The organism is Sphingobium indicum BiD32 (assembly GCF_000382885.1).
In the GTDB taxonomy this organism is placed as follows: domain Bacteria; phylum Pseudomonadota; class Alphaproteobacteria; order Sphingomonadales; family Sphingomonadaceae; genus Sphingobium; species Sphingobium japonicum_C.
Map to the genome: position 1 here is coordinate 1 of NZ_CAVK010000251.1, position 55,083 is coordinate 55,083.

51 protein-coding genes are annotated in these 55,083 nt (G+C 60.6%); 25 read left to right on the top strand and 26 right to left on the bottom strand.

The features are described from left to right. Positions 1–94: 94 nt before the first annotated feature. The 11 genes from EBBID32_RS22310 to EBBID32_RS22360 form a co-directional block, all read right to left on the bottom strand. Complete coding sequence (locus EBBID32_RS22310; protein WP_037492482.1) at positions 95–589, bottom strand: MmcB family DNA repair protein; 495 nt, start codon at positions 587–589, stop codon at positions 95–97. Positions 590–703: 114 nt separating this feature from the next. After that, positions 704–1,375, bottom strand: a complete 672-nt coding sequence (locus EBBID32_RS22315) for a cell wall hydrolase (protein ID WP_006967526.1) — start codon at positions 1,373–1,375, stop codon at positions 704–706. A gap of 176 nt (positions 1,376–1,551) precedes the next feature. Further along, complete coding sequence (locus tag EBBID32_RS22320; protein ID WP_051093409.1) at positions 1,552–1,905, bottom strand: DUF1491 family protein; 354 nt, start codon at positions 1,903–1,905, stop codon at positions 1,552–1,554. Then, the gene (locus EBBID32_RS22325; RefSeq protein WP_037492483.1) at positions 1,895–2,392 is read right to left on the bottom strand and encodes a PaaI family thioesterase; all 498 of its coding nucleotides are present in this window, start codon (positions 2,390–2,392) and stop codon (positions 1,895–1,897) included. Before EBBID32_RS22325 ends, EBBID32_RS22320 begins: the two co-directional genes overlap by 11 nt. Next, positions 2,352–2,819 (bottom strand): PTS sugar transporter subunit IIA, encoded by a 468-nt coding sequence (locus EBBID32_RS22330; protein ID WP_006967529.1) that lies wholly within the window; start codon positions 2,817–2,819, stop codon positions 2,352–2,354. Before EBBID32_RS22330 ends, EBBID32_RS22325 begins: the two co-directional genes overlap by 41 nt. 131 nt (positions 2,820–2,950) lie before the next feature. Further along, the gene (gene hpf, locus EBBID32_RS22335; RefSeq protein WP_006967534.1) at positions 2,951–3,556 is read right to left on the bottom strand and encodes a ribosome hibernation-promoting factor, HPF/YfiA family; all 606 of its coding nucleotides are present in this window, start codon (positions 3,554–3,556) and stop codon (positions 2,951–2,953) included. A gap of 75 nt (positions 3,557–3,631) precedes the next feature. Next, positions 3,632–4,333, bottom strand: coding sequence for a DNA polymerase III subunit epsilon (gene dnaQ / locus EBBID32_RS22340; RefSeq protein WP_037492484.1), 702 nt, complete (start codon positions 4,331–4,333; stop codon positions 3,632–3,634). A gap of 32 nt (positions 4,334–4,365) precedes the next feature. Further along, positions 4,366–4,959: a dephospho-CoA kinase gene (coaE, locus tag EBBID32_RS22345; protein ID WP_006967536.1), complete on the bottom strand. Its 594-nt coding sequence runs from the start codon at positions 4,957–4,959 to the stop codon at positions 4,366–4,368. An 11-nt stretch (positions 4,960–4,970) separates the two neighbouring features. Then, positions 4,971–5,795, bottom strand: coding sequence for a shikimate dehydrogenase (gene aroE / locus EBBID32_RS22350; protein ID WP_006967538.1), 825 nt, complete (start codon positions 5,793–5,795; stop codon positions 4,971–4,973). After that, positions 5,792–6,385, bottom strand: coding sequence for a Maf family protein (locus EBBID32_RS22355; protein WP_006967540.1), 594 nt, complete (start codon positions 6,383–6,385; stop codon positions 5,792–5,794). The genes aroE and EBBID32_RS22355 overlap by 4 nt, the downstream gene beginning before the upstream one ends. Then, positions 6,382–7,209, bottom strand: coding sequence for a pyruvate, water dikinase regulatory protein (locus tag EBBID32_RS22360; RefSeq protein ID WP_006967542.1), 828 nt, complete (start codon positions 7,207–7,209; stop codon positions 6,382–6,384). Before EBBID32_RS22360 ends, EBBID32_RS22355 begins: the two co-directional genes overlap by 4 nt. Before the next feature lie 290 nt (positions 7,210–7,499). On the opposite strand from EBBID32_RS22360, the gene hemE reads away from it, so the two are divergent. Together hemE and EBBID32_RS22370 are read left to right on the top strand one after the other, a co-directional pair. After that, positions 7,500–8,555 (top strand): uroporphyrinogen decarboxylase, encoded by a 1,056-nt coding sequence (gene hemE, locus EBBID32_RS22365; protein WP_006967543.1) that lies wholly within the window; start codon positions 7,500–7,502, stop codon positions 8,553–8,555. Further along, positions 8,555–8,995, top strand: coding sequence for a CopD family protein (locus EBBID32_RS22370; protein WP_006967544.1), 441 nt, complete (start codon positions 8,555–8,557; stop codon positions 8,993–8,995). Before hemE ends, EBBID32_RS22370 begins: the two co-directional genes overlap by 1 nt. A 367-nt stretch (positions 8,996–9,362) precedes the next feature. Here EBBID32_RS22370 and panC read toward each other — a convergent pair whose 3' ends face one another. Then, complete coding sequence (panC, locus tag EBBID32_RS22375) at positions 9,363–10,208, bottom strand: pantoate--beta-alanine ligase (protein ID WP_006967545.1); 846 nt, start codon at positions 10,206–10,208, stop codon at positions 9,363–9,365. A 110-nt stretch (positions 10,209–10,318) separates the two neighbouring features. Between panC and EBBID32_RS22380 the strand changes: the two genes are divergently transcribed. From EBBID32_RS22380 to pgmG, 3 genes are read left to right on the top strand one after another with little or no spacing between them, the layout of a single operon-like run. Continuing rightward, a complete protein-coding gene (locus EBBID32_RS22380; RefSeq protein WP_006967547.1) occupies positions 10,319–11,125 on the top strand; it encodes a division plane positioning ATPase MipZ in 807 nt (268 codons plus the stop codon). Further along, positions 11,125–11,550: a J domain-containing protein gene (locus tag EBBID32_RS22385; protein ID WP_006967548.1), complete on the top strand. Its 426-nt coding sequence runs from the start codon at positions 11,125–11,127 to the stop codon at positions 11,548–11,550. The genes EBBID32_RS22380 and EBBID32_RS22385 overlap by 1 nt, the downstream gene beginning before the upstream one ends. Beyond that, the gene (gene pgmG, locus EBBID32_RS22390; protein ID WP_006967549.1) at positions 11,547–12,914 is read left to right on the top strand and encodes a phosphoglucomutase/phosphomannomutase PgmG; all 1,368 of its coding nucleotides are present in this window, start codon (positions 11,547–11,549) and stop codon (positions 12,912–12,914) included. The genes EBBID32_RS22385 and pgmG overlap by 4 nt, the downstream gene beginning before the upstream one ends. Positions 12,915–13,086: 172 nt before the next feature. Here pgmG and EBBID32_RS24350 read toward each other — a convergent pair whose 3' ends face one another. Further along, a complete protein-coding gene (locus tag EBBID32_RS24350) occupies positions 13,087–13,320 on the bottom strand; it encodes a hypothetical protein (RefSeq protein WP_006967550.1) in 234 nt (77 codons plus the stop codon). Between EBBID32_RS24350 and EBBID32_RS22395 the strand changes: the two genes are divergently transcribed. From EBBID32_RS22395 to EBBID32_RS22435, 9 genes are all read left to right on the top strand, one after another. After that, a complete protein-coding gene (locus EBBID32_RS22395; protein ID WP_006967551.1) occupies positions 13,319–14,614 on the top strand; it encodes an OmpP1/FadL family transporter in 1,296 nt (431 codons plus the stop codon). The genes EBBID32_RS24350 and EBBID32_RS22395 overlap by 2 nt on opposite strands. Before the next feature lie 51 nt (positions 14,615–14,665). Continuing rightward, positions 14,666–15,826, top strand: a complete 1,161-nt coding sequence (gene ispG / locus EBBID32_RS22400; protein WP_006967552.1) for a flavodoxin-dependent (E)-4-hydroxy-3-methylbut-2-enyl-diphosphate synthase — start codon at positions 14,666–14,668, stop codon at positions 15,824–15,826. A gap of 20 nt (positions 15,827–15,846) precedes the next feature. Then, complete coding sequence (locus tag EBBID32_RS22405; RefSeq protein ID WP_006967553.1) at positions 15,847–16,746, top strand: DMT family transporter; 900 nt, start codon at positions 15,847–15,849, stop codon at positions 16,744–16,746. Continuing rightward, positions 16,747–17,241: a GNAT family N-acetyltransferase gene (locus EBBID32_RS22410; protein WP_006967554.1), complete on the top strand. Its 495-nt coding sequence runs from the start codon at positions 16,747–16,749 to the stop codon at positions 17,239–17,241. Positions 17,242–17,491: 250 nt separating this feature from the next. After that, positions 17,492–19,807 (top strand): FtsK/SpoIIIE family DNA translocase, encoded by a 2,316-nt coding sequence (locus EBBID32_RS22415; RefSeq protein WP_006967555.1) that lies wholly within the window; start codon positions 17,492–17,494, stop codon positions 19,805–19,807. Between the two features lie 101 nt (positions 19,808–19,908). Next, positions 19,909–20,544, top strand: coding sequence for a LolA family protein (locus EBBID32_RS22420; RefSeq protein WP_006967556.1), 636 nt, complete (start codon positions 19,909–19,911; stop codon positions 20,542–20,544). A 259-nt stretch (positions 20,545–20,803) separates the two neighbouring features. Beyond that, the gene (xth, locus tag EBBID32_RS22425) at positions 20,804–21,601 is read left to right on the top strand and encodes an exodeoxyribonuclease III (protein WP_006967557.1); all 798 of its coding nucleotides are present in this window, start codon (positions 20,804–20,806) and stop codon (positions 21,599–21,601) included. Continuing rightward, a complete protein-coding gene (gene ribA / locus EBBID32_RS22430; RefSeq protein WP_006967558.1) occupies positions 21,601–22,674 on the top strand; it encodes a GTP cyclohydrolase II in 1,074 nt (357 codons plus the stop codon). The genes xth and ribA overlap by 1 nt, the downstream gene beginning before the upstream one ends. Then, a complete protein-coding gene (locus EBBID32_RS22435; protein WP_006967559.1) occupies positions 22,671–23,171 on the top strand; it encodes a L,D-transpeptidase family protein in 501 nt (166 codons plus the stop codon). The genes ribA and EBBID32_RS22435 overlap by 4 nt, the downstream gene beginning before the upstream one ends. Before the next feature lie 20 nt (positions 23,172–23,191). Here EBBID32_RS22435 and EBBID32_RS22440 read toward each other — a convergent pair whose 3' ends face one another. Genes EBBID32_RS22440 through kdpF form a run of 6 tightly spaced genes read right to left on the bottom strand, consistent with a single transcriptional unit; the run spans position 23,192 to position 31,037 of the window. After that, positions 23,192–23,899, bottom strand: a complete 708-nt coding sequence (locus EBBID32_RS22440; RefSeq protein ID WP_006967561.1) for a response regulator — start codon at positions 23,897–23,899, stop codon at positions 23,192–23,194. After that, positions 23,896–26,565 carry a sensor histidine kinase gene (locus EBBID32_RS22445; protein ID WP_037492486.1) on the bottom strand — a complete coding sequence of 890 codons (2,670 nt, stop codon included), beginning with the start codon at positions 26,563–26,565 and terminating at the stop codon, positions 23,896–23,898. The genes EBBID32_RS22440 and EBBID32_RS22445 overlap by 4 nt, the downstream gene beginning before the upstream one ends. After that, positions 26,562–27,152: a potassium-transporting ATPase subunit KdpC gene (gene kdpC / locus EBBID32_RS22450; protein ID WP_006967565.1), complete on the bottom strand. Its 591-nt coding sequence runs from the start codon at positions 27,150–27,152 to the stop codon at positions 26,562–26,564. Before kdpC ends, EBBID32_RS22445 begins: the two co-directional genes overlap by 4 nt. A 26-nt stretch (positions 27,153–27,178) precedes the next feature. Then, positions 27,179–29,215, bottom strand: a complete 2,037-nt coding sequence (gene kdpB, locus EBBID32_RS22455) for a potassium-transporting ATPase subunit KdpB (RefSeq protein ID WP_006967569.1) — start codon at positions 29,213–29,215, stop codon at positions 27,179–27,181. Positions 29,216–29,228: 13 nt separating this feature from the next. Beyond that, on the bottom strand, positions 29,229–30,932 hold the full coding sequence (gene kdpA, locus EBBID32_RS22460; protein WP_006967571.1) for a potassium-transporting ATPase subunit KdpA: 1,704 nt from the start codon (positions 30,930–30,932) through the stop codon (positions 29,229–29,231). Between the two features lie 15 nt (positions 30,933–30,947). Beyond that, positions 30,948–31,037 carry a K(+)-transporting ATPase subunit F gene (gene kdpF, locus EBBID32_RS22465; RefSeq protein WP_037492487.1) on the bottom strand — a complete coding sequence of 30 codons (90 nt, stop codon included), beginning with the start codon at positions 31,035–31,037 and terminating at the stop codon, positions 30,948–30,950. A 510-nt stretch (positions 31,038–31,547) separates the two neighbouring features. On the opposite strand from kdpF, the gene EBBID32_RS22470 reads away from it, so the two are divergent. Next, positions 31,548–32,384, top strand: coding sequence for an aminoglycoside phosphotransferase family protein (locus tag EBBID32_RS22470; RefSeq protein WP_006967573.1), 837 nt, complete (start codon positions 31,548–31,550; stop codon positions 32,382–32,384). Between the two features lie 144 nt (positions 32,385–32,528). Here EBBID32_RS22470 and EBBID32_RS22475 read toward each other — a convergent pair whose 3' ends face one another. After that, entirely contained in the window at positions 32,529–33,695 is a 1,167-nt protein-coding gene (locus tag EBBID32_RS22475) for a nucleotide sugar dehydrogenase (protein ID WP_006967574.1), read from the bottom strand. Positions 33,696–34,356: 661 nt separating this feature from the next. Here EBBID32_RS22475 and EBBID32_RS22480 point away from each other — a divergent pair. Together EBBID32_RS22480 and EBBID32_RS22485 are read left to right on the top strand one after the other, a co-directional pair. Beyond that, the gene (locus tag EBBID32_RS22480; protein ID WP_006967575.1) at positions 34,357–35,442 is read left to right on the top strand and encodes a mannose-1-phosphate guanylyltransferase/mannose-6-phosphate isomerase; all 1,086 of its coding nucleotides are present in this window, start codon (positions 34,357–34,359) and stop codon (positions 35,440–35,442) included. Positions 35,443–35,488: 46 nt separating this feature from the next. Continuing rightward, on the top strand, positions 35,489–36,982 hold the full coding sequence (locus EBBID32_RS22485; RefSeq protein WP_006967577.1) for a phosphomannomutase: 1,494 nt from the start codon (positions 35,489–35,491) through the stop codon (positions 36,980–36,982). Positions 36,983–37,189: 207 nt separating this feature from the next. Here the strand turns inward: EBBID32_RS22485 and EBBID32_RS22490 are convergent, their stop codons facing one another. The 6 genes from EBBID32_RS22490 to EBBID32_RS22515 are packed head-to-tail and all read right to left on the bottom strand — an operon-like array spanning position 37,190 to position 42,632. Beyond that, the gene (locus EBBID32_RS22490) at positions 37,190–38,005 is read right to left on the bottom strand and encodes a class I mannose-6-phosphate isomerase (protein ID WP_006967578.1); all 816 of its coding nucleotides are present in this window, start codon (positions 38,003–38,005) and stop codon (positions 37,190–37,192) included. Between the two features lie 44 nt (positions 38,006–38,049). Continuing rightward, complete coding sequence (gene rfbA, locus EBBID32_RS22495) at positions 38,050–38,919, bottom strand: glucose-1-phosphate thymidylyltransferase RfbA (RefSeq protein WP_006967582.1); 870 nt, start codon at positions 38,917–38,919, stop codon at positions 38,050–38,052. Between the two features lie 21 nt (positions 38,920–38,940). Next, positions 38,941–39,828, bottom strand: a complete 888-nt coding sequence (rfbD, locus tag EBBID32_RS22500) for a dTDP-4-dehydrorhamnose reductase (RefSeq protein ID WP_006967584.1) — start codon at positions 39,826–39,828, stop codon at positions 38,941–38,943. Further along, positions 39,825–40,895 carry a dTDP-glucose 4,6-dehydratase gene (gene rfbB, locus EBBID32_RS22505; RefSeq protein ID WP_006967585.1) on the bottom strand — a complete coding sequence of 357 codons (1,071 nt, stop codon included), beginning with the start codon at positions 40,893–40,895 and terminating at the stop codon, positions 39,825–39,827. Before rfbB ends, rfbD begins: the two co-directional genes overlap by 4 nt. A gap of 3 nt (positions 40,896–40,898) precedes the next feature. Beyond that, entirely contained in the window at positions 40,899–41,465 is a 567-nt protein-coding gene (gene rfbC / locus EBBID32_RS22510) for a dTDP-4-dehydrorhamnose 3,5-epimerase (RefSeq protein ID WP_006967586.1), read from the bottom strand. Positions 41,466–41,495: 30 nt separating this feature from the next. Continuing rightward, complete coding sequence (locus EBBID32_RS22515) at positions 41,496–42,632, bottom strand: polysaccharide biosynthesis/export family protein (protein WP_037492489.1); 1,137 nt, start codon at positions 42,630–42,632, stop codon at positions 41,496–41,498. Between the two features lie 182 nt (positions 42,633–42,814). Here EBBID32_RS22515 and EBBID32_RS22520 point away from each other — a divergent pair, with 182 nt between their 5' ends. From EBBID32_RS22520 to EBBID32_RS22555, 8 genes are all read left to right on the top strand, one after another. Beyond that, positions 42,815–43,978 carry a capsular polysaccharide export system inner membrane protein KpsE gene (locus EBBID32_RS22520; RefSeq protein WP_006967588.1) on the top strand — a complete coding sequence of 388 codons (1,164 nt, stop codon included), beginning with the start codon at positions 42,815–42,817 and terminating at the stop codon, positions 43,976–43,978. A 2-nt stretch (positions 43,979–43,980) separates the two neighbouring features. Then, positions 43,981–44,775, top strand: a complete 795-nt coding sequence (locus EBBID32_RS22525; RefSeq protein WP_037492491.1) for an ABC transporter permease — start codon at positions 43,981–43,983, stop codon at positions 44,773–44,775. Beyond that, positions 44,772–45,419: an ABC transporter ATP-binding protein gene (locus EBBID32_RS22530; protein ID WP_006967591.1), complete on the top strand. Its 648-nt coding sequence runs from the start codon at positions 44,772–44,774 to the stop codon at positions 45,417–45,419. Before EBBID32_RS22525 ends, EBBID32_RS22530 begins: the two co-directional genes overlap by 4 nt. 172 nt (positions 45,420–45,591) lie before the next feature. Beyond that, positions 45,592–50,490 (top strand): glycosyltransferase, encoded by a 4,899-nt coding sequence (locus EBBID32_RS23335; RefSeq protein ID WP_051093410.1) that lies wholly within the window; start codon positions 45,592–45,594, stop codon positions 50,488–50,490. Between the two features lie 230 nt (positions 50,491–50,720). Then, positions 50,721–50,897 carry a hypothetical protein gene (locus EBBID32_RS24355; protein ID WP_006967596.1) on the top strand — a complete coding sequence of 59 codons (177 nt, stop codon included), beginning with the start codon at positions 50,721–50,723 and terminating at the stop codon, positions 50,895–50,897. A 52-nt stretch (positions 50,898–50,949) separates the two neighbouring features. After that, on the top strand, positions 50,950–52,833 hold the full coding sequence (locus tag EBBID32_RS22545) for a hypothetical protein (RefSeq protein ID WP_156022663.1): 1,884 nt from the start codon (positions 50,950–50,952) through the stop codon (positions 52,831–52,833). 67 nt (positions 52,834–52,900) lie between these two features. Beyond that, a complete protein-coding gene (locus tag EBBID32_RS23340) occupies positions 52,901–54,106 on the top strand; it encodes a polysaccharide pyruvyl transferase family protein (RefSeq protein ID WP_196805721.1) in 1,206 nt (401 codons plus the stop codon). Positions 54,107–54,109: 3 nt separating this feature from the next. Further along, on the top strand, positions 54,110–54,952 hold the full coding sequence (locus EBBID32_RS22555) for a sulfotransferase family protein (protein ID WP_081628164.1): 843 nt from the start codon (positions 54,110–54,112) through the stop codon (positions 54,950–54,952). Positions 54,953–55,083: the final 131 nt, after the last annotated feature.

The window sequence follows — 55,083 nt, forward strand, 5'->3', positions numbered from 1 at the left end:
AGGGGTGTCACCCTATCGATAGCACGACACCCCACCGTCACGCGCTTCGCGCGCGCCACCTCCCCTGCCAGGGGAGGATTTTGGATAATCCCCCCTACCAACCGATCTCCGCCGCATGATCGGGGTCGCTGATCGCGGTCAGCCGCCGCGCCGCGCGCCGGGCAAAACGTAATGTCTCCGCCTTGCGCCGCGCTGCCGCCAGTGGCTCGATCGGCGCGGGGCGGACCAGTTCAGCGTCATATTGATCCGCGACGATCAACCCGGTGCGCGCGGGCCATAGCGCCTCGCTCTCGAACAGCGACAGGTCGAACCCCATCGGCACCGCCCAATAATAGCGGTCGCAATAGTCGAAATAGTCGGGCCATTTCATGTCGCCCAGCAAATCCGCCCGGCTGCATTTGATCTCCACGATCGTCAGACGCCCTGCCCCGTCGATCGCCATGATGTCCGCGCGCCGCCCATTGGGCAGCGGCACTTCCAATATGCCGCTCATGTCGTGGCGAAAGAATAGCCGCAACGTCCCCCGCGCCACCGCCAGCGCGGTGCCGTCGGTCAACGGGGAACAGTTTTCAACAGGGGCGCTACTCATCGCGCGACTTTAGAACAGGTCGGGAACAAAAGAAAAGGCCGATTCGGATAATCCGAACCGGCCTTCTTTTGATTGGCGCCGCACCGGCACAATGTGCCTCAGCACATTCTCAAATCAACGATAAAAGATATGATTGTCGATCATCGCCAGCTTGGCCTTGCCCCAGCCCGGCGAAACGCGGCGGGCGTGGAAGAACAGTGCGCCTTCGGCCTGGCTGTTCCAGCTGTCGTTCATCGCGATCTGGGCGATGGCGACAGCTTCGCGCCAGCTCCGGCTCTGTTCGCGGATCGGCGGCATTCCATGACCGCGCACGAAGCTGAACTGGCTGGGCTGATAGACGACGCCGCACAGGCTGTCGGCGAAGCGGCCCGATCTGGCGCGATTGATGATCACCCGCGCCACGGCCAGCTGGCCTTCCAGGCTTTCGCCCTTGGATTCGAAATAGACCGCTCCGGCCAGGCACTTCATGTCGCCGTCCACCGCTTCAGCGTCGCCATGGGCGTCGACCAGCGCGGACAGGCTGTTGGCCTGAATGTCGGATTCGGTGGAATAAGTAAGGTTGGCCTTGGAGGCCGAAGCCAGCGGCTGCACGATTTCGCGCGGCGCGGCAAAAGTGATGGCGGGCTTTGAAGCGGCCGCAGGCGCTGAAATCAGCGCATTGTCCCTCGAAAGGGAGGCTACCGACTGGACCGACTCACCGGCGATCGACATGTCGGAAGCGGTCACTGCCGCAGTGGCGGACAGTGCAAATGCCACGATGATCGCGGCTCTCAGACGAAAACTCATTACTACTCAAAAACGTGCGGTTCTTGGCCTTAAACGTCGTTTTTAACGCATATTCCCTGACGTTGGGCCGCCCCCCGTCTGCGTGTTTACCGCCTCCGCCCCCCTTGGACGAATGCAGCAACCTGCGCGTTCAGCGTGGGCGGGCCTCTGCACGGACCATTGCGCTATGTCAACGATCAGCAAATCGTTTCAGCGGCGAACCGTTCTGCTTCCGGGATATCGAGTTCGACGATCCACAGATCGGGGTCCGATCTGCGCCGACGCGCGACATAGGTGGCGAGCGCCTCCGGACCATCCTCCGGGGAAGGTCCACAGCGCATCAACGCATAACCCCCGGCAAAGTTCGATACCCGCTCGAACAATCCGCTTTCCCGCCCTTTTTCAAGGGCTTGTATCAGTATCACGCCGCTGGTCGCGTCGCCCTTGACCAGCACCATCGCAAAGCCGCCCGCGGCGTTCGTCCGCCGCACCAGCGCGTTGACCAGGATCGCACTGGTCAGCCGCGCATTGTCCTGCGACTCAGCCACCATATCCCGGCAGCGATGATAGCGGGAATTGCGACCGCATGAAGGTGCCGGTGCCCCGCCCGACTTCCTCGCCCTCCGAATCGACCAGACTCGCCTCGGCCACATAGACGCGGCGTTTGCCACTGATCCATCGCCCCTCGGCGCGAATCCGGCCGGGCGCGATCGGCCGGGTGAACAGCAGGTTGAAGGCGGTGGTCAGCAAAAATCGGTCGCTGACCAGGCTGTTGGCCGCGTAAAAGGCGGCGTCGTCCAGCATCTTGAAATAGACCGTGCCATGGACCGCGCCGGCGGCATGGAACTGGCTTTCATCGACATCGAAATCGATGACGCAGCGGCCCGGCTCATGAATTGCGATCTCCGACCGGAACAGCCGGTTGATCGGCGCGGAACGATAGAGATTTTCCAGCGCGCGGAAATGTGCGGCCTCGCCGCTGGCGGGCGCGCCTGCCTCAGGCAGCGTCACGTGCCCCGCCACCGGCCAGCAGCGCATGGAGCGCTTCGGCCGACTTGGCCCCGCGCAACCGCACGACCTGGCTTTCATCGCGCAGATAGCGCGACACCCGCGCCAATGTCTTGAGATGCTCCGCGCCGCTATCGACAGGCGAAAGCAGGGCGAACACGATATCGACCGGCGCATCGTCCACCGCATCGAACGGCACCGGCGGATCGAGCAGCACGACCATGCCGCACATCCGCTCCAGCCCGGCAATCTTGGCATGGGGAATGGCGACACCGCCGCCAAAGCCGGTCGACCCCAGCCGCTCACGCTCGAACAGGGCGTCGCCCACTTCGTCAACATCCAGCCCATAGGCGCTGGACGCCAGCGCCGCGATCTTCTGGAACAACTGTTTCTTGCCGTTCACGGTCAGGCCCGTGGCGAGCGCTTCAGCTGAAACAATGTCGTGAAAATCAACCATGGTCTGTCCGAACCAGCCGAGCCGCGCCCAGCCTGGGGTCTAGATGCGCGGTGATCGGGGAATATAAAGCCCGGCCCCATAAGCCGCCTGCACCATCAGGTCAACAGGCGGCCCATGGCAGATGACCCGGTTCAGCTCGCCGTCAGACGCGGTTCGACCCAACCGATCGTGCCGTCATGGCGACGATAGACCATGTTGTAGGCCGCCGTCCCGGCATTGACGAAGAGCAGCGCGTTGGTGTTGCGCAGGTCGAGCATCATCACCGCGTCGGACACGCTGGCTTCGGGAATATCGACGCGGGTTTCCGCGACGATCAGCGGGGAATCCTCGACTTCCTCATGCTCGTCCACCGGCGAAGCGAAAATGGTGTAGCCCGCCCCGTCAATATCATCGACGCTGAAGCTGCTGACCCGCTGCGCCTCGGCAGCCGTCGCCTGGCTATGCCTGTCCTTCAGGCGGCGCATATAGCGGCGCAGCTGCTTTTCGATCCGGTCCGCCGCCTGGTCGAAGGACGGATGCGCCTCCTGCGCCTCGCCTGCTCCCTTCAGGATCAGGCCGGTCATGACATGACAGATGATGTCGCAGTGGAAGGCGCCGTGCGGCGCGGGTCGAAAGGTCACATGGGCCGAAATCGTGCGGGAGAAATATTTCTCGGCCATCGCCTCCATGCGGTCGGCGACATGCTGCTTGAGCGCATCGCCCGTGTCGACCTGATGCCCGGAAACACGAATATCCATATGCCTTCTCCTTGTTCTTGCCGGGTCGCAGGAAGCGGCCCGGATAGCCTGGAGGCACGGACGCGGGCCGTTTTTTCAGCCCGGCTGCGCCTCCTCCAGCCAGATCGGCTTGTCCAGGGTCGCGATGAACCTGACATGCCGTTCCAACTCCGCCGCGCTCGCTGCAAAAACGCGCGCGGGACGAACAGGGCGAACCATGGCGCCAGCGCCAAGTTCCCCTCCGACACCTGCTTTTTCCTCCTCCTGTGCAAGACCCAGGCCGATCTGACGGCCGCCGGTCAGTTCGATGTAAAGCTGCGCCAGCAGTTCGGCGTCGAGCAGCGCGCCATGCTTGATGCGATGGCTGCGATCGATGCCGTAACGGGTGCAGAGCGCGTCCAGGCTGTGCTTGGCACCCGGATGCAGCGTCCGTGCGATCGCCACCGTGTCGATCATTCGCGTCATCGACACGTCGGCGCGGCCGCACAGTCGCAATTCATGATTGAGGAAGCCGAAATCGAAACGCGCATTATGCGCGACCAGCGGACTATCTTCCAGAAAGGCGAGCAGATCGTCCACGCCGCTGGCGAACAGCGGCTTGTCCTTCAGGAAGATCGACGACAGGCCATGCACCGCCTCGGCCGCGGCAGGCATATCGCGCTGCGGGTTATAATAGGCATGGAAGGTACGGCCACTGGGTACGCGATTGATCAGTTCGATGCAGCCGATTTCGACCATGCGGTCGCCGGATGCCGGATCGAATCCGGTCGTTTCGGTATCGAAAATAATCTCGCGCATCGCCCTCTTCATATCGACTCTTGGGCAAACCCTTATCGACCCATCTTTGCGCCAAGGCAAGCGGCGAGACGCCGCACCTGCGCGCGGGTCTGGGTGAAGGTCGTGCCGGTGTGGATGATATGATCGGCCCGCCGTCTTTTTTCCGCGTCCGGGGTCTGGAGATGGACGATCCGGCGGAATTTGGCCGGGGTCATCCCCGGCCGCGCGAGCACCCGCTTGCGCTGTTTCCACGCCGGGGCGGTGACGACGATCACGCCCGCCAACCGCTTTTGCCCATGCGTCTCGAACAGCAGCGGAATATCGAGAATCACGAAACGCCGCGACCGGTGCCGCCGCAAAAAGGCGCGCCGTGCCGCCTGCACCGCCGGATGGACGATGGCTTCCAGTGCCCGCAGCTCATGGGGATGGCCAAAGACCGCCGCGCCCAGTTTCGCCCGGTCCACCCCTTTGGGTCCGGTCGTGCCGGGAAAGCGTGCCTCGATCGCCGGAATCAGCGCGCCGCCCGGTCCCTGCAACCGATGCACCTCCGCATCGGCATCGAACAAAGGCACGCCCTCGCGCCGGAACATCGCCGCCACGGCCGACTTGCCCATGCCGATCGATCCGGTCAGGCCGTAAATCTTCATGGGGCTACCCGTCAGTCCGCCGCCAGCAACAGCGCGCGCAATTGCTCGTCCAGCTCGCGCGGTGCCTGCGCGTCGAAAAATATATCGAACGCCAGCGCCGCCTGCCCGATCAGCATCTCCAGCCCGTCGAGCGTCTTGAGACCCCGCGCCCGCGCGGCTTTCAGCAAATCCGTCTCCAGCGGCGCATAGACAATGTCGTAAACGGTCGCGCTGGCGGGCAGGGGGGTGAGGTCCAGTTCCAGCACAGGCTGACCCACCATGCCCAGTGACGTGCTGTTGACCAGCAGGTCGCAGGCAGGCAGCGGATCGGTGAGACCGATGACCGTCCCCTTGATTCCCGCCCGGTCGAGCAACGCCTGCCCCTTGGCTGTGTCGCGGACCATGATGGTCAGGTCCGGCACGCCCAGGCTGGACAGGGCGAACAATATCGCCCGCGCCGCACCGCCCGCGCCGATCAGAACGGCATGGTGCCCCTTCCATTTGTCGCGCAGCAACGGCTGGAGGAATCCGCCCGCATCGGTATTGGTGCCAATCAGCGGCCCGCCGGTTTCGCTGGCGATCGTGTTCATCGCCCCGATCCGCGTGCGCACCCCGCCCGGATCGTCGGTATAGTCCATCACCGCAATCTTGTGCGGAATCGTGACATTGCACCCCAGCCAGTCGGGATCGGCCCGCCGTTGCAGGAAATAAGCAGCAAGACCATCGGGCGTCACATGGGTCTTGCGATATTCCGCCTCGATATCCAGCGCTTGCAGCCAGAAATTATGAATGAGCGGCGATTTGCTGTGCGCGATCGGATCGCCAATCACTTCTGCATAAGGGAGCGTGTCGGTCATGTGGCCAAAACGCCGCGCACGCGCAGAAAGTCAAGCAGCGGCAACAAAGGCAAGCCCTGAATCGCAAACTGGCTGCCCTCGACCTTGTTGAACAATTGCACCCCCGGTCCCTCGATCCGGTAACAACCCACGCACCAGCGGCATTCGTCCCAGTCGCCGTCCAGATAGGTCTCGATAAAGGTCTCGGACAAGGGCCGCACCGTCATCCGCACCCGCTCGACATGCCGCCAGATCGGCTCGCCATTCAGCACAATCACCGCCGCGCTGTGCAGATGATGCACCCGCCCCGACAGCAACCGCAGTATCCGCGCCGCATCGGCCCGGTCGACCGCCTTGTCGATCATGCTGCCATCATCCAGGCTCAGCGTCTGGTCGCATCCCAGCACCAGCCCGCCCGGCACCCGGCGCGAAACCTTGAGCGCCTTGAGTTCCGCCAGCGCATCGGCCAGCGCCCGCGCGTCCAGCCCGTCGGCGCGCAAGGCCTCCTTGGCTGCCTCCTCGTCCACGCCGGGCGAGAGCGCCTCGAACGGTATCTGTGCCGCCTCCAGCAGCGCCCGGCGACTTGCGCTTTGCGATGCCAGCACGATCATGATGCCGCCCCTTCACCCAGAACATGGTCGTTGAACAGGTTGATAATCGCCGCGGCGGCTTCTTCGATCGACCGGCGGGTCATATCGATCACCGGCCAGCCATTATCGGCAAACATCCGCCGGGCAAAGGCCAGTTCCTCCTGCACCTTCTCATTATCCACATAGGCGGTTTCCGGCGCCTGATTGAGCGAGAGCAGCCGGTTTCGGCGGATCTGGATCAGGCGATCGGGACTGACGGTCAGGCCGACGATCATCGGATGTTTGAGGCTGTAAAGGCTCCTGGGCGGCGGGGATTCCGGGACCAGCGGGATATTGGCGGTCTTGTAGCCGCGATTGGCAAGGTAGATGGACGTCGGTGTCTTGGACGCCCGCGACACGCCCGCCAGCACGATGTCGGCCTCTTCCCAATTTTCATGGCCCACGCCATCATCATGGGCGATGGTGAACTGGATCGCCTCGATCCGGGCGAAATAGGCTTCGTCGAGAATATGTTTGCGCCCCGGCCGGGTCCGCGTTTCCTGCCCCAATATGTTGGACAGCGCATCCGCCACGCTGTCCAGCGCGGCGACATGGGGCAGGCCCAGCGCCCGGCAGCGCGTTTCCAGCCGCCGTCGCAACACATGGTTGGTCAGGGTGAACAGCACCAGCCCCGGATTGGCGGCTATTTCCTGCATGATCCGGTCGAGATGGACTTCGGATCGCACCATTGGCCAGAAATGGCGGATCGCCTCGACATTCTCGAACAGGCCGATCGCGGCTTTGGCGATATTCTCCAGCGTTTCACCGGTGGAGTCCGACAGGAGGTGCAGGTGGATGCGCGACATAGGCGTTTATCTGTGTGGGCAGGCTGTGGATAAAGCAAGGGAGGAGTTGGGGACAAAATCCCGGCTTTTCGTCCATCCACGGAGCCGGGAATCTTATCCACAACCCCCCAACAGACCCGCATTTTCATCCACAACCTGTGGATAACGGGGATAGAGTGACTGACTCGGACGGCAAAGCGCGCCCAAAGGGAGTCAAGCTGTTGGCAAATCCGGGCACAGCGCATAAACCCCGCTGCCAACGTCCCTACTATCTCCATCATCCTACTTAAATCTATATTAAGAGAGAATAGATGAGCCTCGACGCGCCGACGGTCCTTGCTACCAAGCCTCTGCTTGGCGTCCTCCTGGGCGACTGCCCGGCCGTGCCGCCAATGTGGCTGATGCGTCAGGCCGGACGCTATCTGCCCGAATATCGCGCGCTCCGGGCGGACAAGGGCGGCTTCCTCGAACTCGTCTATGACAGCGAAGCCGCTGCCGAGGTCACGCTCCAGCCCTTGCGTCGTTTTGGCTTTGATGGCGCAATCCTCTTTTCCGACATTCTGATCGTCCCCTATGCCATGGGACAGGATTTATGGTTCGAGACCGGCGAAGGCCCGCGCCTCGCCCCGATCCTTGCCGAAACGGATCTGAGCGCGCTCAAACCCGATTATAGCCGCTATGAGGCGGTCTATGAGACGGTGCGGCAGGTCAAGGCCGCGCTCGACCCCTCGGTCACCTTCCTGGGCTTTGCTGGCAGCCCCTGGACCATCGCCACCTATATGGTCGCTGGCCAGGGCAGCAAGGATCAGGGCGCGGCTCGGCGCCTCGCCTATGGCGATCCCGCCCGCTTCGGCGCGCTGATCGACGCGATTGTCGACGCGACCGTCACTTATCTGTCGGGCCAGATTGAAGCCGGGGTGGAAGCAGTACAACTGTTCGACAGCTGGGCGGGCAGCCTGGCCCCGCTCCAGTTCGATCGCTGGGTGATCCAGCCCAACGCCGCGATCGTGCGCAAATTGAAGGCGCTTCATCCCACTATCCCGATCATCGGCTTTCCCAAGGGGGCGGGCGCGAAACTGCCCGATTATGCCGCCGGCACCGGGGTCGATGCGATCGGTGTCGATGAAACGGTCGATCCCCACTGGGCCAGCCGGGTTCTTCCCAAGGGGCTTCCCGTCCAGGGTAATCTCGATCCGCTGGCGCTGATCGCGGGCGGGCAGGCGGTCGAACAGGCGGTGGACAATATCCGCGCCGCCTTTGCCGATCGCCCCCACATCATGAATCTGGGCCATGGCATCCTGCCCGACACGCCGATTGCGCATGTCGAGGCGCTGATCGCCTATGTCCGCAACGGAGAGCGCGTCTGATGGCTTATCTTGGTGCCGCTTATCTCTGGGTGAAGGCTGCCCATGTCATCTTCGTCATCTTCCTGATGGCGGGATTGTTCATGATGCCGCGCTTCTTCGTCTATCATCAGGAAAGCGCGCCCGGATCGGACGAGGACCGCAAATGGATCGCGCGGGAAAAGCGGCTCCTGAAAATCATCCTCAACCCCTCGCTGGTGCTGACCTGGATATTCGGTCTGATGCTGATGGTGGAACTTGGCGCGTGGAGCTTTGGCTGGTTCCACCTCAAACTGCTCTTCGTGCTGGGCCTGTCGGCTTATCATGGCTGGATTGCAGGCTATACGAAGAAGCTGGCCAGGGGGCAGCGGACCCTGACCGACAAGCAGCTGCGCCTGTTCAACGAAGTCCCCGGCATCGCCGCCGCCGTCATCGTCATCGCAGTGATCGTCAAACCTTTCTGATCCTCCCCGGCACGGGAGGGGAATTGCATATGACTTTTCGTTATCCCGACAACGTCATCCTGAATTTATTTCAGGATCCATCGTGCCCCAAAAGCCGCTGTTGGAGACGAGAAATGGATGCTGAAATAAATTCAGCATGACGATGAAGGAGGGGGCAGTTCCATATGCAATAGCCCTGCCCAGCACGGGGAGGGGGACCGCCCGCAGGGTGGTGGAGGGGGAGTGTCCTACATCCACCCGCGCCGCTATCATCCCGCTGTTGCTTTCCGATAGGATCAGCCTGACGCCATAAAATGTCCGATTTACCGGGAAAAGTGCGAAGTTAAGCCGGATGATCGCATCTTGAACGGAGGGCGGGAATTTGTTGTTAGGCAATATCGACCGCGATATTGTCGATCAGCCGCGTCTTGCCCAGCTTCGCCGCGCCCAGCAGCCGCGCCGGGCGATCGAGCACGCTCATCGGCTCCAGCGTTACCGCATCGCACAGCGTCACATAATCGACCGGATCAAAGCCCTGGGCGCTCAGCATCGCGACCGCTTTGGCCAGCGCCTCCTCGACCGCGCCGCCCTTTTCCATCTGCCGTTTCGCCTCGCCCAGCGCCCGCGGCAAAGCCAGCGCCGCCTTGCGCTCATCGTCGCTGAGATAGGCGTTGCGCGATGACAGCGCCAACCCATCTTCAGCGCGCTGGGTCGGCATCCCGACAATCTCGATGCCCATGTCGAGGTCTGCCACCATCCGCCGGATGACGGCGAGCTGCTGATAATCCTTCTCGCCGAATATCGCGACATCGGGACGGACCTGGTTGAACAATTTGGTCACCACCGTCGCCACGCCATCGAAATGGCCCGGCCGTGCCGCCCCGTCCAGCCCGTCGCTGACTCCGCTCACGCTGATATTGGTGGCAAAGCCCGCCGGATACATGACATCGACCGTGGGTGCCCACAGAATGTCGACCCCGGCGGCGGTCAGCATCTGCGCGTCCTTGGCCTCCCGCCTTGGATAGGCGGCCAGATCCTCGTTCGGCCCGAACTGTTTGGGATTGACGAAGATCGAAACGACCACATGCCGCCCGTGCCGCCGGGCTTCCTCGACCAATGCCATATGCCCGTCATGCAAGGCGCCCATGGTTGGCACCAGCACCAGCGGCTTTCCGTCGCTTTTCAGCGCGGCAATGGCGGCGCATAGCGCGGGCAGGTCAGACAGGGTTTGCACGGGAGGAACGGCTCCGATAAGGGCAGGGGACACAGGGACGTCCTGCTAGGCGCGCAGTCGCTGGACGGTCAAGAATCATTGCGACAATCAACGGGGTTATCAGGGGTCCAATGGCCAATTCGCAGCCGCATCTCATCGTGTTCGCCAATGAAAAGGGCGGAACCGGCAAATCGACCACTGCTGTCCACACCGCGATTGCGCTGACCGCGCTTGGCCATCGCGTCAGCATGATCGATCTTGATCCGCGCCAGCGCACCGTCACCCGCTATCTGGAAAACCGCGCCGAAACCGCGCGTCGCCGGGGCATCGATCTGGTTGCGCCCACCTTTGCGGTGCTTCAGGGTGACAGCATAGAGGCTCTCGAATCCGAAGTCGCCGCCGTGTCGCAGGACACAGATTTCCTGATCGTCGATACGCCCGGTCGCGACGATGTGTTCGCCCGTCACATGGCCGCCCGCGCCAACACGCTGGTCACACCGATGAACGACAGTTTCGTCGATTTCGACCTGATCGGGCAGGTCGATGCGGAAAGTTTCAAGGTCAAGCGCCTGTCCTTCTATTCCGAACTCATCTTTGAAGCGCGCAAGACCAGGGCCAAGGCCGATGGCGTGTCGATCGACTGGGTGGTGCTCCGCAACCGCGTTCAGCATCAGGACGCCCGCAACAAGAAGCGGGTCGGCGACGCGCTGATGGAATTGTCCCGCCGCGTCGGTTTCCGCGTCATTCCGGGCCTGTCGGAGCGCGTGATCTTCCGTGAACTTTTCCCGTCGGGCCTGACCCTGCTGGACAAGGGGCATCTGGGTGAACTGGGTGTCAGCCATATCGCCGCGCGGCAGGAATTGCGGGAAATGGTGGCGGGACTGGCCCTGCCCGAACGCAGCGGCGTCGGCTCCATGGACTTGATCGGCGCGGCCTGATGGGCTGGCTTGCGCTGCTGCTGGCGGGCCTTGCAGGCTGGCTGATCTGGACAGGAAGGCTGCAACGCATGAGCGCGAAAGATGGAATGGCGCTGGGCGTGGCGCTGGTCGGCGCGGTGCTGGCGGCCAAGGGCAAGCCGGTGATCGGCGCGCCGCTGCTGATCAGTGCGGCACTTTTTTTCGCGCGCCATGGTAAAATATTGGGCCAGCGCAAACCTGCCGCGCCAAAGTCGGTGCCACCGCAGGATATCATACAGGCCCGCGCGCTCCTTGGCGTAGCGCCCGACGCCGATGCCGAGACGATCCGCGCCGCGCATCGCCGCCTGATCGCCTCGGTCCATCCCGACAAGGGCGGGACGGAGGCACTGGCCGCCCAGATCAATGCCGCGCGTGACCTGCTGCTGCGCCATCAGGCCGACAAATGAGCCACCGTTTCGACCCGACCCTGCTGCGCGACTATGACATGCGCGGCACGGTCGGCGAAACGCTGGACGCCGCCGACGCCTGGGCACTGGGGCGCAGCTTCGGCACCGTCATCGCGCGGGCAGGGGGATCGCGCATTGCCGTGGGCTATGACGGGCGCCTCAGTTCACCGATGCTCGAAAGCGCGCTGGTCGAGGGGCTGTGCGCCAGCGGCATCGACGTGCTGCGCATTGGCCTGGGGCCGACCCCGATGCTCTATTATGCCGAAATGGTCGGCCAGGTGGACGGTGCCATTCAGATAACCGGCAGCCATAATCCCGGCGATCAAAATGGCTTCAAGCTGGTGCAGGGTCATGCGCCCTTTTTCGGCGACGCTATCCAGCAACTGGGCGCGATGGCCGCGGCGGGCGACTGGGATGAAGGCTTTGGCCAGAGTCAAAGCCTCACCATCATCGACCGCTATGTCGATCGGCTGGTCGAGGGGTTTGACGGAGCCGGCTGGCGCATCGGCTGGGACGCGGGTAATGGCGCGGCGGGGCAGGTGGTGGAGAAGCTCGTCGAGCGCCTGCCCGGTGAGCATCATCTGCTCTTCACCCAAATAGACGGCCATTTCCCCAACCATCATCCCGATCCTTCGCATGAAGCGAATCTGGCGGACCTGCGTACCCTTGTCCTTGCCAAGCAGCTCGATTTCGGAGTGGCTTTCGATGGCGATGGCGACCGGATCGGCGTGATCGACGGGCAGGGCAGGGTGATTGCGGGCGACCAGCTATTGGGCCTGTTCGTCCCCGCCATACTGGAAAACCGGCCCGGCGCCGCCATTGTCGCCGATGTGAAGGCCAGCCAGTCGCTGTTCGATACCATCGCCGCGCTGGGTGGCCTGCCCGACATGTGGAAAACCGGCCACAGCCATATCAAGTCCAGAATGAAGCAGATTGGCAGCCCGCTGGGCGGCGAGATGACCGGACATCTCTTCTTCGCCGACGATTATTATGGGTATGACGACGGCCTCTACGCCGCCGTCCGCCTGATCCGCGCCGCCCGACCGGATCGCAGCATCACCGACCTGCGCGGCGCGATGCCCGACCTTGCCAACACCCCGGAACTTCGTTTTCCAGTGGCGGAGGACCGCAAATTCGCGGTGATTGACGAAATATTGGCCCGGTTGCGCGCTAGCGGCGCGGACGTGAATGCCATCGACGGTGCCCGCGTCCGCACGGCCGATGGCTGGTGGTTGCTGCGCGCCTCCAATACCCAGGCGGCATTGGTGGCCAGGGCCGAATCGCATGACAGCGCAGGGCTGGCCCGACTCATGGTTCAGATAGACGCACAGCTGTACGAATCGGGGATCAAGCGGCCCGATTGACGATCTGGCGAGAAAATTTTTGGTATCGCTATCATCATCTCTTTCACCTTTTCCTTACGGAAAGCTATAAATCCGGAAACGATTGCATTTTATGCAATCACCCCGTCATATTTCGCATTTGCGACCAGCCGTGCTGCATTGCAAAAGGAACTCGCCTTTCAGGCATCCTCTCCTAAAACTTATACAGCCGTCCTTCGGGGCGGCTTTTTTTTGTCCAGTGGTTTTCCGGTCCTGCCGTAACGTCTGACCGCAATTCACCATCGCAACCGACTGTAAATGCGATGAACAGGACCGCCGCGATACTGGAAATTAACCACGATACTGCTATCCGCGCTGCGCAAAGTCGGCCGTCGCGTGCAGCATAGCGCGCCTGTGCCGGCACGATATTGAGTAGAGGATCGTCCATGACCCTTAGCCGTCGCCTTCTTCCCCTCCTGTTGTCAGGCGTGCTCGCAGCACCGGTCCCGGCGCTGGCGGGGGGCTTCTATCTGCAGGAACAATCGCCCAAGGAAACCGGGCGTGCCCTGTCGGGCGGAGCTGCGGCAGGCGACGACCCATCGACCGTCTACTTCAACCCGGCGGCGATGACCCAATTGTCGGGCATCCAGATGTCACTGGGCGGCATCATCCTGTCGGCGACCGCGCAGCAGAGCAATCGCGGGTCCAGCCGCACGGTTCCTGGCCTGCCTGTATCGGTGCCGGTCAACGGCAATGATGGCGGCAATCCTTTCGCACGCATCATTCCCATACCCAGCCTTTATGCCACCGCGCAGGTTGGCGATCGGCTCTGGCTCGGTTTGGGCGTCAACGCCCCCTTCGGGCTGAAGCTGGATTATGACGAAAGCTATTTTGGCCGGTACGATTCCCTGCATACGGATCTGAAATCCTATAATGTTCAGCCATCGGCCGCTTATAAGATCAGTGACAACCTCTCGATCGGCGGCGGCGTTGACGTGCAATATGTCGAGGTAAAGCTTACCAACGCCCTGCCGCAACTCTCGCCGCTGCTTGCCGACGGCCATGCCTCGATCGCGGGCGACGATCTGTCGGTCGGCTGGAATGCTGGCCTGTTCTACACCAGCGGCGACACCAATTTCGGCGTCCATTATCGCTCGCGCATGACCCACAAGCTGAAAGGCGAACAGGAGATTAGCGGACTGCTGGGGCCGCTCGTCGGGGCCAACGGCAGCTTTGCCGCCAATGCGCCGCTCGAACTGCCTGATATGGTTACGGTCAGTATGATGCACCGGCTGACGCCAAAATTGCGGGCGATGCTGACCGCGCGCTGGTATAATTGGTCGCTATTCAAGGCGATCACGATCAACACCGCGACCGGCACATCGGTCAAGGAAATGCATTATCATGATGGCTACAGTGTCAGCGCTGGCGGCGAATATGATGTTAGCGACCGGTTGACCCTGCGGGCCGGCACGATGTTCGATCGCACGCCGACCAATCCGCAATTTCTCAGCACCCGGGTCCCCGATGGCGACCGCGTCTGGCTGAGCGGTGGCGCGACCTGGAATGTCTCGTCTGCACTGGCGCTGAATCTCAGCTACGCGCATAATTTCGTCGCAAAGGCGAATATCATCCGGCCGGACCATTATTATCCCGCGCCCGCGACTGTCACGACCACGACCCTGTCGAACTCCAGCGGCAATGTCGATCAACTCGCCGCTTCCCTAACGATGCGGTTTTAACGGTCATCAAACATCCCTATAGCGGCTGCATATTGATGGAGCCGTTCATAAATGTCCGACCATAATCCCGGCCTGCGCCCCTGGCGCGACATTGCCCGCCGCCAGAGCCGCCAGATCATGGTCGGCAATGTGCCGGTGGGTGGTGGCGCGCCGGTCACGGTCCAGACCATGACCAACACGCTGACCCACGACATCAAGGGGACGATCGACCAGATCCGCCGCTGCGAAGAGGCGGGCGTGGACATTATCCGCGTATCCTGCCCCGACGAGGAATCGACCGCCGCTTTGAAACAGATCGTCCGCGCCGCCCGCGTGCCGATCGTCGCCGACATTCATTTCCACTACAAGCGCGCGCTCGAAGCTGCTGACGCAGGGGCAGCCTGTCTGCGGATCAATCCCGGCAACATCGGATCGTCAGCCCGCGTCAAGGAAGTGGTCGACGCGGCCAAGGCCAATGGTTGCGCGATCCGCATCGGCGTCAACGCAGGCAGCCTCGAAAAGGATCTGCTCGAAAAATATGGCGAACCCTGCCCCGAAGCGCTGGTCGAAAGCGCGCTCGACCATATCAAGCTGCTGCAAGATCAGGATTTCCACGAATATAAGGTCGCGGTGAAGGCCAGCGACGTGTTCCTGGCGGTCGCGGCCTATATGCAACTGGCCGACGCGGTTGATTGCCCCCTCCATCTGGGCATTACAGAAGCGGGCGGTCTGATCGGCGGCACCGTCAAAAGCGCGATCGGCATCGGCAATCTGCTCTGGGCCGGGGTCGGCGATACCATCCGCGTCTCGCTCTCCGCCGAACCGGAAGAAGAAGTGCGGGTCGGCTATGAGATATTGAAGTCGCTGGGCATCCGCACCCGTGGCGTGAAGGTCATCTCCTGCCCGTCCTGCGCACGACAGGGCTTCGATGTCATCCGCACCGTACAGGCGCTCGAAGAACGGCTCCAGCATATCCACACGCCGCTCTCGCTCTCTGTCCTGGGTTGCGTCGTCAATGGTCCCGGCGAAGCGCGCGAAACCGACATCGGCCTGACCGGGGGGGGCAATGGCAAGCATATGGTCTATCTGTCGGGCATCACCGACCACACCATCCAGGACGATGGCATGATCGACCATATCGTTCGGCTGGTCGAGGCCAAGGCAGCGGAGATCGAGGCAGCCAGTGCCGAAGCCGACATGACCGACGCGGGCAAGGCGGAAGCGGCGGAATAGCGCCCAACATCACACCCACCATGCCCGCGCGCGCCAGCTTCCTCATTCCCTTTGCCGTCTGCTGTATCGGCGTCGCGCTGTTTTCCGTGATGGATGCGGCGATGAAGGGGCTGAGCCTGGCCATCGGTCTCTACAACGCCCTGTTCTGGCGCGCGATCACGGGGACGTTGCTTGGTCTTGGCCTGATGCTCGTTACCCGCCAGCGCTGGCCAGATCGCGCCGTGCTGCGCCTGCACATGCTGCGCGGATCGGTCGTGGCGCTGATGGCCGGGCTGTTCTTCTGGGCGCTGATGCGGATGCCGCTCGCCGAAGCGATCGCCCTGTCCTTCATCGCGCCGCTGATCGCGCTCTATCTCGCCGCCTTGCTGCTGGGCGAAACGATCGGGCGGCAGGCGATCGGCGCATCGCTGTTGGGACTGGTCGGGGTCGGCGTGATCCTGTCGGGGCGCTTGGCTGGCAGCTATGATCGCGACGCGCTGCTTGGTGCGCTCGCAGTGCTGGCGTCGGCGGTGCTGTTCGCCTGGAACCTCATCCTGCAACGCCAGCAGGCACAGCGCGCTTCGCCGATCGAGGTCGCCTTCTTTCAGCATTTTGTCATGCTGGGTGTGTTCGCCATCGGCGCGCCCTTCTTCGCCCGTCTGCCCACCGCGTCGTCGATACCGCTGATCCTGCTGGCAGCGGGCCTGGCCTTCACATCGCTCGCCGCGCTCGCCTGGGCCTATGCGCGGGCGGAGGCGCAGCGGCTGATTCCGGTCGAATATAGCGCCTTCCTCTGGGCCGCTATGGTTGGCTGGCTGGCCTTTGGCGAACGGCTGACCCTGAATACGGCGGCGGGCGCAGCGCTGATCATCGCCGCCTGCCTGATGACGGCACGCGGCAAGCGGGCGACCATCGCCCATGTCGAACCGGGAACCGCCTGAATGACCCTGACCATCCGCTCCGCAACGCCGGACGATATCGACGCGATCGTCGGCTTCATCCACGCGCTGGCTGCCTATGAAAAGCTCGCCCATGCGGTAAAGGCGGACCCCGCGACCCTGGCCCGCTATCTGTTTGGCCCGCATCCCATGGCCGAAGTGCTGATCGCGGAAACGGACGGCGCGGCGATTGGCTTCGCGCTCTTCTTCCACAATTTCTCGACCTTTGAAGGGCGACCCGGTCTCTATCTGGAGGATCTGTTCGTGAAACCGGAGGCGCGCGGCATCGGCGCGGGCAGGGCGTTGCTGGCCCGGCTGGCGCAGATTGCGCTCGATCGCGACTGCGCCCGGCTGGAATGGTCGGTGCTGGACTGGAACGCGCCCGCCATCGCCGTCTATCGCGCGATCGGCGCGCAGCCGATGGACGAATGGACGGTGCAGCGGCTCGACGGCGACGCGCTTCAGGCGCTCGCCGCCACGGCCCCGATCACCGCTTGAGTGCGTCCTCAATGCTGACATAGATCAGCATGGCGGCGAAGGCGCCCAGCGACAGGGCAACCACAGCGGGGAAATAGTCGGCGATCATGGCGAATTCCTTTCGGGCCTCTTCCTGCCCCGCCGCTGACCCCGCTCGCCATACGGAATGTTACGGATCGGGCGGGACGAGCCGTGGGTGCGCACCCTTGACGCCGACTCCCCGCCCGGCGCATTGTGCGCAAACGGAACATTTGGGGGACACGGGGTTAACATGGCTGTCAGCCGCACAGTGAAGCGCACGCCCGAATGGCGCGAAATGCTCAAGCGCAGCCTGCTTCGCAGCGGTGCGCTGATCGGGGCGATCGCGCTGATGCTGGCCACCCTGTTCCTGGCGCTGGCGCTGCTCAGCTATACGCCGAGCGATCCGTCAATGAACACGGTGGCGGGCGATCATGTCGCCAATGTCATGCAGGCACCGGGTGCCTGGACCGCCGATTTCCTGCTCTGGCTGCTGGGCGTGCCGATTGCGCTGATCCTGCCACTGATGGCGGTCACCGCGCGCCGCCTGTGGGGCGATCAGGATATGAGCGCGTGGAAAGGTCAGTTTGGCCAATGCCTGTTCGGCATCATCCTGATCGGGATCGCGCTGGCCCTGTTCCAGAGTGATCCGCTGGTCGGCCTGCCAGCGGGCTGGGGCGGGGTGGTCGCGCTCGTCACTGCCAAGGGGATATTCAGCCTGACCGCGCAAGTGCCGGTGGCGCAACCGTGGATCACCGGCGCTATCGTCGTCATTGCCATGATCGGCGGCCTGTTCGCCTGTTACCGCAGCCTGGCATTGGAAAAGCCGATCCTCGCACTGCGCCGCCCGACCCTGCCCAAACTCAGCCTGCCCAAACCCAGCCTGGGCTTTACGGGCAGCAGCGCCGCCGATGAGGAAGAGGAGGAGGTCGGCGAACGGGTCATCGCCCCGCGCAAGACCGTATCCAACGAACCCAAGCCGCCCATCACCATCCAGACGCCCAAACCCGCACCCGCCCAGCGACAGATGGCCCCGATCAGCCAGGATGATCTGTTCGGCCATAGCTCGCTGCCTTCGGCCGACCTGCTCAACCCCATTCCCGCCAGCCAGGGCGGCAAGATCGACAAGGCGGCGCTGGAGCGCAACGCCCGGCTACTCGAATCGGTGCTCGACGACTTTCATGTGAAGGGCAATATCGTCGAGGTCCGCCCAGGCCCGGTCGTCACCATGTATGAACTGGAACCCGCGCCCGGCATCAAGGCGAGTCGGGTGATCGCGCTGGCCGACGACATCGCCCGCAACATGTCGGCGCTGTCCGCCCGCGTCGCGACGATTCCGGGCCGCACCGTCATCGGCATCGAACTGCCCAATGTCCATCGCGAAGGCGTGTCCTTCCGCGAACTCATCACCAGCGAACAATTTGGCGGCGAAGGGACGCTGCCGATCATCCTGGGCAAGAATATCTCCGGCGAGCCGATCATCGCCGACCTTGCTCCTATGCCGCATCTGCTGATCGCGGGCACCACCGGGTCGGGCAAGTCCGTCGGCCTCAACGCGATGATTCTCTCGCTGCTCTACCGGATGACCCCCGATCAGTTGCGCCTCATCATGATCGACCCCAAGATGCTGGAACTGTCGACCTATGACGACATCCCGCATCTTTTGTCCCCGGTCGTCACCGAACCGCAAAAGGCGATCCGCGCGCTCAAATGGGCAGTTGAGCAGATGGAGGATCGTTATCGCATGATGGCGTCCATCTCGGTCCGCAACCTCGCCAATTATAATGAGAAGGTCCGTGCGGCGAAAGCCAAGGGCAAGCCGCTCGGTCGCCGTGTCCAGACCGGCTATGACCCCGAAAATGGCAAGCCCATCTACGAAGAAGAACAGCTCGATTTCCAGCCGCTGCCGCAGATCGTGGTGGTGGTGGACGAACTGGCCGACCTGATGATGACGGCGGGCAAGGAAGTCGAATTCCTGATCCAGCGGCTGGCGCAGAAAGCCCGCGCCGCCGGCATCCACCTGATCCTGGCCACCCAGCGCCCCTCGGTCGACGTCATCACCGGCGTTATCAAGGCGAACCTGCCGACCCGGATCAGCTTCTTCGTCACCAGCAAGATCGACAGCCGCACCATATTGGGCGAGCAGGGCGCCGAACAATTGCTCGGCAAGGGCGACATGCTCTACATGCACGGCGGCAAGGGGTTGATGCGCGTCCATGGCCCGTTCGTGTCCGACGATGAAGTCCGCGTCGTCGCCGACCATTGGCGCGCGCAGGGCCAGCCCGACTATATCCAGGCCGTCACCGAAGAGCCGGAGGAGGGCAGCTTCGCGCTGGACGGCGTGGACCTGGGCGACGACAGCCCCGACGCCCAACTCTTCCGTAAGGCCTGCCAATTGGTGTTCGAGAATCAGAAAGCCTCGACCAGCTGGCTCCAACGGCAATTGCGCGTCGGCTATAACAGCGCCGCACGCCTGATCGAGAAGATGGAAGAGGAAGGGCTGGTCGGCCCCCCCAACCATGTCGGCCGCCGCGAAGTGCTGCGCGATGAAAATGGCAATCCGCTATAGCCTGTCGCGGGGTTGGAGCTGAACGGCAGGGAACGGGCGGGTTCACAGGTCGTTCAATCGCTGCATCCTACACCGCATCCGTAACAACCGGAGAGTTTTCCATGAAGCGCATCAGTCTCGCGCTGGCCATCGCGCCTGTCATCCTTGCCGTTCCTCTTGCCGCACCGTTGCTGGCGCAGCAGGACCAGTCCGAACTGAACAGGGTCAACGCCTATGTCCGCGCGGTCACCAGCATGACCGCCGATTTCAGCCAGACCGACCGCAATGGCCAGACGCTGACCGGCCAGTTGACGCTCAAGCAGCCGGGCAAGATCCGCTTTCAATATCAAAAGGGTGTGCCGCTGCTGATCGTGGGCGATGGCAAGGCGCTGACCATGATCGACTATGAAGTGCGGCAGGTGCAGCGCTGGCCGATCGGCAATTCGCCGCTGGGCGCACTGCTGGATCCAAGCAAGGATCTGTCCAGATATGGCAAGGTCGTGCCGACTGGCGATCCATCGATCCTGAGCGTGCAGGCGCGCGATCCCAAGCGGCCCGAATATGGCACCATCACCATGATTTTCCGGCGCGATGCCGCCAGCCCGGCGGGCTTGCAACTTTATGGCTGGGTCGCGCTCGATTCGCAGAATAACCGCACCGCCATCCGCCTGTCCAACCAACGCTATGGCGTGCCGATCGCCGATTCCGCGTTCCGCTGGACCGACCCCCGACCAAAGGGCCGCTCTGCGGGCGGCTGAAACGAGCGCCTGACGCGACGGACGGAAAATATGCAAAAACCGTTCATCTGCCGCTCATATGGGGAGCGCTATTTAGAACTCCACGGCGAGAGGCCAACCGGGATTTCCCCCCTGTTACCCGGCACACGCCTCCCGTCGCAAAGCGCTTCAAGGGCGCGATCGAGACCCCCGTTCCATGCCCCCGGAGCGGGGGTCTTACTTTGTCTGCAGCCCAAGCAGCCGTCTTGCAAGCCGTGGCCTACACCCCTAGTGCCACATCATGGCCGACACTCTTTCCATTGCATCCTGGAACATCAACAGCGTCCGTGCGCGCATCGACATCGTCGAACAATTCCTGACTCAGGAATCGCCTGACATTTTGTGCCTTCAGGAAACCAAGGTGGTGAACGAAACCTTTCCCGCCGATATGTTCCGCCGTCTAGGTTATGTCCATCAGGTGCTGAACGGCCAGAAGATGCACCATGGCGTCGCGATCATGAGCCGGGTGCCGATCCATGAGGATGACCGGTTGGACTGGCAGGCCAATGGCGAAGCACGCCATGTCGGCGTCCGTCTCGACAATGGGGTGCGGATCGAAAATGTCTATGTGCCCGCCGGTGGCGACATTGCCGATCGGGAACAGAACCCGAAATTCGGCCAGAAGCTCGATTTTTTGCAGCGGATGATCGACTGGTCGTCGGCGCTGGATAACAAGCCGACCATCCTGACCGGGGATTTCAACATTGCCCCTCTGGAATGTGACGTGTGGAGCCACAAGCAATTGCTGGGCGTCGTCAGCCATACGCCGGTTGAGTGTGACATCCTTGCCCGCTTGCAGGCATCGAATGATTGGGTCGACATCGGCCGCCATTTCCATCCTGCGCCTGCGCGGCTCTACACCTGGTGGAGTTATCGCGCCAAGGACTGGGCGGAATCGGATCGTGGTCGGCGGCTCGACCATATGTGGATGACCCGCGACGTCGCCGACAAGGCGGTCGGGCATCGCGTCGTCGAACCCGCGCGCAACTGGGGTAAGCCATCCGACCATATCCCCATCATCACCGACTTCGCCTTCTGATGGCCAGGCGGGCGATCGGGCGCGACGCGGCGAGGGCGATCGACGCGCTGCGCCGTGGCTGGGCGGTGCGGGTAAGTGCCGCCGATGGCGGGCTGCGGCTGATGGCGGTGGAAGGGGCGGATGCAGTGACGCTGGCCGACTTCGATCCTGCGGGCAAAGCCGACATATTAATCTCCGCCGCGCGCGGTCAGACGCTCAAGCTGGCCAACCAGATCGCCGCTGCCGATCCCGACATGCCCGTGCTGATCGCCCGCGCGCCGTGGATCGACGCGGATGTCGCCACCGCCATTTCCGATCCCGTGCTGGACCTCGCCTCCCCGCTCAAGGGACCGTTTCAGGCCTGCGCCCTCACCGCACCGCTGGCTGCCAAGGCCGCGCTGCGCCTCGCCCGGCTTGCTGGTATCCTGCCCGCCTATTTCGCGCTGGATGGTGATGGCGACCGGGACGTCGATGTCAGCGCCGACGCGATCGACGCCTATGACGACGCCATCCACCTCGCTATCGCCACCCGCGCCCGCCTGCCGGTGTCCGCCAGCGAAAGCGCGGAAATCATTGCCTTTCGCAGCCCTGATGAACCGCGCGAACATGTCGCACTCATTGTCGGGAAACGGGATTCCTCGCCTCCTGTCGTCCGCCTGCACAGCGAATGTCTGACCGGCGATGTGCTGGGCAGCCTGAAATGCGACTGCGGCCCGCAGCTGCACGAAGCGCTCCACCAGATCGCCGACGCGCCCTGGGGGGTGTTGCTCTATCTGCGGCAGGAGGGACGCGGCATTGGCCTCGTCAACAAGCTGCGCGCCTATGCGATGCAGGACCAGGGTTTCGACACCGTGGACGCCAATGTCCGGCTGGGCTTTGCCATCGACGCGCGCGATTTCTCGGTCGCGGCGCGGATGCTGGACCTGATCGGCGTGCGTGCCGTGCGGCTGCTGACCAATAATCCGCAGAAGGTGGCCGGGCTGGAGGCGGCAGGGATCAGCGTGGTCGAACGGCTGCCGATCATCCTGCCGACCAACCCGCACAATGAATATTATCTCGCCACCAAGCGCGACCGGACCGGCCACCAGCTATGAGCCTGATCCGCGTCGATAGTGGCGCGGGTCGCCTGAGCTTCGGCACGATCGCCATGGCCTGCACCATCGGCCGAGGTGGTGTCTGCGCGGCGGGCGACAAGCGCGAGGGCGACGGCTGCACCCCGCTGGGCGTCTGGCCGCTTCGGGGCGTATTGCTGCGGCCAGGCAAGGTCGATCCGATGGAAATCCGCTTGCCGTGGCGCTGGGTGCGGGCAGGCGATGGCTGGTCGGATGACCCGGCCGATCCCGCCTATAACCGGCCCGTCCGCCTACCGCGCGGCTTCTCGGCCGAAAGCCTGATTCGCACAGACGACGCCTATGATGTGATCGTCATCTTGGGCCATAACGACCGGCCGCCGGTGCCGGGGCAGGGCAGCGCGATCTTCTTCCACCTGTCGGAGGGACGACCGACCGCCGGCTGCGTCGCAGTAGAGCGCGCTGATATGCTGCGGTTGCTACCGCTGCTGGCACCGGGTGATGCCATGGCGATCGTTTGAAAAGCGCCTAAAATTCACCTCTAACCGTCGGTCAGCTCGCTTGAGAAGCGCAGACGGTAACCGATCCCCAGTTCATTGCCGATAATCTGCGGACGCTGCGGATCATCCTCAAGCTTTTGACGCAAGGTGCGGATGAGGACGCGCAGATATTCGACATGATGCTCATGTTCCTTGGGCCAGACCTCCTTCATGATCTGGCCATGGGTGATCACCCGGCCGGGAAATTGGGCGAGCTGGGCAAGCACCGCATATTCCTTGGGCGTCAGATGCACTTCCTGTCCTGCCTTCCGCACCACATGATTGAGCAGATCGACCTCGACATTACCGGCACGCACTGACGGAACCCCGCCGCCTTTGGTCATGCGGTTCCGCAGCACCACGCGAACCCGCGCCAGCAATTCGTCCGTATCAAAGGGCTTGGTCAGATAATCGTCCGCGCCCAGATCGAGCGCTGCGACCTTCTCTTCAGTGGCGTCCCGCGCTGACACGATGATCAGGGTCGTATCGCTTTTCTGCTTGAACAGAGGCACCAGTTCCAGTCCGTCGCGGTCGGGCAGGCCCAGGTCGAGCAGGCTGACATCCGGCCGTTCGGTCCGCAATTTTTCCAGTGCGTCGCGCGCATTTTCGGCCTCGACGGTCGCATAGTTGGCGCGGCTCAGCGCCGCATTGATCAGCCTGCGGATCTGCGGTTCGTCATCGATGATAAGAACCTTGTGGCGGATGGTCATGACAGTGGCTCGCCGGGAAAATCGCTGATGATGAGATGTTCGGGTATGCGTAATGTAAAGCAGGCACCGCGCGGTTCGCTGTTGGTCGACGCATCGACACCCAGGCCCATCGCTTCTGCAAAACCCTTGACGATGGCCAGGCCAAGCCCGGTGCCATGCTTGACCCGGTCCGATCCTTCAAGACGCGTGAAAGTATCAAACACCCTGGTTTCTGCACCGACCGGGATGCCTGGCCCCTCATCGATGACGGATAGCAGGATCGCGTCGGCGACCTGCTTGCCGCTTATGGTGACCGGTGTGTCCGGCTCACCATATCGACCCGCATTGTCGAGCAGGTTGATAAGGCAGTGGTGCAGCAGGACCGGATCGACACGCACCAGCGGAATGTCCGAAGGAATGTCGATCCTGACCTCATGGTTGACAAGCGACTGGCGGGTGTCCCCGATGGCACTGGCGACAGCGTCGAACAGATCGGTCGGCTCGATTCTCATCGGCAGGGCACCGGCTTCCACCCTGGCCATGTCCAGCAGGTTGGCGACGAACCGGTTGAGGCGCTGCGCTTCACCCTCGATCGTGTCGAGCAGCGCCGATGGTTGCTGTTTTCTCAATTCCTGCGCCGCCGACATGATCGTCGTGAGCGGTGTGCGCAGGTCATGGCTGACGGAGGACAGCAGCGCGGACCGCAAACGGTCGCGTTCGTGAATTTGCCGCGCGCCCTGCATCTCTTCCTCCAGTGCCATGCGATCGAGCGCTATGGCCGCCTGGTCGAGAAGGCTCATGAGCAGGGGCGTCTGATCCGATCGCAGCGGTTCGCGCGCATCGTCGCGCGCCAGTCCCAATACGCCCAGGACACCGCGCTGGGTGCGCAACGGATGGAACAGCCAGTCGGACGCAGTCAGTGTCGATGATCCGCGGCCCGCAGGCTGGGCATTGTTCATCGCCCATTGCGCGGCTGCCCGCTCCAGTTCCTGAAGCCGGTCGTCGGGCGGGTAGGCGGCGCGCAGCGCGGGACCGGAATCGGACGGCAGCAGCATGACCGTGCGAACGTCAAGCAGCCGCGCAATCTCCGCGCAGATCGCCTGTATCAGATCATCCTGGCTGGCAGCGGAGGTCAGTTGTCGGGAGAAACCGGCAAGCGCCGCATTCTGACGGGCACTGGACTGGGCAAGGTCGGCTTGCCCGCGCACCCGCGCAGCAAACTGGCTGGTGACGATTGCGACCCCCAGCAGCACGAGGATCGAGATGACATTTTCCGGGTTGTTGACGGTCAAAGTGCCGGTCGGCGGCAGGAAGAAGAAATTATAGGCAAGGCTCGACACCAGGCCGGCAAACAGTCCGGCGCGCAGGCCGTAGGTTGCTGCGGCGAACATGACCGGCACCAGATACAGCAAGGCGATATTGCCAAGGTCGATGACTTCCAGCAGCAGGCGCCCAGCCGCTGTCATCGCGGCGATCGTCAGCGCCGACCAGAGATAGTCGGCCGGTTTGCCCCACGCCGCGCGGGTCGAATGTCCGCTACGCGGCGGTGCAAGATCGTCGTCGGATGGAAGGACGTGAACCGCGACAGACCCGATGTCGCGGACGAGCCGATCGACGACGGAGCCGTGGCGAAGCTCGAACCACCAGGATCGACTCGACTTGCCGATGACAATCTGGGTCGCGTGCGCATCCGCTGCGAAACTTCGCAGGCCCTCGACAACATTCTCCGCCGGTATGCTGGCTGTCGCTGCGCCTAGTCGCGATGCCAGCGCCAGCGTATCGGCCAGCGCCTTGCGCTCCTCATCGGAAAAAGCCTGCGCGCGCCGGGTTTCTATATGGACGGCGGTCCAGGGTGCCTTGAGCGCATCGGCGAGGCGTTTGGCAGCGCGGACCAGACCCGGCGCGCTCGGTTGTTCACTAACGGCGACCACGACACGTTCGCCCACCGCGAAGCTGCCTGCAAGGGCGTGGGCGCGGACATAGTCGAGCATCTGCGTATCGATCGCCTGTGCAGCACGGCGCAGCGCCAGTTCCCGCAGGGCGGTCAGGTTGGATTTGGAGAAAAAGTGGGAGAGCGCCCGCGTCGCCTCTGCCGGGATATAGACCTTGCCCTCCTTGAGCCGTTCGATCAGTTCGTCGGGCAATATATCGACAACTTCGATCTCCGCGGTTTCCAGTATGGAATCGGGCACGGTTTCGCGCACGCGCACATGGGTGAACGATGCGACGACGTCGTTCAGGCTCTCTATGTGCTGAATATTGATCGTCGAATAGACGTCGATACCGGCGTCGAGCAGTTCCTCGACGTCCTGATAGCGTTTGGGATGACGGCTGCCCGGGGCATTGCTGTGCGCCAGTTCATCGACAAGCGCGAGTTGGGGTTGCCGTTCAAGAATCGCGTCCAGATCCATTTCACCAAGGCTGATTCCGGCATGATCGATCTGCCGCCTTGGTATCACTTCATGACCCGCGATCAGCGCTTCGGTCTCGCGTCGTCCGTGCGTCTCGACAACGCCGACGACGACATCGACGCCGGACTTGAGCCGCCGCATCCCGTCGCTGAGCATCTCATAGGTCTTGCCCACACCAGGCGCCGCGCCGAGGAACAGCTTGAGGCGGCCTCGTCCTTCCTGCGCGGCTGCCCGCAGGAAGGACTCTGGCGAAGGGCGTTTGTCGGAGTCGTTCACTGTGCTGTGTTAGCGCTGATCCGGTCCAGCCGTCGATTAAGATCGAGAATGTTGACGCTGGGATCGCCCATGAAGCCAAGGAACGGCGTCCTGATCATGTCCTGCACCAGTGCGCGGACGCGCGGCGCGGGCAGGCCGCGAACGGCGGCGATACGAGCAACTTGATAAAAAGCCGCCTCAGGCGAGATATCAGGATCAAGTCCTGAGGCGGAGGCTGTCACCAGGTCGGACGGAACAGGGAGACCGGGAGACATTTGCTGAAATTTGGCGACATCGGCTTTCGTGCGATCGACCAGCGCCTGGCTCGTCGGGCCGAAATTGGAGCCTGATGAGGCGAGGCCATCATAGCCATTGCCAGCGGCTGACGGGCGGGGGGAGAAATAGCGTGGATCGGCAAAGCCCTGGCCGATGCGCGACGAGCCGATGAGCTTGCCCTGTTCCTCGATCAGGCTGCCATTGGCCTGATGGGGGAACAGGACTTGCCCGATGCCCGTCATCGCAAGCGGATAGGCTATGCCGAGCAGAACCGCGAAGAGGATGGTCAGCACGATCGCTGGCCGGAGGGAGGTGAGGATATCCTTGCCCATGATGCTTTCCTTCTGGCCCGATGATGTCAGGCAAGGCCAAGGCCGCTGACGGCCAGGTCGATGAGTTTGATGCCGACGAACGGCGACAGGAGGCCGCCAAGCCCGTAGATGGCGAGGTTGCGGGCCAGCAGCGGTCCCGCACCGACGGGTCGGTAGGTCACACCTTTCAACGCCAGCGGCACGAGCAGCGGAATGATCAGCGCGTTGAAGATGATCGCCGACAGGATCGCGCTCTGCGGCGTCGCAAGCTTCATGACGTTGAGAATGCCCAGGCCCGGATAGAGCACCACGAACATGGCCGGAATGATCGCGAAATATTTGGCGACGTCATTGGCGACCGAGAAGGTGGTGAGCGCGCCACGGGTCATCAGAAGCTGCTTGCCAAGCCCGACTATCTCGATGAGCTTGGTCGGATCACTGTCCAGATCGACCATATTGCCCGCTTCCCGCGCTGCCTGGGTGCCGGTATTCATCGCAACGCCGACATCCGCCTGAGCGAGCGCCGGCGCGTCATTGGTGCCGTCGCCGCACATCGCGACCAGACGTCCGCCCTCCTGTTCCCTGCGGATCAGGGCCAGCTTGTCCTCCGGCGTTGCCTGGGCCAGGAAGTCATCGACGCCCGCCTCTGCGGCGATCGACGCGGCGGTCAGCGGATTGTCGCCGGTGATCATCACGGTGCGGATGCCCATGACGCGCAGTTCGCCAAACCGTTCGCGGATGCCCGCCTTGACGATGTCCTTCAGAAATATCGCACCCAGCAGCTTGCCGTCCCTGGCAACCGCCAGCGGCGTGCCGCCTGCGCGCGCAATCTCGTCGGTGATACGGCGCAATTCCTGCGTCGCGGGTTCCTTGTCCAGGCCGGGATTGGCGCGAAGGATCGAATCGACCGCCCCCTTCTGGATCACGCTGCCGCCGATCTTCACGCCGGATATCCGCGTCTGTGCCGTAAACGGGATCACCTCCGCGCCGTCGGGCAAGAATTGAGCCGATTGGCCGAACTTGTCACGGGCGAGCAGGGCGATCGAACGGCCCTCCGGCGTCTCGTCGGCCAGGCTTGCAAGCAGGGCCGCCTCCGCGAGCGCGGCCTGGGTTGCCCCGCCGACCGGGCGGAACTCGGTCGCCTGCCGATCGCCGACCGTGATGGTGCCGGTCTTGTCGAGCAGCAGCACATCAATGTCGCCTGCGGCCTCGACGGCACGACCGGACTTGGCGAGGACGTTGAAGCGCACGAGCCGGTCCATGCCGGCGATGCCGATCGCAGATAGCAGCGCGGCGATCGTCGTCGGGATGAGGGTGATCAGCAACGCGGCCAGGATCGCGACGGGAATCGACCCGCCAGCATAGCTTGCAAAGCCGGGGATGGTGCCCACAGCGATCAGGAAGATGATGGTCAGGCCCACCAGCAATATGGTGAGGGCAATTTCGTTGGGCGTTTTCTGTCGCTCGGCCCCTTCGACCAGGGCGATCATTCGATCGAGGAAGCCCTGGCCGGGGTTCACGGTGACACGGACGCGAATCTCGTCCGAAATGACGCGCGTGCCCGCCGTGACCGCCGACCGGTCGCCACCGGCTTCGCGGATGACCGGCGCGCTTTCGCCGGTAATGGCCGCTTCGTTGACTGACGCGACGCCTGACACGACCTCGCCATCGGCCGGGATCAGGTCACCCCTCTCTACGAGCACGATATCGCCCATACGGAGCGCGCTGGCCGGCACATTTTCGCTCTCGCGTCCGTCGCCTTTCAGGCGCTTGGCGGTCAGGTCCGCTTTGGTCGCGCGCAGCGAAACAGCCTGCGCCTTGCCACGTCCCTCTGCGATGGCTTCGGCAAAGGTGCCGAACAACACCGTCAGCCACAGCCAGATCACCAGTTGCAGCTTGAAGCCGACCGTCAGGCCATCCTGCCCGACAAGCAGCAGCACGGTCAGAAGAACAGCCACGGCCGCAGTCGTGAACATCACCGGATTGCGGATCAGTTTTCTGGGGTTGAGCTTGCGGAATGCATCGCCGATCGCGGGAATGATCAGGTCTGCGGTGAAGAGCGATTTGGACGCTGTGCGTGCCATTCTTATGCTCCGATCAGAAAAGCTGGCCGCGGATCATCGCAAGATGATCGGCAATGGGACCAAGCGCGAGGCTGGGCAGGAAGGTTAGGCCGCCCACGATCAGCACGATGCCGATCAGGAGGCCGGTCCAGAGCGGTCCGGTGGTCGGGAAGCTGCCCGCCGTAGCCGGAGTATATTTTTTCGCGGCAAGGCTGCCTGCGATCGCCAGCATCGGAATGATCACGAAGAAGCGCCCAAGCCACATCGCGATGCCGAGCAGCCCATTATAGAAAGGCGTGTTGGCGGTAAGGCCCGCAAAGGCCGACCCGTTATTCCCGACCGCGCTGGTAAAGGCGTAGAGTATCTCCGAGAAGCCGTGCGGCCCCTTGTTGAGCGGCCCGGCGAGTCCGGCATCCATGACCGAGGCGATGGCGGTGAAGCCAAGAATGATGAGCGGCAGAACGGCAATGGCCAGCACCGCCAGCTTCACTTCCCGGCTCTCAATCTTCTTGCCGACATATTCGGGCGTCCGGCCAACCATCAGGCCAGCGACGAACACGGCCAGGATGGCGAACAGCAGGAAGCCGTAGATCCCGGCACCAACGCCACCGACGACGACTTCGCCCAGCTGGATGTTGAACAGCGGAATCATGCCGCCGAGCGCTGTGAAACTGTCATGCATCGCATTGACCGCGCCGCAACTTGCCGCCGTGGTAACGACGGAGAAAAGTGCCGAAGCGGCGATGCCGAAACGGACCTCCTTGCCCTCCATATTGCCGCCGGAAACACCCAGACCGTGCAGGATCGGATTGCCGACCGCTTCCTGCGCATAGACGACCGTTACGCCGATCAGGAAAATGGTCAGCATCGCGGCAAGGATCGCCCATCCCTGGCGCGTGTTGCCGACCGCCTTGCCGAACGCCCAGGTAAGGCCGAAGCCGATCAGGAAGATCGACACCATCTGCACGAAATTGGTGAGCGCGGTCGGGTTCTCGAACGGATGGGCCGAATTCGCATTGAAGAAGCCGCCACCATTGGTGCCGAGCATCTTGATCGCTTCCTGGCTGGCGACCGGGCCAAGCGCGAGTGTCTGCTTCACGCCTTCCATGGTCGTCACGTCGACCGAAGCGGCCAATGTCTGTGGCACACCGCTGGCAATCAGGAACAGCGCATAGACGATGCAGATTGGCAGCAGCAGATACAGTATCACCCGCGTCATATCGGCCCAGAAATTGCCAATGCCCGTTGCACCGCGCCGCGCGAATCCGCGAAAAAGGGCGAAGGCGAGCGCGATGCCGGTCGCGGACGACAGGAAATTATGGATGGCAAGGCCAAGCATCTGGCTGAGGTTCGACATGGTCGATTCGCCGCCATAGCTTTGCCAGTTGGTGTTGGTGGTGAAGCTGACCGCGGTATTGAACGACAGATGCTCGCTCAGCCCTGCATATCCCAGCGGATTGAGCGGAAGCCCCGCCTGCAACCGTAGAATCGCATAGGTCAGCAGCAACAGCGTGACATTGAAGATCAGCATGTGGACGGCGTAGCGCCGCCAGCTCTGATCCTCGTTCGGATCGATGGCCGACAATCTGTAAAACCCGTGCTCGACCGGGCCGAGTATGGCATGAAGTGGTGTGGGTCGTCCCTCATATAGAGCGAACAGCCAAAGGCCGACCGGCTTGGTCAGCGCCAGCAAAATGCCCACAAAGGCCGCGATCAGCAGCCATCCCTGGAATGTCATGAGAGCTTCCCTTGTTTAGAAGCGTTCGGGCCGCACGAGTACGGCGACCAGATAAAGAAGGAGGCCAAGGGCGGTGATCGCCGCAAGCCAGAGATCAAGGGTCATTGTCCGGCCTCCCTCACGGATTGTCGCACAGGGCGACATAGCCAAGGCTAGCGCCGAGCAGACCGAGGATGAGGCCGATCCAGAGGATGTCCTGCATGGGTTTTCTCCCACAGTGCTCGCACGAAGGAAGCCGTATGAGTCATCTGCAGTCGGCTAGATATTGCAGGGCGTCGTTGGAATTCGAGACGGAGGATATCCCAAGCGCATAGTATTTGCGTATGGAGGGGGGCAGTTCTACGACTATGTCTGGATATGACGCATTCTGTGATCGCCACTGATGGTCCTAGATGGCCGACTTTGCAGTGCCGATAATGGTGCGGGAAACCGCTTTTCCCCAACGCCATCTAGGGTCGGGACTCACTGGTTGATCCAGAATATGACGGTTGCGGCGGTGTAGATTGCGGACATGAAGGTGTGGGCGCTCGTTTTGACGATCTCATTGTCGTCGATCGAATTAACATGCTCTTTCCTGGTGGAAAGATCGGCGTTTTACCGCCAAGAATAGAGAGTATGGATAATTCTGCCACCATGCCCGCATCTTCCGGTGAAACACTGTCGTCCATTGCCAGCGGCGCGAGTGCGGAATTGTTCGATCTGGGGGGCAATCAGGTGTTAAAGCTGTTTCGCGACAGCGTGTCGGACGAGATGATCGTCCGCGAGATAGAAGCCTCCATCCACGCGGTGGGCAGTAATGTTCCGACTGTCGCTGCGATTGCGCGGCAAGATCGGAACGGACGGCGGGGCATCGTCTATCCCCGGCTCGACGGGGGGACGGTGATGGACTGGGTTCGCCGTAACCCGATGCGTGCAGGATGGGCGCTCGATCAGATGGGCAGCATCCATAGCGCCATCCATCGGGCGGAGGGCGGGACGCTGCGATCTGTGAAACAGGTGCTGACGACCGACATCGCTCATGGGCCGGCACCCCTCCTGGTGCAACGGGCAGCAATTGCTTATCTCGATATGCTGCCGGACGGTAAAATGTTGACCCATGGCGATTTTCATCTGGGCAATGTCATGATGACGCCCCAGGGAATGATCGTGATCGACTGGTCGAAGGCGGCGGCTGGGCATCCGGCGGCCGATGCTGTGCGATCCGAAATGCTGATGCGCTTTGGTATCGGGCCCAGCGACTGGGTGACGAACCTGTGGCGCGACTGGGCGGCGGGGCGATTGCGCAGAGCCTGGCTAGCGGCATTGCCGGGCGTCACGGCCCGTGAACTCGACCAGTGGCGGCCAGTAGTGGCACTGGCCTGGCTGCGCGCGCGAGACGCAGAACGCACGCCGGCATTCATGTGCTATCTGAACAAGGCGCTGAACCGGGCAGGGTTGCCGACCCTGCGCTGACGCGATTAGGCCGGCTTTTCCAGCACCGCCAAGCTTTGCCAGAAAGGGGGGGGCTGGGTGTCGTCCGTTCCGTTGGTGAAACGCGGCGCGGCGAATCCTGTATCGCGGGCTAAGCGGTCTATCCAGCCACGACCTTGATTGTTGTCAATCCGAACCGAACAGATCGCGCGTAAAGATCTTGTCCTGCACATCCTCGATATCCAACGTCATCCGGTTGGCGATGATGATGTCGCATTCCTGCTTGAAGGCGGCGAGATCGCGTATCACCCGCGATCCGAAAAATTGCGACTCCTGCATCGCGGGTTCGTAGATTACCACTTCGATGCCCTTGGCCTTGATCCGCTTCATGATGCCCTGGATCGAGGATTGCCGAAAATTGTCGGACCCAGCCTTCATAACCAAACGGAATACGCCGACTTTTCGCGGTGCCTTGGCGATAATCTGGTCGGCCAGGAAATCCTTGCGGGTATGATTGGCGTCGACGATCGCGCGGATCAGATTTTGCGGGACTTCAGAATAATTGGCCAGCAGTTGCTTGGTGTCCTTGGGCAGGCAATAGCCACCATAGCCGAAGCTGGGGTTGTTATAGTGCGAGCCGATGCGCGGATCGAGGCCGACACCCGTGATGATCTGGCGCGAGTCCATATCATGCGCGATGGCATAACTGTCCAGTTCGTTGAAGAAAGCAACCCGCATGGCGAGATAGGTGTTGGCGAACAGCTTGATCGCCTCGGCTTCATTCGGGTCGGTAAAGAGGATCTCCACGTCCTTCTTGATCGCGCCCTGCAGCAGTAGGTCGGCAAAGATGCGCGCGCGTTCCGCCCGTTCGCCCACGATGATGCGGGAAGGGTTGAGATTATCCTGTAGCGCCTTGCCTTCGCGCAGGAATTCCGGGCTAAAAATGACCTTATCGGTTGCCAGGCGCAGGCGGACATCCTCTACGAAACCCACAGGGATGGTCGATTTGATGACGATCGTTGCGTCGGGGTTGATCGCCTTCGCGGTTTGGATCACGGCTTCGACCGAGGACGTGTCGAACTTGTTGTTGCCGACGTCGTAATTGGTTGGTGTGGCGACGATCACATAGTCGGCGCCGGTCAGCGCCTGTCGCGGATCAAGCGTGGCGAAAAGGTTGAGCGGCCGGGTCGCAAGAAACTCTTCCAGTTCAGCATCAACAATCGGCGATTGGCGCGCGTTGAGCATCTCGACGCGTTCCGGCGTGATATCGACAGCCACTACTTCATTATGCTGTGCAAGCAGAACAGCATTGGACAGCCCGACATAGCCGAGTCCGAAAACTGCGATCTTCATTCTTCGTTCTTCCCCCGCATCACGCGAAAGTGGTGGCGAACATTCCGCCATTGGGGTGCGAACCCCATTTCCACGCAACCTTGAGCATCAGTCATTCGAGTGCGCGCACCCCTGCGACTGACGCGATCAACTTACAGCCTGTCGTTCGGCGAAGCACAAGCGCAATTTCTCCTCCCTTCGATTTTATCTGTGACCAAGGACATTATGACATGTTTGCGGCCTTTCGGTCCGATCTTGATGCTTTCATCAATCAGCCTGCCTTCGATCAACTTGCCACCGATCGTCGCGTCGGCAGGAACCGCGCCTGCATGCACATTTCCTGAAATTATTCGGGGCCAATATCCGCAATGCTCACACGCGGCGTGCCTATGCTGGGCGGCGGGGCAGGACCGGGTGGTGGAGCGGCGGAATGCCACATCGCTAATCCACAGCGGCGCGAGTGGAATGGAACATCCACTTTGCAACGCACGCGACCTGCCCATCTGAACGGCCAATTTGACCAATCGTTAAGGTTCGATAACGATCTATCGCGTAGTCCTAGCGGTGCCAAAATGCATTTTTTAGACTTGGCAAGCTTACACTTTGCGCCCATGAAACCCCGCATCGTTCATGGGATAATGCCCGAAGACGGCGGAATATCATTACTTATTTCAGGCGGGACATGGCCAGCGACCTCATGACTATCGTTCCTGTCATTCTGTCCGGAGGATCGGGTACACGGCTTTGGCCTGTTTCCAAGCCTGAACATCCCAAACAGTTGCTGCCGCTGACCGCCGACGAAACCATGCTTCAACTGACTGCTGTGCGCACACAAGGCTTTGATGCGGCATCGATAGGTCGTCCAATCCTTGTGGCGAACATCGCTCATACCGATATTATCGACGAACAACTGCACCAGATCGGGATCGACGATTATCAGGTCATCCTGGAGCCGATCGGCCGCAATACCGCGCCCGCCATTGCGCTTGCCGCGCTGGAAGCGCAGCCGGACGACGCGTTGCTGGTGATGCCGAGCGATCATGTCATCGCCGATCTGCCTGCGTTCCATGCAGCCATGGCCCACGCCTTGCCGCTGGTAAAAAAAGGATGGCTGGTAACCTTTGGTATCACGCCCGACGGCCCAGAAACCGGTTATGGCTATATCCAGATGGGGCAGCCCTGCGGCGACGCGGTGCATGAGGTCGTGCGCTTCGTCGAAAAGCCCGATTTCGCCAACGCGCAAACGATGCTGGCAGAGGGGTATCATGTCTGGAACGCAGGCATCTTCCTGTTTCGCGCCGACGCCTATTTGGCCGCCATGGAACGGCATCAACCGGACATGCTGACGGCCGTTCGGACGTCGATGACGCAAGCCAAGCGCGACGGCGCGCATGTTTTTCCTGACGCGATGGCCTTTCACGCCTGTCCTTCGGACTCGATCGACTATGCGATCATGGAGCGCGAAGCGCATGTCGCCTGCGTCCCGGTCGCCATGGGTTGGTCTGATGTGGGGAGTTGGGATTCCCTGCACGCCATCAGCGCCAGAGATGCCGGAGACAATGCAGTTCGTGGCGACGCTCTGCTGCTGGGCGCCCGCAATTGCCTGGTCCATAGTGATGGCCCGCGTGTCACACTGGTCGATGTCGACGACCTAATCGTCGTGGTGTCACAGGGCGAGATCATGATCCTCAAGCGCGGCGAATCCCAAAAGGTGCGCAAGGTGACCGAAGCGCTCAAGGCCCTGGCCGCCGCGACATCCTCAAACTGATTTTCCATCGCACGGCCGCCCTGACATGTGCGGCATGGAGAGATTCATGACGCAACCCGTTTCCATCGCCGACCTGATGGTGCAGTCCGGCGTCGCGTTCGGCACCAGTGGCGCGCGCGGTCTGGTCAGCGCTATGACGGACCGGGTCTGCTTCGCCTATAGCTGTGCTTTCCTGCAACATTTGGCCGATATCGGGCAGTTTTGGCCCGGCATCCATGTGGCGATCGCGGGTGATCTGCGCCCGTCCAGCCCTCGCGTCATGGCAGCTTGCGCAGCGGCGGTGCGCCATATGGGCGGCGAGGTCGATCTGTGCGGTTTCGTGCCGTCCCCTGCGGTGGCGGCCTACGGGTTCGGGCGGGGCATCCCGTCGCTGATGGTGACGGGCAGCCATATTCCCGACGACCGCAACGGCATCAAATTCAACCGCATCGATGGCGAGGTGCTGAAACCCGACGAGCTGGCCATCCGCGCCCAGAGCGTGACATTGCCCGACCTGTTCGATGGGGACGGGATGCTGAAGGATGCGCAGCCCGCAGCCCCGCTGGTGGATGTCGCGACCGCCTATATCGCGCGCTATGTGGATTTCTTCGGTGGACAGGCGCTGGCCGGTCTGAAACTGGGCATATATGAACATTCCGCCGTCGGCCGCGACATATTGGTCGCGCTGGTCAAGGCGCTGGGCGGGGATGCGGTGTCGCTGGGGCGGTCCGACCGTTTCATTCCCGTCGATACCGAGGCGGTTCGCCCCCAGGACCAGGCGCTGGCGCGGGAATGGTCGGCGGCGCTCAAGCTGGACGCTATCCTGTCCACGGACGGGGATTCCGATCGGCCCTTGCTGGCCGATGAGCATGGCCTGTGGATGCGTGGTGATGTGCTGGGCATGTTGAGCGCGCGGGCGCTGGGGGTCGGTGCCATTGCAACGCCGGTCAGTTGCAACAGCGCGGTCGAAATGTCGGGCCTGTTTGCGACCGTGCGGCGGACCCGGATCGGGTCGCCCTTCGTGATCGAGGCGATGAACAGGCTGGTTGCAGAAGGACAGAAGAGCGTCTGCGGCTATGAGGCCAATGGCGGCTTCCTGATCGCCACGCCGGTCGAGGCGGAAGGGCGCATTTTGCCCGCGCTGCCGACGCGCGACGCGCTATTGCCGATCCTGTCGGTGCTGGTCGATGCGCGCCGCCGCGGCGTGACGCTATCCATGCTTCAGGCGCAGTTGCCGGCGCGCTATACGTTCAGCGAACGGTTGGAAAATTACCCGACGGCGCAGAGCCGGGCGTTGATCGCGCATCTGGAGCAAGGAAGCGAGGCCGCCATATTGGCGCGGCTGACCGCCATGTTTGGTGCACTGGCTGGCGAAGCGGACTGGACCGACCGGACCGACGGGTTGCGCATCCATTTTACCGGCGGCGACATCATCCATCTGCGGCCGAGCGGCAATGCGCCGGAACTGCGTTGCTACACCGAAAGCGACAATGCGCAGCGGGCGGCGACACTCAACGATCAGGCTTTGAAACTGGTCCGCAATTACACTATCGCGGCATGACGCGCTATGCGTTGAAAACCCGACGGTGAATTGGACAATGACTAGCTGTTCGCGCAAAATCAAGCCATTGTAAATCAGCGATTTTCCGTCGCGACCCTGTCCCAGATATAACGGACATAATAATATTTTCTTTTATAATCATTGACTTGATGATATTGGCCGGTCGCCCATTATGCGCGCAGGCGGGGAGCGGCAATATCCGTCGGTTCAGCGCGGAATGGCGAGCAGGGCCGATACTGGTCCTGCCATCAGGGTGAAGATGCACTCGCCCTCCAGCAGCAGGCAGTCGCCCTTTTCCCAGCTGAGGCCATTGACCCTACCTGCGCCGGTCAGCGGTGTGAACCATAGCAGCTTGCCATCGGGCAGGGAGAGGCTTTGATCCGCAGTCCAATGCACCAGATCGAGTGAGAAGGGGGCTTCGCTGTCGGCGATCAGCCGGGCTTCGCTGCCCAGTGGCGCTTCGATCAGGGCGCGGCCATAGGGCTGGAGGCGGCTGACCGCGGCACCATCGTCCAGATGCAGTTCGCGGGGGCGGCCATAGTCATAGAGCCGATAGGTGAGGTCGGCATTTTGCTGGATTTCGGCAAGTATGATGCCCGCGCCGATGGCATGGACGGTGCCGGCAGGAATGAAATAACAATCGCCCGGTTTCACCGGCTTCCAGTCGATCCATTGTTCTAGCGTTCCGTCCTGCGCCGCCGCGCGGAACTGGTCGGGGGACATGGGCGCCGTCAGGCCGATACCCAGCTTCGCACCCGGTTCGCAATCAAGGACATACCAGATTTCCTCCTTGCCGCGCGGCAGCCCCTTGGCCCGGGCCTGTGTGTCGTCGGGATGCACCTGGATCGACAGCCGTTCGCTGGTGAAGATATATTTGACCAGCAACGGCAGATCGCGCCCATCGGCGGTTTCGAACCAGACCTCCCCGATCTGCCGATCCGCGCCAGCATCGAAGAGCGACGGGAGGTCGGTTCGGCCCCACGGTTTTTCGACATAATGGGGGGAAAGCTTTTGTGTCAGCATCCCATTCATATCCATTTCTGTGGGGCTGGGGTCAACCTGACCCTTCAGCTTTCCGTCAATATATTACGCAGATAGCGGCCATAATCGGACTTGCCGAGTTTGACGATCGCCTGTTCCAGTTGCGGGCCGTCGATGAAGCCATTGCGGAAAGCGATTTCTTCGGGGCTGGCGATCTTGAAGCCCTGGCGCTTTTCGAGGACGCGGACGAAGTCGGCCGCGTCGAGCAGGCTGTCGGGCGTGCCAGTATCAAGCCAAGCATAGCCGCGGCCCATGATTTCCACATGGAGGTTGCCGCGTTCCAGATAGACGCGGTTGACGTCGGTAATCTCCAGTTCGCCACGCGGCGAAGGGCGGAGGTTCGCGGCGATATCCACGACCTGTTCGTCGTAGAAATAGAGGCCGGTGACCGCCCAGTTGGATTTCGGCTGCTCCGGCTTTTCCTCGATCGTAACGGCCTTCATCCTGTCGTCGAAGCTGACCACGCCATAGCGTTGGGGATCGGTGACATGATAGGCAAAGACACTGGCGCCGCTCTCGCGCGATGAGGCGCTAGTGAGGATCTCCGGTAGGCCATGGCCATGATAGATATTGTCGCCCAGGATCAGCGCGGACCGCTGGCCCGCGACGAAATCGGCGCCAATGATATAGGCCTGCGCCAGGCCGTCGGGACTGGGCTGCTCGGCATAATCGATCGTCATGCCCCAGGCCGAACCGTCGCCCAGGAGCGACCGGAAGGCGGGCAGGTCGCGCGGGGTAGAGATGATCAACACTTCGCGAATACCCGCATGCATCAGCGTACTGAGCGGATAATAGATCATCGGCTTGTCATAGACCGGCATGAGCTGCTTCGAGGTCGACAGCGTCATCGGATAGAGGCGCGTGCCGCTACCACCGGCAAGAATGATACCCTTCATGTCGTCAATATCCCCAAGAAATCAGTGTGCGGTGGGTTGCAGGCGATCCATCACCACGTCCAGCGACGTGCGCCAGTCCGGCAGTCTGACACCATGGACGCGCGCTATCAGGGTGCAATCGAGCCGCGAATTGGCCGGGCGCGTGGCGGGTGTCGGATAGTCGGCCGTGCCGATAGACCGCACCGATGCCGACGGACCGCCGCGCGCGGCGGATGCTGCAAAGATCGATTGTGCGAAATCGGCCCAGCTGCCTTCGCCCTGCGCCGTCATGTGAAAGACGCCGCGAAGCGAAGAGCTACCATCAGATACCATATTGTTAGCCACCTGAAGGATGCCGTCGGCGATCGCCAGTGCGCTGGTCGGGTTGCCGACCTGATCGGCGACCACCGACACCTCGTCCCGGTCCCCGGCGAGGCGCAACATCGTCTTGACGAAATTGCCGCCGAACGGGCTATAGACCCAGGCGACGCGCAGGATCGTGCTATTGTCGTGGGTATCGAGTACGGCCCGTTCGCCTGCTAGCTTCGACGCGCCATAGACGCCAGTCGGACCGGTGGGATCGCTTTCCACATAGGGGCGCTCCAGCGTCCCGTCGAACACATAGTCGGTAGAGATATGAATGAGCGGCACGTCCAGCAGCCTGGCCGCCCGCGCCACCGCGCCCGCGCCCGCGCCGTTGACGGCATGTGCAAGGTCGCTTTCCGTTTCCGCCTTGTCCACCGCCGTATAGGCGGCGGCCGACACGATCACATCGGGCGCGGCCGCTTCCAGCGCACGGACGACCGAAGCCGGGTCCGCCAGATCGAGGTCGGGGCGCCCGATCGCGATCACATCATGTCCGGCGACGGTGCCGCGTTCGATCAGGCTGGTGACGACCTGTCCCGCCGTCCCGGTGACGGCAATCTTCATGCAGGCACCTCGGTGGCAGGGGCGCTGTCCAAGCCCAGACGCTGACCATCATATTGATCGCGCAGCGGCTGCCACCACCACTGGTTTTCCAGATACCAGCGCACCGTCTTTTCGATGCCGCTGTCGAAATTTTCCTGCGCGCGCCAGCCCAGCTCATTCTCCAGCCTGGTCGCATCGATCGCGTAGCGGGCGTCATGGCCCGGACGATCGGTGACATATTCGATCAGGTTGGTACGCGGCGTATCGGTTGGCACCAGTTCGTCCAGCACAGCGCAGATACGCAGCACGACATCGATATTCCTGCGTTCGTTGCGACCGCCGACATTATAGGTTTCGCCCGGCGTACCGCGTTCGATGATGATATCCAGCGCACGGGCATGATCATCGACATAGAGCCAGTCGCGGATATTCTCGCCCTTGCCATAGACTGGCAGCTTGCGCCCTTCGAGCGCGTTGAGGATGGTCAGCGGGATCAGCTTTTCGGGGAAGTGGTACGGCCCATAATTGTTCGAGCAGTTCGACACCACCACCGGTAGGCCATAAGTGCGCTGCCATGCCTTGGCGAGGTGATCGGACGCTGCCTTGGACGCCGAATAGGGAGAACTGGGGTCGTAGGGCGTGGTTTCCTCGAACAGGCCTTCGTCGCCCAGCGAGCCATAGACTTCGTCGGTCGAGACATGGAGGAAGCGGAAGGCGGTCTTCGCGTCACCCTCAAGCCCATTCCAATAGGCGCGCGCGGCCTCCAGCAGAGTGAAGCTGCCGACTACATTGGTCTGGATGAAATCGGCCGCACCGGTGATCGAGCGATCGACATGGCTTTCGGCGGCCAGATGCATGATGCGGTCGGGCCGGAAACCGGCGATCGCCGCATCCATCGCCGCGCGGTCGCAGATATTGGCGTGTAGGAACTGGTGGGTGTTCCTGCCTTCGACTTCCTTTAGCGACGCTTCGCAACCTGCATAGGTCAGCGCATCAACGGTGAGGACGTCATAGCCCTTTTCCAGCACTAGATAGCGGACAACGGCAGAGCCGATAAAGCCGGCACCGCCGGTAACGATCACGCGCATGAGTTATTTGCTCCAGCTGAAATAGGCGGGAAGGTCAGCCAGCAGTGGCTGCTTGCGATCCTTGGCCGACAGGGTTTCAGGGTCCGCGGCGGCGGGCCATTCGATACCAATCGCCGGGTCGTTCCAAGCAAGCCCCTTGTCACATTCGACGCTGTAATAGCTGCCGGTCACCTTGTAACAGATAACGGTATCGGGCTCGAGCGCGCAGAAGCCGTGCGCGAAGCCCGGCGGTATCCAGAGCTGCTTACCATTGTCGGGGGTCAGCGTTTCGCCGACCCACTGGCCATAGGTGGGTGACCCACGGCGAATATCGACCGCGACGTCGAACAGCGCGCCGGCGGTGCAGCGCACCAGCTTGCCTTGGGCATGGGGTTCACTCTGGAAATGCAGCCCGCGGATGGTGCCGACCTTTGCGCTGTGCGATTCATTATCCTGGACGAAACGGTAGTCGCCGATTTGCTTGGCGAACAGATCGGCGCGGAAGGTTTCCGCGAAATAGCCCCGCTCGTCGCCGATATGGCGAGGCGTCAGAAGCGTCACGCCGACGATATCGTAGAGCTGCAATTCCACATTAACCTCTTGGAAAGTAGGTATTTACTGTCAATTATTGCTGTTTTGTATAACGGATACCGCGCTCGTCACGGTCAGAACCGGCGAGAATAGCTGACTGATGAGTTGTACGAGCTTGCTGGGCTGGTTAGCCGCTGCGTTGCCGAAATAGAGGACATCCTTGTCCTGCATCACAAATCTTTGGGCAAGAAAGTAGGATCCGGCCTGCATCATGTTGAGATGATAGACGATTGGCACTTCCTGCCCCTGCGCATCCCGCACATACCGAAACAGGAAGATGGCGGCAGGATCGCCAAGATTGGGATTGGTGCCGCCAGCGGTAGCGACCGCTTCAGCCAAAGATACGGACGAGCGACGGAAGGATGCCTGTTCCACCCGCCCAGAAGCGCCGAGGATGGAGTAGGTTCGCGGATCGTCCACCAGCATCAGCCGGTCGCCAGGGCGGATACGTACGTCGAGCGTGGGGTCTTCGATGATATCGTTGATGCGGATGTCCGCACTGGAATTACCACGCAGAATGCGGACCATCAAATCCTTCGAATCTCCACGATAGCCGCCGGCAAGTGCAATAACGTCGGACAGACTCTCGCGATTCGTCTGTAGCACCAAGCGTCCAGGCTTCGCCACTTCGCCGCCGACGATGATCGAGTTGGTTATGACCTGGCTCAACGTAACCAGCACCTGCGGATTTTGGGAAAGGCGCTTGAGCGAATTTCGGATCGTCGCCTCAATCTCTCCAGTCGTCAGCCCTGCGACCTGCATCGTCCCGGCATAGGGGATGGTTATGTTGCCCAGATCGTCGACCCGCGTCGGAGGCAGTTTTTGCACCTGCACGCCAGGCATAGAGGAGATCTGGGACAGCGATCCTGCGTTCGAAAACAGGCTGACGCCTGCTTCATAGATGCTGATGTCCAATATGTCGCCCGGCCCCACCATGTTGGTCGGCGTCGGTGCCAGAACCGGCAGAAAGGTCGAGGGCGCTGGCGCGCTGACCGGGACAGGAAGATCGGCCGCAGACTTGATCTGGACGAGCTGGATAGCCGCCCCATCCTTCAACGCCACAGCGGATTTTTCGATCTGTCCGCCAGTCGGACCGCTCGACGGCAACGTGGCGCAGCCTGCGAGGCCTGTGAGCAGGGCCAAATAAACGCTATTCTTAACGTGCATGGGTAAATTTCTCGGAGCTACGGCCTATTAACGAGCCGCCTTAGCATTGCGATCCAACAATGGACAATAGTTCCTCACGCGCCTGCGCCACTTTATCGATCATGCTTCTTGGCCTTGCGCCCTAGGTCATGTTGGCCTAGCGCTGGGGCGTTTAGGTTACCCTTGAGGCGCTGCACAAATTTATGAACGCCAATACCTTGTCCCCCGCTGAAGCCGAGACGCCGGCTCGTCATGGTTCGGCCCTCAAATGGCTGAAAAAGCGGCGCATGTTCCTGTTTTGCGTCGTTATGCCGACGGTCCTGGCTATCCTGTATTATGGCCTGATCGCTGCCGATATCTATATTTCGGAATCGCGATTCACCATCAAAAGTGCGGACCAGAAACGATCGCAAATCTCGTCGCTGGCCAATCTTGTGCAGACGACGGGCCTGTCGGGCGGACAGGAGCAGGCGAATGAGGTGCTGGCCTATGTCAGGTCTCGCGACGCTCTGAAGGAACTGGAAAAGGACATCCGCGTCCGGGAGAGATTTTCGTCGCCGCAGGCCGATTTTCTGAGCCGCTTTCCCCAGCCTCTTTCCGATCGTAGCTTCGAGAGTTTGTTCAAATTTTATGACAAGATGGTCGATCCGCGCATGGACGCCGAAACAGGCACCGCGACCATCAAGGTCAAGGCGTTCACACCCCAGGATGCCTACGTCATAAACCGGCGACTGCTGGAATTGAGCGAGGCGCTTGTGAACCGCCTCAACGCCCGAGCGCAGAGCAAGGCCATTGCTGAAGCCCAGGCACAGGTTGCGCTTGCCACCGTGCGCGCCAAGAGTGCGCGTACGCTTCTGTCGCAATATCGCAACAGCCAGTCGCTGATCGATCCCGGCAAGCAGGCGGTCGGCGTGCTGGAGATCGCAAATGCTATGGTGGCTGAGCGTGCCACGTTGCAGGCTCAGTTGGATCTGATGCGGCAAGTCGCGCCCAGCAATCCGTCCATCCCCGCCTTGCGTAATCGCATCAATGCCATTTCGGTGCAGATCGCCGGGCAGGATAGCAGAGTCGTGGGAAGCGGTAACGGCATTGCGTCCAAGATGGGCGGGTATGAAAATCTTCTGGTGGAGCAGGAATTTGCAACCCAGAGCCTGAATGCGGCCAACGCCGCGCTGGTTCAGGCTCGGTCCGAAGCTCAGCGTCAGCAATTCTATCTGGAACGCGTTGTTAACCCCAACCTGCCCGACACGCCGTTATTGCCCAAGCGGCTGATCAACATCATCACCGTCGCGGCTGCCGCGCTTTGCCTGTATTTCATCATGTGGATGTTCAGGATCGGCATTCTCGAGCACGCACCGGACGAGTGACCATGGCAAGCGGCCTGCATAAACTTCGTGATGGGTGGGTGGCCCAGGTCCGCGTCATCCATGCGTTGATGATCCGTGAACTGATCACCCGCTTCGGTCGGGAAAATATCGGTTTTTTGTGGATCATGGCCGAACCGCTCTTATTTGGTGGTCTGGTCGGCGTGATCTGGCACTTTACTCATGGGCCGACCGAACATGGAATAGGTATTATGGCGTTCGTGGCGACGGGCTATATTCCCATCACCCTGTTCCGTCACAGCGTATCGCGCAGCGTGGCTGTATTCACCGTCAACCAGAGCCTGTTATACCATCGCCAGATCAAGATCGTGGACTTCATCATCGCCCGGTTCAACATCGAACTGCTCGGCGGGATGATGGCCTATCTTTTCATGGGCATCGTTCTACATGCCGTCGGGGAATTTCCCATTCCCGATGATATCGGATTGCTGATTGCAGGCTGGTTCCTCTACGCCCTGTTTTGTTTTTCGCTGTGCCTGATCATCGCGCCGTTGTCCGAAATGTCGGAGGCAATGGAAAAATTCGTGCCTGTAACGACTTATGTCATGATCCCGTTCTCCGGGCTTCTCTATCTTGTATCGTGGATGCATCCGAGCGTGCGTGACTTCCTGCTCCTGTCGCCATTCGTCAATTGCATGGAAATGATGCGCAAGGGCATATGGGGTCCGGATATCACAGCCTATTATAACATCTGGAATCCCATTGGCTGTTCGGTCGTATGTACAACGTTCGGCCTGATTCTGTGTCGCATCGTTCGCGGGAAGTTGAGCGTCGAATGATCATTTGCGACAATATCACCAAATCCTATAAGCATCATGGCGAGCGCAAGCACGTTCTCAACGGTATCAACCTAGTCGTGCAACCGGGCGAACGGATCGCATTGCTGGGACGGAATGGTGCAGGCAAGAGTACGCTTATCAAGCTGATCGGCGGGGTGGAACTGCCCACGTCGGGCAGGATCATCCGTAAGATGTCGGTATCCTGGCCACTGGGTTTTACAGGCGCTTTTCAGGGTAGTCTGACGGGCTATGACAATGCCCGCTTCATCGCCCGCATCTATCAACGTGACTATGACCGAGTTCGGCAATTCGTGGAGGAATTCACCGAACTTGGTCGTCAATTGCGGATGCCGGTAAAAACTTATTCTTCTGGTATGCGTGCGCGTCTAGCCTTCGCTCTGTCTTTGGCGATCGAGTTCGAATGCTATCTGATCGACGAGATCATCCTGGTGGGCGACCAGAATTTTCAACGCAAATGCCAAACTGAAATGTTCGATAAGCGTACTGACCGGGGCATGATCGTCGCGTCTCACAGTACGGAGTTCGTAAGGCAATTTTGCACCAAGGCCGTTGTTATTCACAAAGGCGATGCGACCATCTATGACGATATCGACACGGCAATTGAAGATTATTCCAACCTATGAACCGGTCTGGCATACGGGATATACTGTTAACGATATTTTAAGTATAAATTAAAGTAGCTTCGGATTTTTCATGCATATGAAAGATGGGTGCCAATTTTTGGTGCCGTTTCATATGGCATATATAAAAATTGACAAAGGCGAGGCCTTATACATAATGTCACAAGGACTGGAAATGTTGGACACCGCGGAGCAAACAAGTCGGATTAGTTACGAACATCTCCATTGCTATGCGCTTTATCGTGAATATGTCGAAGGAAAGCGCGTCCTGGATATTGTAGACGGAGCGATCTACGGAACATATTTGCTGAGTGAACGCGCGACTTCCGTAACGGTCGTCAGTACTGATAAGGATGTTATCGCCGACGCGGAAAAGCAACATTCTGGCCAGAATATCCATTTCCTGTTCACTGACCTTGTCGATCTTCCCTTTGATGACAGTCATTTCGATGTCGTCATCTGCAACGACATCATGGCCCTAACGCAGGATCAGAAGGGCCTGATCATAGAATTGAAGCGCGTACTTAAGGAGGAGGGCCTCTTCATCACGGCATCGTCTGACGTCCCCACCCGCGACGGGCAGGCGGATGTCGAATTGCCGGGAAACAGGGCCAGCGATCCAGCGCCATTCCGGAAAATACTGAACCGCCATTTTAGCCATGTCCAGTTGACCGGCCTGCGTCAGGGCAGGGTTTCGCTCAGTTTCAGGTTGGACCAGCACAAGCGGCGGACCAACCGGCCCAGTGCGCTGACCTTCCTGGGCGATTTCAAGGATGGCGTCCCAGTCGTACAAGGCGATGAAATAGCGTCCAAGCAACCGGATCGGATCATCGCGCTTTGTTCGATGCAGTCCTCGCCCGCCGAAGAGACGGGTGCCAGCCTGTTCATGCCGCGCGACGAGACCCGCTGGCTGGACCATATTGGCAATAACCCGATGGAGATGCCAGCATCAGGGCAGGACGATCCGGTGCTGCGCGTCGAGCTGAGCAATGCGCAGGCGCTGTTGCAGACGCTGCGGGACGATCTGAACAAGGCGCTGGAGGACAGGGCGCAGCTCGAAGCGCGCTATAATCAATTAAGCATCGATGCAGCTTCGACCGTGACCTTCTCTCGGTTGCTGGCACGGATGACCGGCACGATGGTCGCGACCGACGCCGATTCCATCGTCGAAAAGCTGTTCGGCCTGAACCAGCTCATTGCAACACAACGCAGCCAGCTCGAATCGACTCAAGAGATGGCCGACACTCTGGCGACTGCGGAACGTACAACGACGACCTTGCGTGAACAGCTGGCAGAGACGCAGTTGCGCCTCGTTAATGTGAACGCCATGCTGGACCAGGAGCAGCGCGAAGCCGTCAGCCTACGCGCGAAGCTCGACGTCGCAGAGAAAGCAGCGGCAGTCCATCAGGCGCAGTTGTCGCAAGTTGGTTCGCAACTGATGGACGCTAACAGCCAGCTGGGCCGGGAGCGAGGCGAAGCCGAAGGCCTGAGAGCGCAGGTCAGCGGGTTCAACCATATCGTGGCGGCACAGCGCGACCAGCTGGATCTCGTCAGAGAGGATGCCGCATCCCGGCAGAAGCAGGTCATTGAGGTCAGTTCTGAGCTGGCAGTCGCTAATGCTCTGCTGGGTCAGGAACGCAACGAAGTCCTGAATATCCGATCACGCCTTGAGGAGAGCAACCAGGCGCTCACCGATACCCGAACATTGCTCGAGCTGGAACAGGCTGAGGCCCGTGAGATTCAGGATCGGTTCAGCCGAGCCAATGAGGCGTTGGCTGCTCTGCGCGATCAACTGGAGACAGCCAAGGGTTTCGAGGCCCGTCTTGCCACGGTCGAGGAATATGCCGCGGCGACAAACGCACAACTCACCCAGGCCCAAAAGGAACTGACAGACACACTGGGACTGCTGGAACTGGAACGCCAGAAGAGTCAGCGGGACATGGCGGTCCTGCGCAAGCAATTGGCCGTTGCGACCGCTGGACTTGAGCGCGCGCAGCAGGAGGCCGAGCAGGCCAAGGCATTGCGAATCGAAATAGCAGAGCCGACGACGCAGCCCGCCCCTCCTCCTTCTGCCGGGGTAGGCATGGCCACTCTTCCGGCGCGCGCAGCGCCTAACACGAGCGTCGCCAGAACCGTCAGCAGGCAGAATGCGGGCGTGCGCAGGGAACTCGAGCGTTTTGTTCAGGTTCATGGCAATATCCGCCAGCAGATTGTCGCCGCCGCGCAGGATGTGCGCGCGCATATCGTTCACCAACCAAGGCCCGTTGTCCAGGAATCGGTGGTCAAGCGATTAAGCCGGAGATTTGATCGCGACGCGGCTCCTTTCCGCACAAAATTGTTCGATAGCCACTGGCTCGCCACGCAATCGGCCGATGCCGCAGGCGTGCGCCTGGGCCGCTATCTGCGCGATCCTGGCCTGTGGACGCTGGACCCGCATCCGCTGTTCGCTTCCTCTTATTATTTGCAGAAAAATCCGGACGTCGCGTCGGAAGGCGTTTGCCCGCTGCGCCATTATCTGGAGATGGGCTGGCGCGAAGGGCGCAATCCCCACCCCTATTTCCTCAACGACTGGTATCTCAACCAGAACAAGGATCTGTTGCCGACGCTGGCGATCAGCCCACTCGAACATTATCTGGAGCATGGCTGGCGCGAAGGACGTGCCCCCAATCCGCTCTTCAATCCACAAACCTATCTCAATCGCTATCCTGATGTAGCGCAGGCGGGGATTGAACCCCTCACCCACTATATCGTCTACGGTCGAGCGGAAAAGCGGGAAATCCCGCTCACGTCCGTTAACCCGGCATGGGAATCGCTGCTGACCGGAACGGACCGTTCACTGGGCCTGCTTGACTTCATGCTGGACAATCCGCCCCTCCCCCTGCCGGCAGATGAGGTCACGCCCGAAGCGTCGGCGGTTATTGCCCAGAAATGGCCGCCGGAGCGGTTGAACGATTTTTGGATCCCGCAAAAATTGCGCGACTTTCTAGTGGAGGGGCGCCACGAAAGCGAGATTGACCTCTACACCTATCTCTGTTCGGTGATGGCGGCCTATCAGGAAAAGCCGGAGACATTCCCGGCCTCCAGCCATTGCCTGCAGATTTCGGACAGAATAAAGGCGCTGTCGGCGGCGCGTGTCGCTGGCCTTCCGGATCAGCCCGACGCATCGATCATAATTCCGGTCTATAATAATGTGATCGATACGCTGCTCTGTATCTGTTCCGTGCTGGAATACAGGGCGTCGGCATCCTACGAGATCATCGTCGCGGACGACGGGTCGAGCGATGCGACCCCCCAGTTGATCGCTACGCTCGGCGGTGTCGTCCGTTATCTGCGCCAGCCCCGAAACTACGGCTTTGTCGGCAATTGCAATGAAGCGGCGAAGCAGGCCCGCGGTCGCCACGTCGTACTTCTCAACAATGACACGCTGGTCATGCCCTATTGGCTCGACACGCTGCTCGACACGTTCGAGATGCATGACGGGGTTGGTCTTGCCGGATCGAAGCTTATCAACTGGGACGGCACGCTGCAGGAAGCGGGCGGCATTTACTGGAACGACGGGTCGGCATGGAATTTCGGGCGCGGTGCCAATGCCCGCGCGGCCGAATTCAACTATCTGAAAGATGTGGACTATATCTCCGGGGCGGCGATCGCCATTCCGACCGATGTCTGGCGGGCCATGGGCGGCTTCGACGAAATCTATGCACCTGCCTATTGCGAGGATTCCGATCTGGCGTTCCGCCTGCGCGAGGCGGGCTATCGCACCGTGCTGAACCCGGCTTCGGAAGTGCTGCACCATGAAGGCCGCAGTCATGGTCGCGACCTCAATTCCGGGATCAAGGCCTATCAGGTCAAGAACCAGGAGACGTTCCTGGACCGCTGGCGACCCGTGCTGGCGCGGGACCATTTCCCCAACGCCCAGAATGTACTGCGCGCGCGCGACCGATCCTTCGGCAAGAAGCATGTCCTGGTCATCGACCATTATGTGCCGCAGTGGGACCGCGACGCCGGATCGCGTTCAACCTTCATGTCCATCAAGGCCTTGTTGGCTCAAGGCTATGCCGTGACATTCTGGCCCGATAATCTGTGGCGCGATCCGCAATATACGCCCACGCTCCAGGAAATGGGTGTCGAAGTCATCTATGGCACCGAATATCGCGACAAATTCGGCGAGTTCCTGCAGGCACGCAGCAATCTTTATGACGCCGTGTTCGTCAACAGGCCTCATATTGCGCCCCATTACCTTAAGACCATCCGGGCGACGAATGGCGCGATCAAGATCATCTATTATGGTCATGATCTGCACTTCAGGCGCCTGATGACGGCGCAATCCGCTGGCGAACCGGTGTCCGACGTGGACATCCGCCTGATGCGCAGCCAGGAACTGGATGTCTGTTCGCAGGCCGATGTCATTCTCTATCCCGACCAGACCGAGGTCGATCTGGTCGAACGGGAGCTGGGCGGTGATCGCACCTACAAGGCATTGCCGGTCTATGCCTTTGAAAAGGGCATGTTTGCCCGTAGTGGGCGGGTGTTGAATAGCATTGCGCAGAAAAGGGCGTTCAACCTGCTGTTCGTTGGCGGCTTCAACCACACGCCCAATGCAGACGGTATCATCTGGTTCGTCCAAAACATCCTGCCGATCGTGCAGGAGAGACTAGGCAAGGTCCAACTGACGATTGTAGGTTCCAACGCGCCGGAAAGCGTCCTCGCACTGGAAAGCGATGGGGTGGAGGTCGCTGGCTTCGTCAGCGACGATCGCCTGTCGACCCTGTATGAGGAAACATCTCTCGTTATCGCGCCGCTGCGTTTTGGCGGCGGGGTCAAGGGCAAGGTGATCGAGGCCATGGCCTCGGGCGTTCCGCTGGTCACGACGCCAATCGGTGCCCAGGGATTACAGGATCCCGAAGCCCTCATGTTCCTGGCAAGCGAAACGGATGCATTTGCTGATGCCGTGATCCAAGCCTTGACGGATCGCGACGAAGCAGCAACACGCGCCCGGAATGCCTGGGCGTACACCAACAGGCATTATTCTATGCAGGCGATGGAAAATCTGTTTAATAGCATTGTTGGATGATGGTCGGCACCAAAAAATGGCCGCTTGCAGCGTTGCGCGGATGTATTGGCCAGCGATCTTGCGCAGTCGGCATGTCGCGTTGAGTGCGGTCCGTTCCCGGAGCAATTCAGTCTCCTGGCAACTGTGCCAACCCGTTGATGTGGGCCTGGTGCTTTGGCTGAAAACCGGTTGAGGTTAGCAATCAATGGCCATATTCACATACTAGTCTAAATAAGGAAAGGGACCAAAGAATGATCCAGTGCGAACTGAGTGACGGAAAGTTTCTCTTCGTCAACATGGACCGCGTCGTCAGCGTCAGCAGTCAGAAGAATGGTGAAATCACTCTTGGTTACTTGCGCCATAACGATGAAATTACATGGGTTGCCATTAAACGCTTTCAAATCATAAAGACGGGCACCTGGTATTGATGCACTATAGCGTTGATCAGTGGTGAATAATTAAGATTGTATAGGTATTTTCATGGCGTCTCGTGTTCTCGTTTTTTCTCTTGGACAGGGCGGCTATGATGTTGCCTTTGCTTCTGCCGTAGAAAGCCAGCGAGAATATTGTGAGCGCCATGGATATACCTATGTCTGTGTGTCCCAGGACGGAAGCCCCGCGCTCGGCCGCGAGAATATCTGGCTGAAAACGCTCCTTCTTTACGGGGCGCTGCTGAAAAATGACTATGTCCTGTATCTGGATACCGATGTCGGTATCCAGCCAGGATGTCCTCCGATCCATCTCGCCGTGTCCAGCGAAAGGCCGATCGGTGTTGTCGCAGGTCATTCGGGGCGAGTGAACGCCGGGGTCATCTTCGCCTATCGCAATGCGTTGTCGCTGGATTTCTTCGCCAGATGGGTCGCCAGCCTCGGGAAGCCCATTTCCGGTCGGCATGATGTTGGTTGGGGAGAAAATGGCCATCTCATCCGGCTGGTCGAAGAATATAATGTCATCCCGATCGATACCCGTTGGAACAACACCTACGACCCCGATCTGCATGATTATATGCGTCATTATACCGGTCCTCTACGCGCCCAATATCATTTTGAAGGCGAATCGAGGGTTGCATGGGATGGAATTCTGGCCGCGCTTCGTGAATCCAAGGCGATGGATGCTGCGGACATCGTCACGTCATTTTCGGAATTGAAGGAAGTCTATGGGCGTTCCGCACCAGCGGATTGCTTTGCACCTTTCGATGAATTGTGGCCTGTCCCCAAGGACATCGCCGTCCCGCAGAAATATTCTTCGCTTCCGCCGAAGAGGGACGATTCCCATGTTTACGTGGCCGAAGAGGTGCAGGACAGTTCGCCCAATGCCTATGTCGTCACGCTGCGCGACGGCCTGCAACAGGTTCTGGGTCCCGATAATGTTACGACAGGCGTCGCATCCTTCTGGGATCATGATTTCGTTCCGGGCGACATACTGCATATCGAGTGGATCGAATCCCTCTTCCACTGGAAAGTGCCAAGCGACGAACAGGTTCGGTTGTTCGAGAGGCGCATGCAGCAGATCGCTTCTATATGCCCAATCGTATATACGGCGCATAATTTCGACCTGATGCCGAGCTATGGCAAGAACAGGGCGCGCATGATGCAAGCTTTGGCCGACTATGCCACAGTCATATGCCATCTGAGTTCGGACAATATAGAACCTTATGCTCGCCATCATGGCAAGGTTAACGGCCTGAAAGACGTCAAGACGGCGATCGTGCCACATGGCGACTACCAGCCCTATTTCCGTCTGGACAATCAGCCATTCCAAGACAGGGTGTTTGAATCCGACAAGATCAAGATCCTGGTATTTGGTCATATAAGGACTGAAAAAGAGCTAAAATTCTGTCTGGAGGTCAGCGAAGCGCTGGGCCATCAGCGTTACCAGATGATCTTTGCCGGGGCTATTCACCCCGACCTCATCCATTGGAAGGAAATCCATCGGCATCGGGACGAATGGGACGGAAAGGCCCGACGCATTCATTTCAAGGTGCCCAACGAACAGGTTATCAGCTTGGTCAGCCAGTGCGATGCATTGCTGGTTCCCCGCTTCGATCGCCTGAATTCGGGGGTCCAGTTTCTGGGTCATTCCCTGCTGAAGCCGGTATTCGTACCCGATCAAAATTCGATGGGTGACGTGCAGAGAAAGGCAGAGGCCGGCGGCATCTTCATTCCGGAGGACGTGAAATCTGCCGTTTCCATCATCAAGCAGACTTTCGAAGGGGATCCTGTGGCCATGATGGTAAAACAGTTCAAGGTCAACGCCTTCAACTATTGGCGACAGGATGCGGTCAATGTCGGCATGGCACACAAGGCGGCGTACCAACTGGCAGTCGCCGAACATGCCAAGCGCGAGATTGAGGTTGTAAGCTAAGATGAATGTTTACGTTTATTCGTGGAAGCCGGCCACCAGCATCAATTTCGGGGATGAGATTGGCCCGATGGTGGTTCAAGCCCTGTGCCGGAAGTTCAAGCTCGACTATGATATCATCCCGACGGTCCTGTCCACTCATTCAAAGATTCTGGCCATCGGTTCGATCCTCCACGAAGCGAAGGATGATGATGTGGTCTGGGGAGTCGGCGTCAATTCCAAGCACCGGTCGATCCTGCCCAGTAATGCGAATATCCGGTTCAATGCTGTCCGGGGGCCTTTAACACGCTTCATGATGCGCGATCAGGGGTTTGACTGTCCGGAAATCTATGGCGATCCAGGTTTGCTTTTCCCGATGCTGTTTGACGAGCAGATCAGGACCCGTCGTGGGCAGTTGGAAAACGCTGCACAGGAGATCGGCGTGCCAATGCCGGAAATCGTCGTCATTCCCAACATAAATGATGACCGGTTTCTTCCCTATTTCACAGAGCCGTTCACAGATAATCTGATGTTCATCCGGCCCAATCTCGACCCCATCACTGTCGCGGCCTATATTTCGGCATCGAAACGGGTCATCAGCAGTTCCCTTCATGGACTGGTATTCGCAGACGTCTATGGCAAGGCGATCACGCGCATGGCGAGCCAGTTCGAGGCGGATTTCAAATATACTGACTATTATGAGGGGACAGACCGTGTGGCGCCCCGGGCATATCGCGATCTGAAGAGCAGCTTGGATGGCGAACTGGTTGCTCCTCTCACCTGGAATCCCGAACCGCTCCTGCGTGCGTTCCCGCTGCTCGATCCCGCCCTGCAGGATATTCTGGCGGTCAAGCTCTTCGACGTGGAAGAGAATAGATGCTATCAGGTGGCAGACCTGCCGAATGGCGAAGGCCCGTTCACCACCGGTTGGGCCAAGGCCGAAGGCGGTGCCATCTGGTCGGTCGACCAATGGACCGATTTTCAGGTGCTGTTCAAGAAGCCGCCGACGCGCAGGCTGACCCTGCGGCTGAATGTGGGTACGCTTCCCAAAGGGACGGGGGGGGTTGTCGTCTTCCGCGTGGTCCATGGGGGCAAAGTCATCGATACGCATCGTATCATACGCAACGAACCGTCCAAAATCATAGATATCCCCGTGCCGCAGGCACATGCAAGTGGTGAGCTATCCCTGCGGTTCAAGGTCGAGAATGCGTCCAGACCTGTGGAACATGGCATAGGCGACGATGTCAGGCATTTGGGTATCTGGATTTCGAGTTTTGAATTCGCCAGCGGGACGTAATTTTTGGCAAATGCGAGATCCCTTCTCGTCGGTGGCTGCCCAAGAAGTGGTACTTCCTGGGTTCATTTCATGTTGGCGACCCACCCTGATACCGTCACCTGCCGGGAAACGCATGTTTACGACAAATATGTCGGACCGCTGAAGGATTGGTATGATCAGGAATATAGTCTGGAAGCGGCAGACGGCCTGAGCGCGATTTTCAGCGAGGTCGAGTTTGTCGACGCCATTCTGGCACCTATCGTGCAGACGACATTGTCGCGGATCGCGGCCAGGGCCGATCCGGGGAAGATGATTCTTGAAAAGACGCCCGGCAATATCCTGCGTTACGAACTTGTGGCGCGTATCCAGCCTGATGCCAAGTTCCTGTTCGTCGTCCGCGATCCAAGGGCGGTATATGCATCCTTCAAAGCGGCAAGTCAGGAGAGTTGGGGCGGATGGACGCGGAAGTCCATCGCCGAATTTTGCCAATCATGGACATTCTACACGACCGCATATCTGGCCGCGCGCAATTATATACCTAAAAAAAAGCTGATGTGCGTCAGTTATGAAAGTCTAATGACTGATACGGCAAAGCATCTGTCACATATCTTGCAATGGGCGGATCTTAAGACAAGCAAGCAACTGCTTCACCAGATTATCGACGAAAATGGCATCGACAAGTTTCGTTCTGTCGATGCTGGAAGCCTAAAATATGAAACCCGAAAGGACTTCTATCGGACGGGCAAAGCCTACGGCTGGGTGGAAGAGCTGGATTTGGCCGAGATCAAGGAGATAGAATCCCGTTGCATCAACGTAATGATGATAATGGGATATTCCAGATATTCTTCTTCCAATTCCTCGACGTGATGCTGCTGGGTAACAGCAAAGAACGCTATGGATACAGACTTTATAGCGCACCGCCCGACGTAACCGGCGTTAAAGAGGGCTTTGACTCAAATTCTGCGCAGATGGTACAATCGTTAGCGGTGCGAGCGGCC

Excerpts from the sequence above, each read along its gene's own strand:
- kdpC (WP_006967565.1), bottom strand. The coding sequence starts at position 27,152 with ATGGGCAAGGATATCCTCACCTCCCTCCGGCCAGCGATCGTGCTGACC.
- kdpA (WP_006967571.1), bottom strand. The coding sequence starts at position 30,932 with ATGACATTCCAGGGATGGCTGCTGATCGCGGCCTTTGTGGGCATTTTG.
- EBBID32_RS22310 (WP_037492482.1), bottom strand. The coding sequence starts at position 589 with ATGAGTAGCGCCCCTGTTGAAAACTGTTCCCCGTTGACCGACGGCACC.
- EBBID32_RS22440 (WP_006967561.1), bottom strand. The coding sequence starts at position 23,899 with ATGACCATCCGCCACAAGGTTCTTATCATCGATGACGAACCGCAGATC.
- ribA (WP_006967558.1), top strand. The coding sequence starts at position 21,601 with ATGGCCAGGCGGGCGATCGGGCGCGACGCGGCGAGGGCGATCGACGCG.
- ispG (WP_006967552.1), top strand. The coding sequence starts at position 14,666 with ATGTCCGACCATAATCCCGGCCTGCGCCCCTGGCGCGACATTGCCCGC.
- kdpB (WP_006967569.1), bottom strand. The coding sequence starts at position 29,215 with ATGGCACGCACAGCGTCCAAATCGCTCTTCACCGCAGACCTGATCATT.
- EBBID32_RS22395 (WP_006967551.1), top strand. The coding sequence starts at position 13,319 with ATGACCCTTAGCCGTCGCCTTCTTCCCCTCCTGTTGTCAGGCGTGCTC.
- EBBID32_RS22515 (WP_037492489.1), bottom strand. The coding sequence starts at position 42,632 with ATGCACGTTAAGAATAGCGTTTATTTGGCCCTGCTCACAGGCCTCGCA.
- EBBID32_RS22435 (WP_006967559.1), top strand. The coding sequence starts at position 22,671 with ATGAGCCTGATCCGCGTCGATAGTGGCGCGGGTCGCCTGAGCTTCGGC.
- coaE (WP_006967536.1), bottom strand. The coding sequence starts at position 4,959 with ATGAAGATTTACGGCCTGACCGGATCGATCGGCATGGGCAAGTCGGCC.
- EBBID32_RS22490 (WP_006967578.1), bottom strand. The coding sequence starts at position 38,005 with ATGCTGACACAAAAGCTTTCCCCCCATTATGTCGAAAAACCGTGGGGC.
- EBBID32_RS22320 (WP_051093409.1), bottom strand. The coding sequence starts at position 1,905 with ATGGTGGCTGAGTCGCAGGACAATGCGCGGCTGACCAGTGCGATCCTG.
- EBBID32_RS22330 (WP_006967529.1), bottom strand. The coding sequence starts at position 2,819 with ATGGTTGATTTTCACGACATTGTTTCAGCTGAAGCGCTCGCCACGGGC.
- kdpF (WP_037492487.1), bottom strand. The coding sequence starts at position 31,037 with ATGACCCTTGATCTCTGGCTTGCGGCGATCACCGCCCTTGGCCTCCTT.
- EBBID32_RS22385 (WP_006967548.1), top strand. The coding sequence starts at position 11,125 with ATGGGCTGGCTTGCGCTGCTGCTGGCGGGCCTTGCAGGCTGGCTGATC.
- EBBID32_RS22475 (WP_006967574.1), bottom strand. The coding sequence starts at position 33,695 with ATGAAGATCGCAGTTTTCGGACTCGGCTATGTCGGGCTGTCCAATGCT.
- rfbB (WP_006967585.1), bottom strand. The coding sequence starts at position 40,895 with ATGCGCGTGATCGTTACCGGCGGTGCCGGCTTTATCGGCTCTGCCGTT.
- EBBID32_RS23340 (WP_196805721.1), top strand. The coding sequence starts at position 52,901 with ATGGTGGTTCAAGCCCTGTGCCGGAAGTTCAAGCTCGACTATGATATC.
- EBBID32_RS22315 (WP_006967526.1), bottom strand. The coding sequence starts at position 1,375 with ATGAGTTTTCGTCTGAGAGCCGCGATCATCGTGGCATTTGCACTGTCC.
- pgmG (WP_006967549.1), top strand. The coding sequence starts at position 11,547 with ATGAGCCACCGTTTCGACCCGACCCTGCTGCGCGACTATGACATGCGC.
- hemE (WP_006967543.1), top strand. The coding sequence starts at position 7,500 with ATGAGCCTCGACGCGCCGACGGTCCTTGCTACCAAGCCTCTGCTTGGC.
- EBBID32_RS22530 (WP_006967591.1), top strand. The coding sequence starts at position 44,772 with ATGATCATTTGCGACAATATCACCAAATCCTATAAGCATCATGGCGAG.
- rfbD (WP_006967584.1), bottom strand. The coding sequence starts at position 39,828 with ATGAAGATTGCCGTCACCGGGACGGCGGGACAGGTCGTCACCAGCCTG.
- EBBID32_RS22485 (WP_006967577.1), top strand. The coding sequence starts at position 35,489 with ATGACGCAACCCGTTTCCATCGCCGACCTGATGGTGCAGTCCGGCGTC.
- EBBID32_RS22405 (WP_006967553.1), top strand. The coding sequence starts at position 15,847 with ATGCCCGCGCGCGCCAGCTTCCTCATTCCCTTTGCCGTCTGCTGTATC.
- EBBID32_RS22370 (WP_006967544.1), top strand. The coding sequence starts at position 8,555 with ATGGCTTATCTTGGTGCCGCTTATCTCTGGGTGAAGGCTGCCCATGTC.
- EBBID32_RS22470 (WP_006967573.1), top strand. The coding sequence starts at position 31,548 with ATGGATAATTCTGCCACCATGCCCGCATCTTCCGGTGAAACACTGTCG.
- EBBID32_RS22480 (WP_006967575.1), top strand. The coding sequence starts at position 34,357 with ATGGCCAGCGACCTCATGACTATCGTTCCTGTCATTCTGTCCGGAGGA.
- EBBID32_RS24355 (WP_006967596.1), top strand. The coding sequence starts at position 50,721 with ATGATCCAGTGCGAACTGAGTGACGGAAAGTTTCTCTTCGTCAACATG.
- hpf (WP_006967534.1), bottom strand. The coding sequence starts at position 3,556 with ATGGATATTCGTGTTTCCGGGCATCAGGTCGACACGGGCGATGCGCTC.
- EBBID32_RS22415 (WP_006967555.1), top strand. The coding sequence starts at position 17,492 with ATGGCTGTCAGCCGCACAGTGAAGCGCACGCCCGAATGGCGCGAAATG.
- EBBID32_RS22360 (WP_006967542.1), bottom strand. The coding sequence starts at position 7,209 with ATGTCGCGCATCCACCTGCACCTCCTGTCGGACTCCACCGGTGAAACG.
- dnaQ (WP_037492484.1), bottom strand. The coding sequence starts at position 4,333 with ATGCGCGAGATTATTTTCGATACCGAAACGACCGGATTCGATCCGGCA.
- rfbA (WP_006967582.1), bottom strand. The coding sequence starts at position 38,919 with ATGAAGGGTATCATTCTTGCCGGTGGTAGCGGCACGCGCCTCTATCCG.
- EBBID32_RS24350 (WP_006967550.1), bottom strand. The coding sequence starts at position 13,320 with ATGGACGATCCTCTACTCAATATCGTGCCGGCACAGGCGCGCTATGCT.
- EBBID32_RS22380 (WP_006967547.1), top strand. The coding sequence starts at position 10,319 with ATGGCCAATTCGCAGCCGCATCTCATCGTGTTCGCCAATGAAAAGGGC.
- EBBID32_RS22355 (WP_006967540.1), bottom strand. The coding sequence starts at position 6,385 with ATGATCGTGCTGGCATCGCAAAGCGCAAGTCGCCGGGCGCTGCTGGAG.
- EBBID32_RS22520 (WP_006967588.1), top strand. The coding sequence starts at position 42,815 with ATGAACGCCAATACCTTGTCCCCCGCTGAAGCCGAGACGCCGGCTCGT.
- EBBID32_RS22325 (WP_037492483.1), bottom strand. The coding sequence starts at position 2,392 with ATGCGCTGCTGGCCGGTGGCGGGGCACGTGACGCTGCCTGAGGCAGGC.
- xth (WP_006967557.1), top strand. The coding sequence starts at position 20,804 with ATGGCCGACACTCTTTCCATTGCATCCTGGAACATCAACAGCGTCCGT.
- EBBID32_RS22410 (WP_006967554.1), top strand. The coding sequence starts at position 16,747 with ATGACCCTGACCATCCGCTCCGCAACGCCGGACGATATCGACGCGATC.
- aroE (WP_006967538.1), bottom strand. The coding sequence starts at position 5,795 with ATGACCGACACGCTCCCTTATGCAGAAGTGATTGGCGATCCGATCGCG.
- EBBID32_RS22525 (WP_037492491.1), top strand. The coding sequence starts at position 43,981 with ATGGCAAGCGGCCTGCATAAACTTCGTGATGGGTGGGTGGCCCAGGTC.
- EBBID32_RS23335 (WP_051093410.1), top strand. The coding sequence starts at position 45,592 with ATGTTGGACACCGCGGAGCAAACAAGTCGGATTAGTTACGAACATCTC.
- EBBID32_RS22545 (WP_156022663.1), top strand. The coding sequence starts at position 50,950 with ATGGCGTCTCGTGTTCTCGTTTTTTCTCTTGGACAGGGCGGCTATGAT.
- EBBID32_RS22420 (WP_006967556.1), top strand. The coding sequence starts at position 19,909 with ATGAAGCGCATCAGTCTCGCGCTGGCCATCGCGCCTGTCATCCTTGCC.